This is a genomic window from Streptomyces sp. NPDC057445, assembly GCF_042802855.1.
In the GTDB taxonomy this organism is placed as follows: domain Bacteria; phylum Actinomycetota; class Actinomycetes; order Streptomycetales; family Streptomycetaceae; genus Streptomyces.
Window position 1 is genome coordinate 12797 of sequence record NZ_JBHVDH010000026.1, and the last position, 55677, is coordinate 68473.

Sequence of the window (55677 nt, forward strand, 5' to 3'; positions counted from 1 at the left end):
AGAGGCGTCTGAGGCGTCTGAGGCGTCTGAGGCGTCTGAGGCGTCTGAGGCGTCTGAGGCGTCTGAGGCGTCTGAGGCGTCTGAGGCGTCTGAGGCGTCTGAGGCTCCCGCGTCTCCCCGGCGACCCCGGTTCCCGAGGCGTCCGCGTCGTCCGCGGCTCGCTCGGCGTCCGCGTCGCCCACGGCTCCCGCAGTGTCCCCCGGCTCCCCCGGCTCCCTCGGCGTCCGAGGCTCCAGCGTCGTCCCCGGCCCCCCGCGCGAAGCGGCGCAGCCGCCCGCACGCGCCCGCAGTCGCCCGCCGCCCCGGGCGCTCTCGGCAATGATTCGGCAAAGGGGAAATGAAAGGGATGGTTCCGCTGTTGAGGGCCCTGAAGGGCTCCCAGGCCCCTCAGAGTCATGCCCGAGCTCCGATCACCGTCCCCGAGTCCCCACCGGAGAGGACCGACCACGTGAGCCAGTACGTGTCCCGGCTCGCCGGCACCCTGGCGGCGCCGCCCAGGCTGCGGCTCCCCGGCCAGCCGCGCAAGCCGCGCCGCATAGCCATGCTCAGCGTGCACACCTCCCCCCTGCACCAGCCGGGTACGGGTGACGCGGGCGGCATGAACGTCTACATCGTGGAGCTCGCCAGGCGGCTCGCCGCCATCAACATCGAGGTGGAGATCTTCACCCGGGCGACCACGGGAGGCATGGCGCCGGTCGTCGAGCTCGCTCCCGGCGTACTGGTCCGCCATGTGGACGCCGGCCCCTACGAGGGGCTGGCCAAGGAAGAGCTGCCGGCACAGCTGTGCGCCTTCACCCACGGTGTGATGCAGGCCTGGGCCGGTCACCGGCCCGGCCACTACGACCTGGTCCACTCGCACTACTGGCTCTCCGGCCACGTGGGCTGGCTGGCCGCCGAGCGGTGGCGCGTCCCGCTCGTCCACGCCATGCACACCATGGCCAAGGTCAAGAACGCCGCGCTCGCGGAGGGCGACACCCCCGAGCCCGCGGCCCGTGTCATCGGCGAGACCCAGATCGTCGCCGCCGCCGACCGGCTGATCGCCAACACGGCCGAGGAGGTCGGCGAGCTGGTCCGCCACTACGACTCCGACCCCGCCAAGGTCGCCGTCGTTCACCCCGGCGTGAATCTGGAGCGCTTCCGGGTCGCCGACGGACGGGCCGCGGCCCGCGCCCGGCTCGGCCTGCCCCAGGACGCCGTGATCCCCCTCTTCGCGGGCCGCATCCAGCCGCTGAAGGCTCCCGACGTACTGCTGCGCGCCGTTGCGCTGCTGCTGGCGCAGGACCCGTCGCTGCGGCACCGCATGGTCGTGCCGATCGTCGGCGGCCCCAGCGGCACCGGCCTCGCCAGGCCGGAGGGCCTGCAGAAGCTGGCGGCCCGGCTCGGCATCGCCGATGTCGTACGGTTCCGGCCGCCGGTCACCCAGAACAGGCTCGCGGACTGGTTCCGGGCCGCGTCCGTGCTGGTCATGCCCTCCCACAGCGAGTCCTTCGGGCTGGTCGCCATCGAGGCCCAGGCGGCGGGCACCCCGGTCGTCGCGGCCTCCGTCGGCGGCCTTCCGGTGGCGGTACGGGACGGGAGGACCGGCTTCCTGGTGGCGGGACACGATCCCGCCGACTACGCCCGCGCGCTGCGCCGTTTCGTCGACGACCCGGAGCTGACGGACCGCATGGGCGCGGCGGCGGCTCGGCACGCCCGCGGCTTCGGCTGGGACGCGGCGGCCGGGGCGACGGCGGACGTGTACTCCGCGGCGATGCATGAGCACCGCCGTCACGTACGCTCCCACCATGGCTGACGCACAGGAGATCCTCGGGGCCGTCGAGGCGTACCTGAAGGACGCCGAGCTGGAGTGGGAGAGCCCCGCGCCGGGCTCGTACGTCGTCAAACTTCCCGGTACCCGCAAGCTGTCGACGACCTGCTCGCTGATCGTCGGCAAGCACTCCCTGTCCGTCAACGCCTTCGTCATCCGGCATCCGGACGAGAACGAGGCGGGCGTGCACCGCTGGCTGCTGGAGCGCAATCTCCGCCTGTACGGGCTGAGTTACGCCGTCGACCCGCTCGGCGACATCTATCTGGTCGGGCGGCTGCCGCTCACGGTCGTCACACCGGAGGAACTGGACCGCCTACTGGGAACGGTCCTGGAGGCGGCGGACGGTGCCTTCAACTCCCTGCTGGAGCTGGGCTTCGCGAGCGCCATCCGCAAGGAGTACGCCTGGCGGGTGTCGCGTGGCGAGTCCACGCGGAACCTGGACGCGTTCACGCATCTGACCCGCCGCCCGGCGCAGTAGCGGCGCTCCCGACCGCTGAGGCAAGCACTCCCCAGTTGCCCGCGCGGACCGGAACCCGCCGAGGAGCGTCTCCGGACATCGCCTAGGCGTCCGCCTTCTCCGGAGCCCCGGCCTGGGCGGGGAGGCCGGACGCGGCGCCGGGCCGGTCCTCGACCTGGAGCTCGACCTCGACCTGGGGCTCGACCTCGACCTTGACCTGGGGCTCGGGCCCGGCCCCAGCCTGAACGTCGGTCTCGGGCTCCGGCACCGCGCGCATCAGCAGCCAGTACCCGGCTGCCGCCACCGTGCCGATCGCCGCGCAAGAGCCCCACAGCCACTCGGCACCGAAGCGGTCGATGGCATGACCCGCCATCAGCGGTGCGATGAGCGCCGCGACCGACCACGACATCGTGTAGACGCCCTGGTAGCGACCGCGTCCGTGCACCGGGGAGAGACGGACCACCAGGCCCATCTGGGTGGGCGAGTTGATGATCTCGGCGAGCGTCCAGACGCACACGGTCAGTGCGTAGGCGCCGATCGAACCGGCGAAGGCCGTCAGCCCGAAGCCGTATCCCGCGAGCAGCCCGGAGAGCACCAGCAGCCGTTGCGGGTCGCGGTGCTCGATGAACCGGGTGACCGGGATCTGCAGGGCCACGATCAGTACGCCGTTGACCGCGATGACGAGCCCGTAGTCGGAGGGCGACCAGCCGCTCAGGCCCATCGCCACCGGCAGGCCCACCGACCCCTGCATGAACACCAGCGAGATGAGGAAGGACAGCCCGACGACGCCCATGTACCGGCCGTCCCGCAGCACGGTCCCGAGGCGGGTCTCCGGCTCGCCCTCGCGGCCGGACGCGTCGCTCCGGTCCGGCCGGGATTCGGGCAGCTTGACGAAGACGATCAGCGCGCAGGCCAGGGTCAGCGAGGCCTCGCCGAGGAAGCCTGCGAGATAGCTGTACTCGGCGATGAGGCCGGCCCCCGCGGCCGAGATCGCGAAGCCGAGGTTGATCGCCCAGTAGTTGAGCGAGAAGGCCCGCACCCGGTCCTCGGGCCGGATGATGTCCGCCATCATCGCCTGCACCGCGGGACGGGACGCGTCGCTGGTCATGCCGACCAGGCAGGCGACGGCGGCGATCGCCACCGGGTGCTCCATGAAGCCCAGCAGCGCCACGGAGAAGGCGGTCGAGGTCTGGGCGACCAGCAGCGTGGGCCGTCGGCCCAGCCGGTCGGCCATCACCCCCGCGCCGAGCGACGAGATGACGCCGCCGAGTCCGTGCAGTGCGGCGACGAGTCCGGCGTACGAGGCCGAATAGCCCCGCTCCAGGGTGAGATAGAGGGCCATGAACGTCGCGACGAACGCGCCGAGACGGTTGACCAGGGTGCTGGTCCACAGCCACCAGAACTCCCGGGGCAGTCCCGAGACGCTCTCCTTCGCGGCCCGTCTGAGAGCGGCTGTGGACATACGGGCATCCCCCGGACTTGTAAGTGGTGCTGCGGCGATCCGCAAGTTACAAGGGGGCGGTCCGGAGCGCCAGCGAATTGACGGCGGACGTCAATCGTCGGGCGTGACGGGGGTGGATTAGGCTCAGGACCATGGCCGACGCGACGTACAAGCTGATCCTCCTCCGCCATGGCGAGAGCGAGTGGAACGCGAAGAACCTGTTCACCGGCTGGGTGGACGTCAACCTCACCGAGAAGGGCGAGAAGGAGGCAGTCCGCGGCGGTGAGCTGCTCAAGGACGCCGGCCTGCTCCCCGACATCCTGCACACCTCGCTCCAGAGGCGCGCCATCCGCACCGCCCAGCTCGCGCTGGAGGCCGCGGACCGGCTCTGGATCCCCGTGCACCGCTCGTGGCGCCTGAACGAGCGCCACTACGGCGCGCTCCAGGGCAAGGACAAGGCACAGACCCTCGCCGAGTTCGGCGAGGAGCAGTTCATGCTGTGGCGCCGCTCGTACGACACCCCGCCGCCGCCGCTCCCCGACGACAGCGAGTTCTCGCAGGCGCACGACCCCCGCTACGCGACGATCCCGCCGGAGCTGCGCCCGCGCACCGAGTGCCTGAAGGACGTCGTCGTCCGCATGCTCCCGTACTGGTACGACGCGATCGTCCCGGACCTCCTGACGGGCCGCACGGTCCTGGTCGCCGCCCACGGCAACAGCCTGCGCGCGCTGGTCAAGCACCTCGACGGCGTCTCCGACGCCGACATCGCGGGCCTCAACATCCCGACCGGCATCCCGCTCTTCTACGAACTCGACGCCGACTTCAAGCCGGTGAAGCCGGGCGGCACCTACCTCGACCCGGAGGCCGCGGCGGCGGCCATCGAGGCGGTCAAGAACCAGGGCAAGAAGAAGTAACCCGACCCCAACAAGCCCCCTGCTTGCGGGTTCTCCGCGGGCAGGGGGCTTGTCGTCGTGGGCCGTGCGAGCCGTGGGTCTCCACAGCGGTCCGGGCGGATCAGGACCCGGTGTCCGAGCCGCGCCGGCGGCGGGAGAGGACCGTCCCCAGTACCACCGCGAACAGCGTGACCAGAGCGGCCGACACCGCGAGGACGGTCGGGTCCAGGACGTCGGCCCCGCCGGGACCGGTGGGGACCGCCCCGGCGACGCCGGTGCTGTGCGGGAAAGTGATCCGGGCCTTGTACGTCTCCTCCAGAAGGCCGCTCTTCAGCTGGAGCGAAACGTCCCAGGGGCCGTCGTCCACGTCGTCGGTCACCAGGATCTTCACCGGCTCGGACTGGCCCGGAGCCAGGCTCGTTCCGAGCTGAATCCCGTACGGGCCCGCGCTGAGGCTTTCGGACACCTGCTTCATCTTCATGGAGCCGGTGAGATCCAGGGCGCGACCACCGGTGTTGTGCACCTGTGCCTTGACGACGGCACGCCCCTCACCGTCGCGCGGCCGTCATCGTGTCCACCGTGAACTTCGGCTGCGGTGGATTGTGGCCGCCCACCGACAGGTAGATGCGGATACCGGTGCGGTTGACCAGGGAGATGCCGCTGCCCGTGTCGCGACCGCTGACCTGGGCCCACACGACTCCGTAACGCTCGCCCGGAGCGGCGTCCTTCGGCACGGCGATGGTCACGGTGGTGCGGGCGGCGGAGCGGGCGGGAATGTCCAGGCCGCGCCGGCTGAGCTTGATCCAGCTCGTGAGTTCGTTCGCGGTGCTGCCGGCCGCGCCGACGAAAGCGCCGCGGATGATCTCGGCGGCACCGGAATAGACCGTGACGTGCAAGGGGGAGTCCGAGGCGTTCGAGACCTCGATGCGCCGGCTCACGGTGACGCCGGGCTGAAGATTGTCGATGACGTACTGCCTCGCCCGCGGGTCGTCAACCAGATCGACGGGTACGTCGACGAGCCGTACGCCGACGCTGCCCGCATCCGGGGGAGCGGGCCGGTGTGCCGGGTCGGACACCCGGGAAGCGGGGGAGGCGGGGCCGGTGGCCACGACAATTACCGCGGCCACCAGCACTGTGAGGGAAACGAACCTGCGCACAGGACCTCTATTGATTTCTTTTCTGCGGTTTTCCTTTTACGGCTGTCAGGCGACGGAATGCGTGATCGTCGAACTGTACGTACCGGCCAGGGCGTTCGCGGGAATGGTCAGGGAGATCGTCGGGTTCCAGGTGGCCGAGTTGATGCCGGACACGGCGGTGGCCGTCTGCACGGGCCCCGGCGGGTACAGCGGGTCCAGGCTGCTCGGGGTCACCGTGGCGGTGCCGCTGACCGACGCGGCCGGGGTGGTGTAGCTGCTGGTGCCGGCATTGGAGACGGAGATGTTCTGCGGCCCGGTGAAGTCCACCGCGTTGGCCGAGGCCGTCCAGCCGGTGGTACCGCCCCGGCCGTCCGTCACCGTGACGTTGCCGAGCTGGCTGCTGACGTTCTGCGGGCTGCTGCTGACGGCGACGGTGCCGAGGTTCACGGGCCCCGTCGGGACCGCGATGTTGAGCGTGCCGGTGGTGACCTGGACCGTCACCGGTGTGTCCGCCGCGGAGGCCGGCACCGGGAATGCCAGAACGGCCACTGCCGCTCCGGCAATCAGGGGGCTGATGGCAATACTTTTTTCATCGTCACGACCTCGTTCGGTGACAAAGCGGAATTTGGGCAGCGCGACAGAGGCGATTGCCGTTTGCAGAATTACGTACAGTGAGGTCGAAAAGGTGGCCGACTGATGCGAATGACGTGCGAGTTCACCCGGACGGCGAGCACGGAGGAGCTCCCGGCCCCCAAGAGTCGGGGAAAGCCCTGGCCTTGAACGCGCGAAGGGCCCCACCCGTCCCCGGGTGGGGCCCTTCGGTCATGCGTGGATACAGATGTACCGGTGTGCCGCCGTGCGCGTCAGCCGCAGCAGCCGCCGCACTGGCACGGTCCGCCCGACTGGCAGCCGCAGCCGCAGCCCGAGCCGCAGCCGCAGGCGGCGAGGAGCGGCAGCCGGCGGGGCGGGGGCACTGCTTCGACGGACACGATCTGCTGGGCGTCGGTCGTGGGGGATTCGGCCATGGGTCCTCCTCGAAGGCGTGCGTGTGTCGCCTTTCCCCATTGCATGCCCACTCCACCCGGCGCATCAACGGCGCACAGTTGTGCCCCGGCTGCCCGTGAGCGTGACGGCTACGCGCCCTCGACCGTCGTATCCGGCTGCAGCTCGTCCGCGTGCTCGCCCGTGACGAGGTAGACGACCCGCTTGGCGACGGAGACCGCGTGGTCGGCGAAGCGCTCGTAGTAGCGGCCGAGCAGGGTGACGTCGACCGCCGTCTCGATGCCGTGCTTCCAGCGGTCGTCGATCAGGTGCGTGAACAGCGTGCGGTGCAGCAGGTCCATCTCGTCGTCGTCGTTCTCCAGCTGGAGGGCCAGGTCGACGTCCTTGGTGATGATGACCTCCGCCGCCTTCGCCATCAGGCGCTGCGCGAGCTGCCCCATCTCCAGGATGGTCGCGTGCAGATCCTGCGGAACCGCGGTGTCCGGGAAGCGCAGCCGGGCCAGCTTGGCCACGTGCTGGGCCAGGTCGCCGGAGCGCTCCAGGTCCGCGCTCATACGCAGGGAGGTCACCACGATCCGCAGATCCGTCGCAACCGGCTGCTGGCGGGCGAGCAGGGCTATCGCCCGGGCCTCCAGGTCGTGCTGCAGATCGTCGACCTTCTGATCAGCAGCGATCACGCTCTCGGCGAGCTTCAGATCCGCGTCGAGCATGGCCGTCGTGGCGCGCCCGATCGCCGACCCGACCAGCCTCGCCATCTCGACGAGGCCCTCGCCGATCGAGTCAAGTTCCTCGTGGTACGCGTCCCGCATGGGAAGTCCCTCTCTTGATGCGAACGGGGGTCCGGGTGGGGCCCTGAGACCCCCACGGTGCCACGTTCAGCCGCGGACGCGTCCGGATCCTCCCCCTCAAGTGAACCGCCACTATCCCCTCGGTGAACTCTGGGCGACGAGTGTTCGAGGTGGAGCTCGGATGGCTGGGAGACAGTCCGGCGACCCGCATAACCTGGATGCATGGACGTGAACGCGGCAGTCGCCGCATTGGCTGCGATCGCCGGGGTGTGCACCGGCGTGATCGCCATGCTGGCGTTCCGCTGGAGCGAGCGCGACCAGGCAAGGCCCACCCGAACCTCCCTGCACACGGACGCCGTGCTTCCGCCCGGCGTCGACACCGTGCTGTCCGTGCTCCGCTCCTCCGCGGTCGTCCTCGACGAGAGCGACTCCGTGGTCAAGGCCAGCTCCGCCGCGTATGCGCTGGGCCTGGTCAGGGGCGGCAAGCTCGCGGTGGAGCCCATGCTGCACATGGCCCGTGACACGCGTCGCGACGGCGAGATACGACAGGTCGAGCTCGACCTGCCCCGCCGTGGCACCGGCCGCGGCGAAGCGCTCGCCGTCTCGGCCCGGGTCGCGCCGCTCGGCTCCCGCCTCGTGCTGCTCCTGGTCGAGGACCTCACTGAAGCCCGCCGCATCGAAGCGGTACGACGCGACTTCGTGGCCAATGTCAGCCATGAGCTCAAGACCCCCGTCGGTGCGCTCTCGCTGCTCTCCGAGGCGGTCATGGACGCCTCTGACGACCCCGAGGCGGTCACCCGCTTCGCCGGCCGTATGCAGATCGAGGCGACCCGCCTCACCAACCTCGTACAGGAACTGATCGATCTCTCGCGGGTGCAGAACGACGACCCGCTGGAGGACGCAGAGCCCGTACGGGTGGACGAACTGGTCGCCGAGGCCATCGACCGCTCCCGGCACACCGCGTCCACCAAGCAGATCACCATGGCCGCAGGCGGCACCGCCGACCTGCACGTCTGGGGCAACCGCGGCCAGCTGGCCGCCGCCCTCGGCAATCTCGTCGAGAACGCCGTCAACTACTCCCCGGCCCGTACCCGCGTCGGCATAGCCGCACGCCGCGTACCCGCACCCGGCGGGGACGCCATCGAGATCGCCGTCACCGACCAGGGCATCGGTATCTCGGAGAAGGACCGCGAGCGCGTCTTCGAGCGCTTCTACCGTGTCGACCCCGCCCGCTCCAGGGCGACGGGAGGCACGGGCCTCGGTCTGGCCATCGTCAAGCACGTGGCCGCCTCGCACGGCGGGGAGGTCTCGGTGTGGAGCACCGAGGGACAGGGCTCCACCTTCACCCTGCGCTTGCCGGAGGCAGGCTCCGTCAGGGACCGTACGCGCGTACAGGTCATCGACGACACGGACGGCCCCGACGGACCGTACGACTCAGATCCCGCTCCCGATTCCGATCCCGCTCCGGGTCAGGATTCCGTTCCCGCTCACGACCACCGTCGTGGCCGCGGGGCCGGTTCCGGCCCCGAATCCCACCCCGGTCCGGATCCCCGGACCGCCACACGCGAACCACTGCCTGCCCCGGAGGTCCTTCCGTGACCCGAGTGCTTGTCGTCGAGGACGAGGAATCCTTCAGCGACGCTCTTTCCTACATGCTCCGTAAGGAGGGCTTCGAGGTCGCTGTCGCGACCACCGGGCCCGAGGGGCTCGACGAGTTCGAACGCAACGGCGCCGACCTCGTCCTCCTCGATCTGATGCTGCCGGGTCTGCCCGGCACCGAGGTCTGCCGCCAGCTGCGCGGCCGGTCCAACGTCCCGGTCATCATGGTGACCGCGAAGGACAGCGAGATCGACAAGGTCGTCGGCCTGGAGATAGGAGCCGACGACTACGTGACGAAGCCGTTCTCCTCGCGGGAGCTCGTCGCCCGCATCCGAGCGGTCCTCCGCCGCCGTGGCGAGCCGGAGGAGGTCACTCCCGCCGCCCTGGAGGCCGGTCCGGTCCGTATGGACGTCGACCGGCACGTCGTCACCGTCTCCGGCGGCAAGGTCGACCTGCCGCTCAAGGAGTTCGACCTCCTGGAGATGCTGCTGCGCAACGCGGGCCGTGTGCTGACCCGTATGCAGCTGATCGACCGCGTCTGGGGCGCGGACTACGTGGGCGACACCAAGACCCTCGACGTCCACGTCAAGCGCCTGCGCGCCAAGATCGAGCCGGATCCGGGTGCCCCGCGCTACCTGGTCACGGTCCGTGGCCTGGGTTACAAGTTCGAGCCGTAGACCGGCCCTCGGCCGCACGGGAGCGCCTCCTGTTGAAGGCCGCAAACGGCGGCGCCCCACCGGATCCGAACCGGTGGGGCGCCGCCGTATGTACGTACAGCCGCTCACGGCAGCGGCGGAGGCGTCAGTGCCCCGCGTCCTGGGAGCCCTCGGTGGACTCGGACGACGTCGCGCCCTCCTCGAGCCCGGCATCCCCTTCGCTCTCGCCCTCGCCGCCGTGCTGGCCCTCGGCCGGGGTGGACGCACCGGCGCTCGGGCTGCCCGACGGGGAGGCGGACGCCGGGGCCGACGGCTCGGCCGGCTTCGGCGCGCCGCTCGGGCCGAAGTCCTTGTAGTAGTTGTCCGCCGGTACCACGAACGAGCTGACCTGGACGTCGCCGGTCTCGCTGAAGCGGAGGACGACCGGCTGGACGTCGCCCGGCTTCGCGATCTTCTGGCCGTTCTCGATGACCGCGGACGCGTTGCCCTTGCCGCCGAGGATGACGTACCCGCCCGCCGGCACGGTGACCTGGCCGCTGCCGCCCGCCGGCGAGAGCTTCACCGTCGCGTCGGTGCCCGGCAGCGTGATGGACTCGAGCGTCTGCTGCTTCTTGCCGTTGTTGAACACCGTCGCCGAGACGGCAGCCGGCCCCTCGGCGTTCTGCTCGGGCTGCGTGACCACCGTCGCGTTCTGGATCTTGATGGCGCCGACCGAGGTGGCGGCGTTGTCCGGCTTGACCTCGAGTGTCTGCGCGTCCATGCCTGCGGCGCAGGCGGTGAGCGAGGCGATCGAGATCACGAGGGCACTGGCGGCGATGGCGCCGCGTCGAAGGCTGCGGCTCACGGCGGCGGCAACTCCTTGGACGTACGGACGGGCTGACGGTCTACGGGTTGTGCGGGCCTTGCAGGGCTTGCAGCGGGCTTAGGTTACCGAGCCGTGGTCGGCCTCCCGCACCCGACCCGCCCCTGCCGGGGTCCCGCTCCCCGCCACACAGTTGCCGGGTCCGGCCCGAGTGCCGCCTCCGCGGGATTTCGCCTTCCGTTCACATAACCCGGTGATCAATTCCGCAGGCCATCACACATTCCTTACGGAAAACCGCCGTGGACCCCCTTGTTGATCAATTCGGGATTCCTTCCCGCGATCCCGCCGTGCGGGTGACCGAGACTCGAACGGAGTACGGGAAGTACACTGCTGTGAACCCGGCAAATCGGGACGTTCGTCCGCTTGGGCAGGGGTCGTGGTGCGTGTAACGTGCGGGTTTCTCTGTGCCCGTGCAGCGGCTCCGACCTGCGAATACCCCCTTCCGGAAGTCGGCCGCAGCACGTTCGGGTTGCTGTTGTCAAGCCCCGAGATATGCCCTGACCTGCGAAAACGCCATTCAGAAGAAGCCGTTCTCGTGTTACCCTGGATAGCCACGGAAGGGGTACCTGTCACATGACGTTCAAGGTTGGCGACACCGTGGTCTATCCCCATCACGGGGCCGCGCTGATCGAGGCCATCGAAACTCGCCAGATCAAAGGCGTGGACAAGACCTACTTGGTGCTCAAGGTCGCCCAGGGCGACTTGACGGTTCGTGTGCCGGCGGACAATGCAGATCTCGTTGGCGTGCGCGATGTGGTCGGTCAGGACGGGCTGGACCGGGTCTTCGATGTACTGCGTGCGCCGTACGCCGAGGAGCCGACGAACTGGTCCCGTCGCTACAAGGCAAATCTCGAGAAGCTCGCCTCCGGCGATGTCATCAAGGTCGCCGAAGTAGTGCGTGACCTGTGGCGCCGCGAGCGCGAGCGCGGTCTCTCCGCAGGTGAGAAGCGCATGCTCGCCAAGGCACGCCAGATCCTGGTGAGCGAGCTGGCCCTCGCGGAGAACACCAACGAGGACAAGGCCGAGGCTCTGCTCGACGAGGTCCTCGCGTCCTGACGCCAGGCGTCGGCGCTCTCCCGCGCCAAGCGTCCACGGTGCAGAACTGAATGCCGCGGTGCCCGCTGACCAGCTGAAGAGTTGCGTCGCCGGGCGCTGCGGCATGTTCGCAAGATCAATTACCCGACGTTCGATCCCCGACGTTCCCCGTCTGTCCCCGACGACCCCCCGTCCGTCCACGGCCTCCCTGGCGTGCCGGGCCCGGGCAGCTGGCTCAACCAGTTGTCACGGAAAGGGTCCGGTCAAGGCGTCGCGCCCGGCACTCCCCCAACCTTCGGTCGGGGGTACCCCCAGGCCATACCCATGCCGGCCGAGGACACAAACCTGGTCAGGGCCAATTCGGTCCTGGCCATGCCAATTCGGGGGCTGTTTCTGGGGCCGCTACGACCTCCGGAGTGGAACCGATGTCAGACCAATCGCGCACCGGCCGCACCGCCGTGGTGATCCCCGCGGCAGGCCGGGGCGTTCGGCTCGGCCCGGGTGCCCCCAAGGCGCTCCGCGCGCTGAACGGCACCCCCATGCTGATCCACGCGGTACGGGCCATGGCGGCCTCCCGCGCCGTCTCCCTCGTCGTCGTGGTCGCCCCGCCCGACGGCGCCCCCGAGGTCAAGAACCTGCTCGACGAACACGCCCTGCCCGAGCGCACCGACTATCTGGTCGTCCCCGGCGGCGACACCCGTCAGGAGTCCGTGCGCGCCGGCCTCGAGGCACTGCCCGAAACCATCGCCACCGTCCTCGTGCACGACGCGGCCCGCCCGCTCGTCCCCGTCGACACCGTCGACGCGGTGATCGAGGCCGTACGGGACGGGGCACCCGCCGTCGTCCCCGCCCTGCCGCTCGCCGACACCGTCAAACAGGTCGAACCACGTGGGAAGGGCGAGCCCGAACCCGTCGTCGCCACCCCCGAGCGCGCCACACTGCGCGCCGTGCAGACCCCCCAGGGCTTCGACCGCGACACGCTCGTACGCGCCCATGAGACGGTCGCCGTCAGCGGCGACGGCGCCACCGACGACGCCGGGATGGTCGAGCGGCTGGGCGAGCCCGTCGTGGTCGTACCCGGCCACGAAGAGGCGTTCAAGGTGACCCGCCCGCTCGACCTCGTGCTCGCAGAGGCCGTACTCGCCCGCAGGAGGGCCAACGATGGCTTCTGAACCGTCCGGCCACCGGCCGCCGATGCCCCTCGTCGGCATCGGCACCGACGTCCACGCCTTCGAAGAGGGCCGCGAACTGTGGTGCGCGGGCCTGCTGTGGCCCGACGAGGACCACGGCCTCGCCGGCCACTCCGACGGCGATGTCGCCGCCCACGCCGCCTGTGACGCGCTCTTCTCCGCCGCCGGGCTCGGCGACCTCGGCGCCCACTTCGGCACCGGCCGCCCCGAGTGGTCCGGAGCCTCCGGCGCCACCCTCCTCGCAGAGGCCGCCCGTATCGTCCGCTCCGAAGGCTTCGAGATCGGCAACATCGCCGTCCAGGTCATCGGCGTACGGCCGAAGGTCGGCAAGCGCCGCGACGAGGCCCAGAAGGCGCTCGGCGCCGCGGCGGGCGCGCCGGTCTCCGTGTCCGGCACGACCACCGACGGTCTCGGGCTGACCGGCAGGGCCGAAGGACTGGCAGCGATCGCCACAGCGCTCGTCTTCCGCGCGTCCTGACCGCGAACGGGCGCCCGTGTGGGGTAGACGCGGATGTGACGCAAGCGAATCACCGCGCAACGCGTGCACCGAGTTCAGGAGGACCGCACCGTGACCGCCGCACTCAGCGACAAGCTCAAGGAACTGCTCGACAGCCCCGTCTTCGTCAACCTCGCCACCATCCAGCCCGACGGGAGCCCTCAGGTGTCTCCCGTCTGGGCGAAGCGTGACGGCGAGGACGTACTGATCTCCACCACCGTGGGGCGGCGGAAGGAGAAGAACCTCCGGCGCGACCCGCGGGCGACCGTCCTCGTACAGCCCTTCGACGAGCCGTACACGTACGGCGAGATCCGCGGCACGGCCACCGTCACCACCGAAGGTGGCCAGCAGCTGATCGACGAGCTGTCGATGAAGTACACCGGCAAGAGGTACGCCGAGTTCAATCCCGAGTCGGGCAAGGACGCACCGCGCGTCGTCGTCCGGATCACCCCGCGCAAGGTCGTCGGCGCGCTCGCCTGACCCGGACCGGCCAGGGACCGCGCCACGCCGGTCACAATCCAGTCCCCGCGCCCCCAAGGGGCGCGGGGCACGGCCACCGGGCCACTACTCTTGAGTGCGTGACTATTCGGCTGTACGACACCGGCGCCCGGCAGATCCGTGACTTCGTCCCGCTCGCGCCGGGCTGTGTCTCGATCTACCTGTGTGGCGCGACCGTGCAGTCCGCCCCGCACATCGGGCACATCAGGTCCGGACTCAACTTCGACATCATGCGCCGCTGGTTCGAGTACCGCGGCTACGACGTCACGTTCATCCGCAACGTGACCGACATCGACGACAAGATCATCGCCAAGGCCGAACTCCAGGGGCGCCCCTGGTGGTCGATCGGATACGAGAACGAGCGCGCGTTCAACGCGGGTTACGACGCGCTCGGCTGCCTGCCGCCCACGTACGAGCCCCGGGCCACCGGCCACATCACCGAGATGGTGGAGATGATGCGCGGGCTCATCGAACGCGGCCACGCCTACGAGGCCGACGGCAACGTCTACTTCGACGTACGCTCCCTGCCCGGCTATCTGGAACTGTCCAACCAGGCCCTCGACGATCTGCGCCAGCCGTCCGGCGAGGGCGAGACCGGCAAGCGCGACCCCCGGGACTTCGCCATGTGGAAGGCGGCGAAGCCCGGCGAGCCCTCGTGGGAAACCCCCTGGGGACGGGGGCGCCCCGGCTGGCACCTCGAGTGCTCCGCCATGGCGCACAAGTACCTGGGCTCCGCCTTCGACATCCACGGCGGCGGCATCGACCTGATCTTCCCCCACCACGAGAACGAGATCGCCCAGGCCAAGGCCTTCGGCGACGACTTCGCCTCGTACTGGGTGCACAACGCCTGGGTGACCATGAGCGGCGAGAAGATGTCGAAGTCGCTCGGCAACTCGGTCCTCGTCTCCGAGATGGTCAAGCAGTGGCGGCCCATCGTGCTGCGCTACTACCTGGGCACCCCGCACTACCGGTCGATGATCGAGTACAGCGAGGAGGCCCTGCGCGAGGCGGAGTCGGCGTTCGCGCGCATCGAGGGCTTCGTCCAGCGAGTCGTCGAGAAGGCGGGGGGCGTCGTCGAGCCCGCCGCCGAGGTGCCGCCGGCCTTCGCCGAAGCCATGGACGACGACCTGGGGGTGCCGCAGGCGCTCGCCATCGTCCACACCACGGTCCGGCAGGGGAATTCGGCACTCGCCGCCGACGACAAGGAAGCAGCCGTCGAACGGCTCGCCGAGGTGCGGGCCATGCTCGGCGTGCTCGGCCTGGACCCGCTGGATCCGCACTGGGCGGGCGAGGCCGACCGCGGCGAGGACCTCCACGGAGTCGTCGACACCCTCGTACGGCTCGTACTGCAGCAGCGCGAGTCCGCCCGTGCCCGCAAGGACTGGGGCACGGCCGACGCCATCCGCGACCAGCTCAACCAGTCCGGGCTCGACATCGAGGACAGCCCCGACGGCCCACGCTGGACGCTCGGACCGCGCTGACCAGCGAAAGTGTGCCGCCCGGGGCTCCGGGCGGCACACTTTGTTACGTACACACGGGTTACGTACACACGCATTAGCCATTCGAAGACTCGAAAGATTCAGGAAACAGGTAGTCATGGCCGGGAACAGCCAGCGCAGGAACCGCCGCACGTCCAACAAGAAGGGCGCGACGGTCGGAAGCGGTGGCAAGCGACGCCGCGGCCTCGAGGGCAAGGGCCCCACGCCGCCCGCATCCGCCCGCAAGGGCCATACGAAGAACCGCATCGCCAACGCCAAGGCCAAGCAGGCCCAGCGGCGGCCGGTCGCCCGCCGCGGCGGCAAGGGCACGTCCGAGATGGTCGTCGGCCGTAACCCCGTCTTCGAGGCACTGCGCGACGGCGTGCCCGCGACCACGCTGTACATCCAGCAGTTCATCGACAACGACGAGCGGGTGCGCGAGGCCATCCAGCTCGCCACCGAGCGCGGCAACATCAACCTGATGGAGGCACCCCGCGCCGAGCTGGACCGGATGACGAACGGCCTGAACCACCAGGGCCTCGTCCTGCAGGTCCCGCCGTACGAGTACGCCCACCCCGAGGACCTCGCGGCCGCCGCGTTCGACGACGGCGAGGACCCCCTCATCGTCGCCCTCGACGGCGTCACCGACCCCCGCAACCTCGGCGCGGTCGTCCGCTCCGTCGCGGCCTTCGGCGGCCACGGCGTCGTCGTGCCCGAGCGGCGCGCCGCCGGCATGACCGCCGGCGCCTGGAAGACCTCCGCGGGCACCGCCGCACGCACCCCGGTCGCCCGCGCCACCAACCTGACCCGCGCCCTGGAGGCCTACCAGAAGGCCGGCATCACGGTCGTCGGTCTCGCGGCGGACGGCGAGACCGAGGTCGGCGAGCTCGACGCCCTGCACGGCCCGGTCGTCATCGTCGTCGGCAGCGAGGGCAAGGGCCTGTCCCGCCTGGTCGGCGAAACCTGCGACTTCCGGGTGCGTATCCCGATGCCCGGCGGGGCGGAGTCCCTGAACGCGGGTGTCGCGGCGGGAGTGGTGCTGTACGAGGCTGCGCGGCGCAGAGGCTGATCCGGATCCGGACGGCATCGCGGGGTATCGGGGCCTCGGGGGCCCTGGTGCCCCGGGTCCCGTCCCGCCGGAATCCTGACCCGGGTCCCTGAGCGGAGGCGGACGGCCGCTGCGTCCTCCGGGCGCCAACTCCCGTGATTCCAGCGGCTACTGGCGTCCCATGGTCGAACGCCGGTTCCCCCGTCGGGGGGAACGGGACGATCTTGACGGGTCTCGGACATTTCAGGGCCGTCAAGGCAGTGTCCTAAGCACAAGTCACTCGGTTAGATGAGTGTGGACACCAGAACTCCCCGGGCCGGGTTCGACGAGCAGCCCTCCCTGAGCATGGCCAAGGTGAACTGCGATCCCGCGCAGGTCATCGTGAACCACGCCAGCTTCCGGGTGAAGCTCGGCCCGAGCCAGCCCACGCGAGGCGTGGCGGAGACCGCCAGGATCCCCGCCGGCCGTGGTGCCGGCGCGGCGGCGCGCCGCCGCGCGCCCGTGGTGTGGAGCGGGAGGTCCGCTCCCGGCGATCCCGGGGCGACCGGTCTGCTGCAGGCGGTACGCAGCTCCGGGGCTGTCACGCATACCGGCGCCCACACCGGCGGCGGCTTCGACGGGGCCGGTTTCGAGGGAGCCGGTTTCGAGCGTCCCGGTTTCGACGGGGCCGGTTTCGAGCGTCCCGGCTTCGACGGAACGGACTTCGACGGGTCGGGCTTCGAGCGTCCGGGCATCGGGGGCCCCGGCTTCGAAGGGACGGGCTTCGAAGGGACGGGCTTCGAGCGGCCCGGCTTCGAACAGCCAGGCTTCGAGGGCGGCGCCACGCAGGTCATTCCCCGCGTCGGCCGGTCATCCGACCCCGACACCGTACGCACGCCCGTCGTCGGACGACCGGGCGGCCCGCTGCTCCCGCCCATGCGGCAGGCGGAGGGGGCCTACGACGCTTACGAGCCGTACGGTCAAGAGGCCGACGAGGAGCCCGACTTCGGGTACGAGCCCCGCCGGCGCGGCCCCGCGGCCGACCCGGGTGTGCGACACGCCTACTACCCGGGGCGTCGCATGAACCTCGGCGTCGTACTCCTCCCGCTCCGCGTCTTCCTCGGCCTCATCTCCATCTACGCCGGCATGGGCAAGCTCTGCGACCCCGTGTACTTCGACGGCGGCGAACGCGGCTCCATGGTCAAGTGGCTGAACTCGCTCGACCCCTGGACGCTGGCCGGGCCGCTGCGCGACTTCGCGCTGTCGCACCCCGTGGGCGCCGGACTCACCGTCGCGTTCCTGCAGGTCGTCGTCGGCGTCCTCACCGTCCTCGGCCTCTGGCAGCGGGTCGCGGCCGTCGTCGGGGCGCTGCTCTCCGCCGCGCTGATCATGACCGTCAGCTGGCGGACCGCTCCGGCCTACGACGCACCGGACATCATCAACCTCGCCGCCTGGTCCCCCCTGATCATCGCCGGCGCCCCCGTGTACTCCGTCGACGGGCGCCTCGCGGGCGAGGCCTGGCGCAGGCTCGGCCCGCGCACGGAACTGCGGGAGCTGCGACGCCGCGTGCTGCGGCGGGGCGGGGTGCTCGCCGCGGTGGTCGTGGGCCTGACCCTGCTCGTCGGCTCGATCCTCGGCGGAGCGGTGCGCTCCACGGAGCTGGTCACCGTGCCCGGCCCCAACGTCGATCCCACCAACCATCTCCCCGGCTCCCCGCTGCCCCAGGAATCGGGCGAGCGCAGCCCGAGCAGGGAGGCGAAGCACCGGCCCGAACCCGCCAGGAGCGAGACGAGCAGCCCCGCCGCGGAGAAGGCCGAACCGTCCGAGACGGCCGGCGAGACCGGCAGCGTCGGCCAGGCGGGCAGCCCCAGCCAGTCCCAGGGCACGGGAAGCCGGCAGCCGCCGGCCCGGTCGCAGCCGGCCGAGCAGGCCCCGTCCAGCAGCTCGGGGCCTGCGACGGGCGGCGGTGCCACAGGCGGCAACGGCTCGGGAGGCGGCGGCACGGGCGGCGGATCCGGCGACGGCGGATCCGGGGGCAACGGCGGGGGCTCCGGCGGAGGCAACCGCAACCCGATCGGCGGTCTCCTGGGCTGAGAGGCCCCCCGCACGACCGAGGGGCGGTCACCGAGTCGATACGACTGCGGTGACCGCCCCTCAGGCGTGGTCCGGGCCCGCGCGACCGGATGCGGGCCGGGGTGGTGCAGCTCGACGCGTCCTGCAGGCGGTCGGACAGGTCAGGCGGTCGGACGGTCAAGCGGTCAAGCGGTCCAGCGGGCGGACGGTCAAGCGGGCGGACGGGTCAGGAGTCGTGCGCCGAGAGTTCCTTCGCCGCCTCCGTCAGGTCCTTCGCCGTGTCGATGGCGCGCCAGTAGGCCCCCTGCGGCAACGGGAACCCCGCCAGTGCGCGCTCACGGGCCAGCCGGGGGAACGTCGTGCGCTCGTGGTCGCCACGCTCCGGCAGCAGACTCGTGAACGCCGCGGAGAAGACGTACACACCCGCGTTGATGAGATACGGCGACGGCGGCGACTCGATGAAGTCCAGCACATGCCCGAACTCGTCGGTCTCCACGGCCCCCCACGGAATACGGGGACGGGCCAGGGCAAGCGTCGCGGTGGCATCCCGTTCCGCGTGGAACTCGGCCATCTCACGCAACGAGAAACGCGTCCAGATGTCGCCGTTCGTGGCGTACCACGGCTCATCCGGGTGCGGGAGGCTCTTCGCGGCGTACTTGAGGCCGCCGCCCCGGCCCAGGGGCTCCTCCTCGACGACCGTCGTCACACGCAGCGGCAGCACGGCACCGTCCAGCCACTCCTGCAGCACCTCGGCGAGATGCCCGCAGGAAACCACGGCGTCGGTCACGCCCTCGGCAGCGAGCCAGGCAAGCTGATGGCCGATGATCGGGGTCCCGGTTCCCGGGATCTCGACCATCGGCTTGGGGCGGTCGTCGGTGTACGGGCGCAGTCGCGAGCCCTGGCCCCCTGCCAGGACGACGGCCTGCGTCGGATACGTATGCATAGGAGCACGATAAGCGGCAGCCCCCTTCAGGCGGCTCCCAGGAGCCGCCTCGTTGCCGTCAGCGGCCCTGTGCCTGCTGGTAGACGCCGGCGGCGAACGAGGTGTCGCAGACGGGCCGTGAGAACGACTGCGCGCGCGTGGGACCGTAGTGCGCCACCGCGGCACGGCCGAGAGCCTTCGCGATCGTCATGCAGTGCCTGGCGAGCGACGGGCGCTCCTCGACCTCGCGCTGGAGGTGGGTGAGGGCCGTGCCCGGGTCCTTCTCCTGCAGCTCGGCGAGCAGCTTGTCGCGCAGAACCTCGTGCGGAGCATGGGACTTGGCGCGGACCGATACATTCTCCGAGGACGCGGTGAGCATCCGCGACTCGGTGTTGCGCCCTGCCCACGGGACGCTGGTGACCGCGAGAGTTCCGGAAAGCACCAGGACGACGGGCAGGACGAGGGCGAGAGTGCGGCCGATACGGCGGGCTGTGTGGGTCACGCAGGCGAGCGTAGCGGCCAGTAGTGATTTGGCGACATTTAGTCACTCGCGCGAGCGATGGTTCGAGAGGTTCTTTCGAATCGGGTGTTGACGGCTGGGGTGAATTGCCCGTTCTGCCGGGGTATTTGTCGACACACGCGAAACGGCCCCCTCGCCGGAGCAAGGGCGCCGCCCACGTATCCCGGTCCCGTCCCGTCGCGTCAGCCGCGCGGGCCGCGGTCCGGTCCGGTCGTGTCGGTCGCGTCGGTCGCGTGCGCCGCAGCAACCCGCCGCGTCAGTCGCTCAGGCGCTCGCCCGTCGACGTCGAGAAGACATGCGTCTCGCCCGGCCGCGGAACGACGTGAAGCTCGGCGCCCTTCTCCGGCACGGAACGGCCGTTCACCCGGACCACCAGGTCCTTCTTCTCCCCGCCGACCTCGGCGGTGCCGTACACATAACCGTCCGCGCCGAGCTCCTCGACCACGTTCACGGTCACGGCCAGACCGGCCGGCGCGTCCACCGCCTGCTTCGACAACGACTGCGCCGCGGCGCCGTTCAGCTCCACCACCTCGAAGTGCTCCGGCCGGACGCCGACGGTCACGGTCCGGTCGCCCCTGTCCGCGGCGGCGGCCAGCGCCTCGCGCGAGACCGGCACGACACTGTTGCCGAACTTCACACCGCCGTCGGTGATCGGCACCTCGACCAGGTTCATGGCCGGGGAACCGATGAAGCCCGCGACGAACAGGTTCGCCGGACGGTCGTACATGTTCCGGGGCGAGTCGATCTGCTGCAGCAGACCGTCCTTCAGCACGGCGACCCGGTCGCCCATCGTCATGGCCTCGACCTGGTCGTGCGTGACGTACACCGTGGTGATGCCGAGACGGCGCTGCAGCGACGCGATCTGCGTACGCGTCGAGACACGGAGCTTCGCGTCGAGGTTCGACAGCGGCTCGTCCATGAGGAACACCTGCGGCTCACGCACGATGGCCCGCCCCATCGCCACACGCTGGCGCTGGCCACCGGACAGCGCCTTCGGCTTGCGGTCCAGGTACTCGGTCAGGTCGAGGATCTTCGCCGCTTCCTCGACCTTCTGCCGGATGACGGCCTTGTTGACCCCGGCGATCTTGAGCGCGAAGCCCATGTTGTCGGCCACGGTCATGTGCGGGTAGAGCGCGTAGTTCTGGAACACCATGGCGATGTCCCGGTCCTTCGGCGGGAGGTGGGTGACGTCGCGGTCACCGATGCGGATGGATCCGCCGTTCACGTCCTCGAGACCCGCGAGCATGCGCAGGGAGGTGGACTTGCCGCAGCCGGAGGGGCCGACCAGAACGAGGAACTCGCCGTCCTCGATCTCGATCTCGAGCCCGTCGACGGCGGGCTTGGTGGAGCCCGGGTAGATCCGGGTTGCCTTGTCGAAAGTGACAGTGGCCATGGGTGATGAGTCCCTTCACCGGCAGGAACGTGCCGGACGATCCGAGTAAAGGAAGGATGGGTCTAGTCCACCGGAGTGAACTTCAGGTGACGCTACCTGGCAATCCCTGTTCTGTCAGCAAGCCGGAGCGCGCACTTTTGACCAGCAGGTCCGTCTTGAGCTGCACGACAGGCACCTCCGTCCCGCGCTCTGTCATCGCCCCCTCCCCGCGAGCCGATCATCGGAACAGCACGTCAGTGCACTCGACGAACAGCCGGCCGGAAGGTCATGAATCACGTGGTCGTGGGAATTGGGCGCTGTGTACAGTGGGGGAGCCTCCGCGTACGGCGCTGAGTACGCGATGCCGCCTTAGCTCAGTTGGTAGAGCGCCCCACTTGTAATGGGAAGGTCGTCGGTTCGATTCCGACAGGCGGCTCCAGCGAACGTGTGTCCCGGATCACTCCGATCCGGGACACTTGCGTTTTGCAGGGTGTGACGGTGTGTTCCTGGGGAGGGGTACGTCGGATGAGTCGTCGTTCCAGTGGGCTGATCGGGGTCTGGGCGGAGGCGCAGCGGCAGCAGCAGCGGCAGCGTGAGGCGCAGCAGTGGGCGGTGGTGCGGCAGCAGCGGGAGCAGGAGAGGCAGCAGCGGGCGTACGAGCGGGACATGGCTCGGATGCATCGGGAGCAGCAGGCGGCGTATCGGCGGCAGCGTGAGGCTGATGTTCTGCGGCGGACGCGGGAGATCGAGGCCCGGGTGTCGGAGCTGGAGGGGTTGCTGGCAGCCGGTTGTCGGGCGCCGGCGTTCCGTGCGGCGGCGCTCCGGCAGCGGGAGGAGATCGAGCCCTTTTCGCCGGGGCCGCTGGGGCAGCCGGTGGTGATGCCGGAAGCGACTCGGTATCAGTCGCAGGGTGGGTGGACGGCCGCGGGGCGGGCACAGGCGCAGCGGGAGGCGCAGGCTCGGTTCGAGCAGGACTGGTATGCGGCGCAGGCGGCCGAGGCGAGGCGGCTGCAGGATCTGGCGGCCTATCGGCAGCAGTACGACGTGTGGGCGGCGGCGCGGCTGGCGGAGGTGCGGGAGCACAACGCGGGGATTGCCGGGATGGCGGAGGCGTTGGCGGCCGGCGAGCCGGACACGGTGGTGGAGTTCTTCTCGGCCGCGTTGTATGCGTCTTCGACGTGGCCGGAGGGCTTTCCGCGGCAGGTGTCGGCGGCGTACGACCGGGCGGCGCGGCAGCTGGTGTTGGACTGGGAGCTGCCGGGGTTCGATGTTGTGCCGGAGGCGAAGGGCGTGCGCTATCTGGTCGGTACGGATCAGGAGAAGGAGATCGCCCGGCCGGTGACTCAGCGTCGGGCGCTGTATCGGGACGTGCTGGCGCAGTCGGTTCTGTTGGCGTTGCGGGAGCTGTTCGCCGCTGATGAGTGCGGTGTGCTGGACTCGGTGGTGCTGAACGGTTTTGTCGATGATCATGATCCGGCGACGGGTCGGCAGGCGCGGATCTTTCTGGCGTCGGTGCTGGTCGAGCGTTCGGTTTTCGACGGGCTGAATCTGGAGCTGGTCAGTGCGGTTGACTGTCTGACGGATGGGCTGCGGGGGTTGTTGTCGGCGCGGCCGGATCAGCGGGTTGCGGTCCGTCCTGGGCGGGTTCCGGAGCAGGTGGGCTCGGGGGTGGTGTCGCACGGGGGCGGGGAGGAGCCGGATCTGTTGGCGATGGATCCGGTGGCGTTCGAAGGGCTCGTGGCCGAGCTGTTCCGGGCGCGGGGTATGCAGGCGGTGACGACACAGCGGTCGAACGACGGTGGTGTGGACGTCGATGCGGTGGACCCGGATCCGATCAGCGGCGGAAAGATCATCGTTCAGGTGAAGCGGTACCGGAAGACGGTTCCGCCGAGTGCGGTGCGGGATCTGTTCGGCACCGTGCAGGGGGCGGGAGCCAACAAGGGTGTCCTGGTGACGACTTCGGGCTTCGGTCCTGGGTCGTATGCCTTCGCCAGCGGTAAGCCGTTGACGCTGGTGTCCGGAACGGAGTTGGTAGATCTGCTGCAACGGCACGGTCTGCGTGGGCGGCTGGGGGGCGCGGGCCGGCCTGAGACGGGTGCTGAGGACCCCGGCGACGACTTCAACGTGCTGGGGATGAACTGGGCGGGTGCGGTGGCGCTGGATGTCTGTGCGCTGGTGTGTGCGGGCAGTCGTGTGCTGGGCGATGACTACTTCGTCTTCTTCAACAACGAGCGCACTCCGGATGGTTCGGTGCGCATGATGCGTTCGTTCGCGGGCGACCGTGCCGCGATCCGGGTGGGATTCGATGCGCTGCCTGAGCGGGCGGACCGGCTGGTTCTGGTGGCTGCCGTCGATCCGGAGGTGAATCCCGGTGCGGATCTGTCGGGGTTCACGGATGCGGGTGTCCGGTTGCGGGATGCGTCGGGTGCCGAGCTGGATCGCCTTGTCGTGTCGGACGGGCGGCCGGGGGAGACGGCGCTGGTGTTGGGTTCGTTCCGGCGTCGGGCGGGCGGGGACTGGGAGTTCGTGCTGGGCGGCAGGGGCTATCAGGGCGGTCTTGAGGCGCTGGTGGGGGATTTCGGTATCGAGGTGGAGTGACGGGCCGGGGCTCTGCGGGCCCCGGCCTGCTCAGTGGCGGCCGGAGATTTTGTCCGCGAGGGTGGCGATGCGGTCGGTTTCGGCGCTGCGGGCGGCGAGTTCGCGGCGGTCGGCGGCGCGGTAGGCGGCGTAGAGGGTGTGGACGCCGAGCCAGCGGAACGGCTCGGGTTCCCACTTGCGCACCTTGTGGTTGACCCAGGGGAGTGCGGTGAGGTCGGTGGGGCCTGACTGGCCGGAGTCCTGCTGGATGAGGTCGCGGAGGGTGCGGGCGGCGAGGTTGGTGGTGGCGACGCCGGAGCCGACGTAGCCGCCGGCCCAGCCGAGGCCGGTGGAGCGGTCGAGGGTGACGGTGGCGCACCAGTCGCGGGGGACGCCGAGGACGCCGGACCAGGCGTGGTCGATGCGGACGCCGGCGAGTTGGGGGAAGAAGCGGGTGAGGATGGCGCGCAGGGCTTCGACGGTGGCGGGCTGGGTGCTTCCGTCGTTGTCGGTGCGGGAGCCGTAGCGGTAGGGGATGCCGCGTCCGCCGAGGGCGATGCGGTTGTCGGCGGTGCGTTGGGCGTACATGTAGGCGTGGGCCATGTCGCCCAGGGTTTCGCGGCCTTCCCAGCCGATGGTGTCCCAGACGTCCTCGGGGAGTGGCTCGGTGGTGATCATGGAGGAGTTCATGGGGAGCCAGGTGCGGCGCTGGTTCGCGAGGGACGGCGTGAAGCCTTCGGTGCAGCGCAGTACGTAGGGGGCGCGGACCGTGCCGTACGGGGTGACCGCGTGCTTCGGTCTGATTTCCGTGACGGGGGTCGATTCGTGGATGGTCACGCCGAGTGCCTCGACCGCCGCTGCCAGTCCCTTGACCAGTTTGACCGGGTGGAGCCGGGCGCCGTGGGGGGTCCAGCTGGAGCCGACGGCTCCGGCGACGCGGATGCGGTCGGCGGTCTCGCGGGCGCCGTAGAGTTCGCGGTCCTTCTCGCCGAAGGTGATCTCGACGGTGTGGAAGTTCTTGAGCCGGGTGAGCTGTGCCGGGGTGTAGGCGATTTCGAGGACGCCGCCTTGGTGGATGTCGGCGTCGATGTGTTCGTCGCGGGCGATGTCGATGACTTCGCTCACGGTGTCGTTCATGGCTTGCTGGAGGCGTACGGCGGCGTCGTGGCCGTGCAGTTTCGCGTAGCGGTCGCGGCCTGCGATGCCGTTGTAGAGCCAGCCGCCGTTGCGGCCGGAGGCGCCGTAGCCGCAGAACCTGGCTTCGAGGACGGTGATGTTGAGGAAGGGGACGGCCTTCTTCAGGTAGTACGCGGTCCACAGGCCGGTGTATCCGCCGCCGACGATGCAGATGTCGGCGGTGGTGTCACCGGGGAGGGGTTCCCGGGGGGCGGGGACGCCTTCTTGTGCGTACCAGAACGATATGCCGCCGTTGACGGTGCTCATTTCTTCCCTGCCCGATGCCCGGTTGTGTGGTCCGTGTGGCGGGACGTTACTGCTCCGGCGGGGTTTTGGCGACGTGGGGTCCGACGATGATCGACATTCCGGACGAGCTGGTCGCGGCGCAGGGGATGCGAGGGTGTGGCGTTTCGATGTGCTGACGGAGCGGACGGAGCGGACGGGGCTGGACCGGGCGGCTTCGGGCGGAGCAGGTGTCCGTCGGCCGGATGCTCCTGGCGCGATGAGCCCTCGTGTGTGCAGGCTGCGTGCATGATTCGTACTGCCACGCCTGCCGATGTCCCTGTCGTCCTCGAGATGATCCGTGAGCTCGCCGACTACGAGGAGTCCTTGCACGAGGTGCGGACGACCGAGGAACAGCTGTATGAGGCGCTGTTCGGGGAGCGTCCGGCCGCTTTCGCGCACATCGCGGAGACGGGGGACGGGGAGGTGGCCGGGTTCGCGTTGTGGTTCCTGAACTTCTCCACGTGGCGCGGGGTGCACGGGATCTATCTGGAGGATCTCTATGTGCGGCCGGAGCTGCGGGGCGGCGGGTTCGGGAAGGCGCTGCTGACGGAGCTGGCGCGGATCTGTGGGGAACGGGGTTATGAGCGGCTGGAGTGGTCGGTGCTGGACTGGAACACCCCGTCGATCGACTTCTACGAGGCGCTGGGGGCGCGTCCGCAGGACGAGTGGACGGTGTACCGGCTGACCGACGAGGCGCTGGCGGTGCTGGGCGGGGCGGCTTCCGGGTGCGGGCGGGGCGGGGCTGTGTGAGTCTTGCCGCGGGACCGGGGGACGGGGCGCTGACGAGGGAGATGGTCATGGACCAGCTCGGAGACAAGCCCGAGGAGATCCGGAGGCGGCTGGCGGAGGAGAAGGCCCGCAAGGAGGACCGGGGGTCCTCGGGCGGGGCTGCTGCGCGCGGGGAGCCGGGTGCGGAGCCGCGTGCCGCCGGGCCGGGTGCCGCCGAGTCGCGGGAGGTGTCCGGGGACGACGTGTACGACGACGTGTCGGACGAGTCCATGGGCGATCTAGGTGACGTGTACAGGAACGAGTCGTACCGGGGCGGGTCGGGTGGTTCGGGCGGGTCGGGCGGGTCGGGTCGCGGTTGAGGCCTGTCGTCCGGGGCTTGCCGGGCTCGATCCTGGCTGTTCCGGCGAGAGGCTCCGGGCGCGGGTCCGGCGGCTGAGCGACGGGCCCGCGCCCGGGGCTCGCACGGGCTGCGGGTGGGCCCCGTTCGACGACCGACGCCCCGAGGCCTACGGGATCAGGACCACCTTGCCGGTCGTGCCGCGTGTCGCCAGGGCGTGGTGGGCGGCCGCCGCCTCGGTCAGCGGGAAGCGCTGGACGGCGGGGCGCAGTCGGCCTGCGGCGGCCTCTGCGAGGGCGCGGAGTTCCAGGTTGCGTACGTCGCCGCCCGCCTTTTCGAGCATCGCCGGGCCGAGGACGTTCTCGGAGGTGATGCCGCGTGCGGCGAGCTCTTCGTCGGTCCAGGTGAGCGGGGAGCCTCCGCGAATGCCCTCGCCGGACCAGCCGAAGACGACGTGCAGGCCGCCTTTGCCGAGGAGGTCGACCGCGGCGCGTGCGGTGTCTCCGCCGACGGAGTCGAAGACGACGGTGGCGTGGCGGTCGCCGAGGTGGGAGCGGACCTGCTCGGGCCAGTCGGGGAGGGTGTAGTCGACGGCGAGGTCGGCGCCGTTCCCGGTGACGCGAGCGGTCTTTTCCGCGCCGCCGGCGAGGCCGACGACGGTGGCGCCCGCGTTCTTGGCGTACTGGACGAGGAGGGTGCCGATGCCTCCGGCCGCGGCGGGGACGATCGCGACCGATTCCGGGCCGAGGTCGGTGAACTGCAGGATGCCCATGGCGGTGCGACCGGTGCCGATCATGGCGACGGCTTCGGCCTCGTCGAGGCCTTCTGGGATCTCGTGGAGGCGGGTGGCCTCGGTGACGGTGAGTTCGGCGTAGCCTCCCGGGGCCATGCCGATGTGGGCGACGACGCGCCTGCCGAGCCAGGCGGGGTCGGTCCCTTCGCCGAGGCGGTCCACGGTGCCCGCGATCTCCCTGCCGGGGATGGTGGGGAGTTCGACGGGGGCGGGGTACGGGCCGGGCTCGCCTTCGCGCAGGGCGATGTCGAGGAGGTGCACGCCGGCCGCGGCGACGGCGATCCGGACCTGGCCCGGGCCGGGGCCGGGGTCGTCGACGGTCTCGTACGTGAGGTTCCCGGCGGGGCCGTACGCGTGGAGGCGGATGGCGTGCATGGCGGGGTCTCCCTTGGTGTCGGGTGGCTGGGCCTGTGGCGTCCCCCGGACGGGTCGCGTCACCGGCCCCACTCTTCAACCTCGAGCAAGGTTGAGGTCAAGCGTTGCCGTCCCGGCCGGTGTCAGTGGTGTGCGCCACCATGGGGCCATGGCGCACGGGACGAGGGACACGGCGAAGAGCGCGGCGAAGAGCACGCCACGGAGTACGCGGGTCGCGGCGGCCCGGCGGCCGGAGGTGCGGCTGCCGCCGCTGCGTCCGTACGAGGAGGGGCGGCTGGAGCCGGACGGGGACTACGACGGCCTCGAGCTGGCCGGGCTGGATCTCGCGGGCCAGGCGGGGGCGGGGGCGCGGTTCCTGGACTGTGCGCTGCGGGACTGTGCGCTGGATGAGACGTCGCTGGTCAACGCGCGGTTCATCGACTCTGTGCTGACGGGGGTGCGGGGTGTGGGGACGGATCTCGCGGGGGCGGTGCTGCGGGATGTGGAGGTCGTGGACGTGCGCATGGGCGGGGTTCAGCTGCACGGCGCGGTGCTGGAGCGCGTGGTGGTGCGGGGCGGGAAGATCGACTATCTGAATCTGCGCAGGGCGAAGCTGAAGGACGTGGTGTTCGAGGGCTGCGTCCTGGCCGAGCCGGACTTCGGGGCGGCGGAGCTGGTGCGGGTGGAGTTCCGGGACTGCGCGCTCCGGCAGGCGGACTTCAGCGGTGCGCAGATGCGGGACGTGGACCTGCGGCAGGCGGCGGAGCTGGACATCGCGCGGGGAGTGGACCGGCTGGCGGGTGCGGTGATCAGCACGGCTCAACTGCTGGATCTGGCACCGGCGTTCGCGGCGCAGATCGGTGTGCGGGTGGAGGAGTGAGGCGGCCCCTTCACGGGGTGCGGGGGAAGCGGGCCTGCAGATCCCAGATGACGGGGTTGTCGGCGAGGCCGTCGTGCATGTCGCTGAGGTCCGCGATCAGATCGTGGAGGAAGTCGCGGGCTTCGCGGCGCAGTTCGCCGTGGCTGAAGGTGAGTGGCGGCTCGTCGCCCGGCATCCAGTCGGCCTCGACGTCCACCCAGCCGAAGCGGCGCTCGAACAGCATGCGGTCGCTGGACTCGGTGAAGTCGATCTCGGCGTACTGCGGTTTCGAGGCGCGGCTGCCGAGGGGGTCGCGGTCGAGCTGCTCGACGATGTCGCACAGGGCCCACGCGAAGTCGAGCGCCGGCACCCATCCCCAGGCTGTGGACACCTCCCTGTCCTCCTTGGTGTCCGCGAGGTAGACGTCACCGCAGAAGAGGTCGTGCCGCAGCGCGTGGACGTCCACGCGCCGGTAGTCGGTCTGCGGGGGGTCGGGGAAGCGGCGGGAGAGGGAGTAGCCGATGTCGAGCACGGGTCGATGGTGTCATGCCCGTATGCCGTGTGCGGACGTCGCTTCCTGTACGCCTTGCGAGGCGCCAACCGGCTCAGACGGAACAGGGCGGCCGGCGGATGCGCTTCAGGGGCGGGCTTCGGCTGACCTGCGCCGCGCCAGGATCCCCAGCACCCGCTCGCACCAGCGGATGTTCTCCTCCTCGAAGGAGCGGCCGCGCATGAGCGTGAGGTAGGGGCCGATGCGGCCGGAGTCGCTCAGGTGGTCGTCCTCGGTGCGGCCGTCCAGGAGCAGATCGCGCAGGTGCTCGTAGCGGGCCAGCTTGGCGCGGGCCCATTCGAGGCGTTCCTCGACGAGGGCGTACGCCGCGTCCGGGTCGGCCTCGTCCACGGCCTGGATCTTGACGAGGAGTTCGTCGCGGATCGTGGTGGGGCGCGGCGGGGTCGCGGTGAAGGTGCGCAGGTGTTCCCGGCCGGTTTCCGTGAGGGTGAACATCCGCTTGTTCGGGCGGCGTTCCTGCTGGACGACACGGGCGGCGATCAGGCCGTCGGCGGCCAGCCGGTCGAGCTCCCGGTACAGCTGCTGAGGCGTCGCCGCCCAGAAGTTCGCCATCGAGACGTCGAAGATCTTGGCCAGGTCGTAGCCGGACGCCTCGCCCTCGAGGAGGGCCGCGAGTACCGCGTACTTGAGAGACACCTGGACACGTTAACACCAAGGTGATTACTCTCCATCGCACCTACTCAACAAAGTGAGTAGTCAATCCGGCTCCGCAGGAGGATCGGTCATGCACCCATTCCGCAAAGCCGTCGAGGCGGGCGACCACGACGCCGTTCCCGCACTCCTCGCCGAGAACGTCGTCTTCACCAGCCCCGTCGCCTTCCGCCCTTACCACGGAAAGGCGATCACCGCCGCGATCCTGGCCGGCGTCGCCCGTGTCTTCGAGGACTTCCGCTACGTACGGGAGATCGCCGGCGCCGACGGCCGGGACCACGCGCTCGTCTTCACCGCACGCGTCGGCGGACTCGAGATCAACGGCTGCGACTTCCTCCACACCGACGAGCACGGGCTCATCGACGACTTCATGGTGATGGTCCGGCCGCTGTCGGCCGCCCAGGCGCTCTCGGCGGCCATGGGCGCCCAGTTCGAGCAGATCAAACAACAGGCGGAGGCGTCGTGAACGACTTCGACGCCGTCGTCATCGGCGCGGGCAACGCGGGTCTGACCGCCGCCGTCACCCTCCAGCGGGCCGGAGCCCGCACCCTGCTGGTCGAGCGGCACAGTGTGCCCGGCGGCTGTGCGACCTCCTTCCGCCGCGGCCGGTACGAGTTCGAAGTCGCCCTGCACCAGCTCTCCGGGATCGGCGCGGAGGGCCAGGCGTTCTCCCTGCGCGGGCTGCTCGCCGAGCTGGGCGTCGCCGACAAGCTCGAGTTCGTCGAGGAGCGCGACCTCTACCGAGCGGTGGTGCCCGGCGTCCTCGACGTGACCCTGCCCGCGGACTGGACGGGCGCGGCCGACGCGCTCGAAACCGCCTTCCCCGGCAACCGCCACCGGATCGAGAAGTTCTTCGACCTCCTGCGCAACGTCACGTTCTGGCAGGTCGCCGTGATGAACGGCACCCCGCCCGACCGGATCGACCCGCTCCTCTTCCGCCAGGGGCTGCGTCCCTTCAAGGACGTGCTCGACGAGCACTTCGACGACGACCGGCTCAAGTCCGTGCTCGGCGCCTACTGGGGCTATCTCGGGCTGCCGCCGTCCCGGCTGCCGTTCCAGGACCTGGCGCTCGTCCTGTTCGCCTATCTCGAGTTCAAGCCGTGGCACATCCGCGGAGGCTCCCAGACCCTCTCGCGCGCCCTGCTCGATTCGTTCCTGCGGGCGGGCGGCGAGGTCCGCCTCAACACCGCGGTCGAGGCGATCCCCACCCGCGGGGGCAGGGTCAGCGGCGTCCGGCTGGACACCGGCGAGCAGGTGACCGCGGCCGACGTCGTCTCCAACGCGTCCCTGCCCACCACGTACGCCATGCTCGAAGGCACGGCCCTCCCCTCCGACGTCGCCCGCGATCTCGGCACCCGGCGCACCGGGGTCTCCGGCTTCGTCCTGCACATGGGCCTGGACGCGACCCCTGCCGAGCTGGGCTTCACGGCCGCCACCAATTTCGTCAACGTCGACATGGACGACGACCGCACCTTCGCCTCGATGCGCACCCGCGAGCCGGTCCGGGCGATCTGCGCGTCCTCGTACGACGTCGACCCGATCGGCTTCGCACCGTCCGGCGCCAGCCACGTCAGCCTGATGACCCTGCAGTACGGCGATGCCTGGGAGGCTCTCCCGCCGCAGGAGTACGCGCGGGCCAAATTCGCCTATGCCGAGGGCCTGCTGGACCTTCTGGAGACCGTCACGCCGGGAGTGCGGGACGCGATCGAGGAGGTCGACGTCGCCACGCCGCTGACGATGAAGCGCTACCTCGGCCACCCGGGCGGCGCGTTCTACGGCTATGAGCAGGACGCCACCGAGAGCTGGCTGTTCCGCGGCAACGACGGAAGCCGGGTGCCCGGACTGCATCTGGCCGGTTCCTGGGTGGGTATGGGCGGCTTCCAGCCGACCCTGCAGTCGGGGGCGGCCGTCGCCCGGCGGCTGCTGGAAACCGGGGGCGACAGGAGGGCATGCGCATGAAGCACCCCATCGCCGGTCTGTACGACGGCCATGACGACATCCAGGCGGAGCTCGCGCGGCGCGAGGCCCGGCCGGGTCCCGTCGGTGCCGCGGCCACGCCCCAGGCCCCGGGCGCAGATCCGTACCACCCGAAGCGGATCGGTCTCACCGTCGCCGCGGTCGTCACCGAGACGCCGAGCACCCGGACGTTCCGCCTGCGCCCGGCGGACGGACGGCCGCTGCCGCCGTTCCTCGCGGGACAGTACGTCAATGTCTTCGCGGACGGCACGAGCCGGCCGTACGCGATCGCGTCCAGCCCCGCCGTGGCCGACCACTACGACCTGACCGTGCGGCGCGTTCCCGGCGGCAGGGTCAGCAACCTGCTCGTCGACACCGTCGCCGTCGGCGACCGGCTCACCACCACCGGCCCCATGGGCACCTTCCACCACAACCCGCTGTTCCACGGCGACGACGTCGTCTTCCTCGCCGGAGGCTCCGGAGTCGTCCCCGCGATGAGCATGATCCGCGACATCGCCGACCACGGCCTGCAGCGCCGTTTCCACCTCGTGTACGGATCCCGCGACCGCGACGACATCATCTTCCGGGAGGAGCTCGACGCCCTCGCCGCCGCGCACACCGGCACGATCCGCGTCGACCACGTGATCCGCGATCTGCTCACGGCCGGAACGATCAGCGAGCTGGCCGGCCCGCTGCGGGGACGGATGGTCTACGTCTGCGGCCCGCAGGCGATGTATCCGTACGCCCTCGAACAGCTCACCCTCCTCGGCCAGCCCCGCCGCCGGATCCGCTTCGAGGCCAACGGCGCGCCCGCCCGCCCCGAGGCCCAGCCGCACTGGCCCGCCGGCACCGACGGGTCGGAGGAGGTGACGGTCACCGCCACCGGATCTCCCCCCTTCCGCACCCCGCGCAACCGCCCACTCCTCGACGCCCTGGAGGACAACGGCGTACGCCCGGAAGCGGCGTGCCGCTCCGGCGAGTGCGGTCTGTGTGTCGTCCGCGTCGTCAAGGGCGAGCTGCACACGGCGCAGGAGGCCCGCCTGCGCATGGCCGACGAACAGTTCGGCTACACGCACAGCTGTGTCGCCTACCCGCTCACCGATGTGGAGATCGATTTCTGACGGGGCGGAGTGATCAGGGCAGCAGCCGCTGCTCCTTCGCCACCGCCACCGCGCCCGCCCGTGTGTCCACGCCCAACTTGGCGTAGACGCGGCCCAAATGGGTCTTCACCGTGGCCTCGCTGATGAACAGCGCACGGGCGATGTCGCGGTTGCCGAGTCCACGGGCGAGCTGGCCCAGGATGTCCAGCTCCCGTTCCGTGAGGGCGGGGCGGCCCGTGCCCCGCATCCGGTCCATCACCCGGTTCGCGACCGGCGGCGAGAGCGTCGTGCGGCCCTGCGCGGCGGAGTGGATCGCGGCGAAGAGTTCTTCCGGGCGCTCGGCCTTGAGCAGATAGCCGGTCGCGCCGGCCTCGACGGCGCGGGTGACGTCCGCGTCCGTGTCGTACGTCGTCAGGACGAGGACATGGACGTCCGGGGACGCGATCCGTCGGGTGGCCTCCACACCGTCGATGCCGGGACCGAGCTGGAGGTCCATCAGCACCACGTCCGGCTTCAGCCTGGCGGACATCGCGACCGCCTCCTCGCCGCTGCCCGCCTCGCCGACGACCTCGATGCCCGCCTCGCTGCCGAGGAGTGCGAGAAGTCCGGCGCGTACGACGGCGTGGTCGTCGCAGAGCAGGATCCGTACGGTCACGAGGGCTCCAACGGGTTCTGGCGGGTGCTGACGGGCGCCGGCGCCCTGACGGGGTCCGGCGTCCTGACGGGGTCCGGCCTCCTGCGACGTCCTGACGGACTCCCCGGCAAGGTCCGGACCGGGGCTTCGACGGACCGGGGATTCATTCGACGGACCGGGGATTCAACGGGACTCCAGCGGGATCGACGCCGACAGGACCGTCCCCTCGCCGGGCGCGGACTCGATCGTCAGGGCGCCGCCCAGCTGCTCGGCGCGGGCCCGGATCGCGGGCAGCCCGTGGCCGCGTACGCCCGCTGAGGGGGACGTCGGCGGTGCGAAGCCCACACCGTCGTCCGCGATGTCCAGGACCACCTGGTCGTCCAGGTGGGTGAGGGTCAGCGCGGCCGTGGTGGCGTCCGCGTGCTCCCGCACGTTCGCGAGCGCGCCCTGCGCGATCCGCAGCAGCGCCGACTGCACCCGGTCGGGCAGCGGCGCCGGTCCGCCGTCCACAAGGAAGCGGACGGTGATCCCGGTGGCGGCCGACTCGCGTTCGGCCAGTGCGCGCAGCGCCTGTTCCAGTCCGCCGCCCGCGGCCAGATCGGCGGGTGCCAGGTCGTGGACGAAGCGGCGGGCCTCTGTGAGGTTGTGCTCGGCGATCGACTCGGCGGCACGGACGTGGCGGCGCGCGGTCGCCGGGTCCGCGTCCCAGGTGCGGTCCGCGGCCTGGAGCAGCATCTGCTGGCTGGACAGGCCCTGGGCGAGGCTGTCGTGGATCTCCATGGAGAGACGCTGGCGCTCGGCGAGGGTGCCTTCCCGGCGCTCGGTGGCGGCGAGTTCACGGCGGGTCCTGATCAGATCGTCGATCAGCGCCCGCTGACGGGCGGCAAGGCGCTCCGCGTGGACGAAGACGGCCGTCGCGATCGCGGCGACGGCGGGCGGCGCGATCAGCAGGTTCGGGTCGAAGCCGCCTTGGGAGAGCCTGAGCTGCGCGGCCACGACGAACGTGGTGAGCAGCGCGACCAGGACGAGCGCGGCGCGCGGCGGGAGCGTGCGCAGACCGGTGTAGAAGAGCGGCACCGCGCACCAGGCGAAACTCGGCGCGAGGACCACGAGCACCATCCAGACGGCGACGACGGTGCCGAGCCACGCCAGTCGGCGGGGCGTGGCGCGGGAGCCGAGGACGGGGCCGAGTACGTACAGCGCGGCGAGCGCCGCCGACAGGCCGACGATCCACGGGGAGCGGTCCTCCCAGGGGTGCCGCAGCAGATACCGGGCGAGTGAGGCCCCGAGGAGCAGGAAGAACGCCGCGTGCATGATGCGGGCCGGCCGGCGGGCGTCGGGGTCGCGGATGCCGGTGCTGCCGGAGGTGTCGGTGCGGCTGGTGCGGCCGGAGGTGTCGGCACTACCGGTGCTGTCGGGGGTGGCGGGGCTGTCGGGGTGCGGGCCGTCGTCCGGCCGCGGGCCCGCAGGACCCGCGGTGCCGGGGCGCCGGCCGCCGGTGGCCCGGAAGCCCGGTTCCTGCCCGGGGACCGTCGCTCCGGAGGTCTGCTCCACCGTCCACCACTCCTCGCCGACCTGCACGGACGCCCCCATGCTGACCCGGTGCGACCACCGGCGCATCAGCCGATCGGCTGACATCCCTGTCCTCCATCATGCGCGCCGGAGGCATCCGCTCCGTGGACCGTGCGGGTCCGGTTCCCGCCGGAGGATCGAGGCAGACAGAGCGAGCCCCCCGCCGGACCCCGGCGCCCATCGAGGAGTTGTCCCATGAGGAAGATGTCTCTGCGTGTCCGTGTCCTGACCGGTGCTTTCGCCGCCGCCGTGCTGGGAGCGGGCACCTTCGGCGCGGTCTCGGCGAACGCGTCCGCACAGGCGGCCCCCGCGCCCGCCACGGCCGAGGCGGAGGCCACGGCCGAGGCGGAGGCCACGGACCGCAACGTCCGGCAGACCACGCATCTGACCGTGGCGGCGGCGACCAGGGCGGCACAGGCGGCCCTGAAGGCCGCGCAGAACGAGAACCAGCGCGTGACCGTCGCCGTCGTCGACCGCGACGGCAACACCGTCGTCACCCTGCGCGGCGACGGTGCGGGACCGCAGTCCTACGAGTCCTCCCAGCGCAAGGCGTTCACCGCGGTCTCCTGGAACGCGCCCACCTCCGAACTTGCCCAGCGGCTGCAGCAGGCCCCGAACCTGAAGGACATCCCCGGCACGCTGTTCCTGGCGGGTGGTGTCCCGGTGCGGGCGCAGGGCGCGCCGATCGCCGGTGTCGGAGTCGCGGGAGCCCCGAGCGGCGATCTCGACGAGAAGTTCGCCCGGGCCGCGGTCGCCGCGCTGGGCAAGTAGCCGCGCCCGGCGGGCCCGGTGCCGCCGGGCGGGTCGCGGAGAGGAGCTGCGAAGAGAGGACGTGAGGAAGGTGCGCGGGGAGAGGGGGAGAGGAGAGAGAGGGGGCGGGGGAGAGGTTGCCGAGAGGAATCAGACATTTCACGCATAGGATCGCTGATGTGGACCGGAGACCCCTTCTTCGCACCCTGGCCCCCGCCGTGGCCCTGATCGTCCTCGGCGGCACGGCCTGTACCACCGCGGACGGGGCCACCGGGGTCCAGGGCTCCCCGGGGGCCTCTGGCCTGCGCGATCCGTACTTCCCCAGGCTCGGCAACGGCGGCTACGACGTACGGCACTACGCGCTCACGCTCGACTACGACCCGAAGACGAGCAAGCTCACCGGGACCGCCGCGATCACGGCCCGCGCCACCCAGGACCTCAGCGCCTTCAACCTCGATCTCCACGGTCTGACCGTCCACGGCGCGACCGTCGACGGGTCTCCCGCAGCCGTCAACCGCGCCGGGAACGAGCTGACGCTGCGCCCGCACGACGAGCTCGACAAGGGCAGCACGTTCCGTGCCGTCGTGCGCTACTCCGGCTCCCCTCGCGTCATCACCGATGCCGACGGTTCCGAGGAGGGCTGGCTGAGGACAGCGGACGGCGCGATCGCGCTCGGTGAGCCGACGGGATCCATGGCGTGGTTCCCCGGCAACCACCACCCCAGCGACAAGGCGACGTACGACATCACCGTCACCGTCCCCAAGAAGCTGACCGCCGTCTCCAACGGTGAGCTGCGCTCCCGACGGCCCACGGCCGACGGCCGCCGCACCACCTTCGCCTGGCACTCCGCACAGCCCATGGCGAGTTACGTCGCCACCCTCGGCATCGGCGAGTACAAGACGAAGAGTTATCGCCCGGAGGGCGGGGGCGTGCCCGTCTTCACCGCCGCGGACACGACCGTGGCCGCGCGCAGCGAGAAGCTGCTCGCCCGCATCCCCGAGATCATGGACTGGGCCGAGAAGAGGTTCGGCCCTTACCCCTTCTCCTCCACCGGCGCGATCGTCGAGCGCTCCGGTGACGCGGGATACGCCCTGGAGACGCAGAGCCGGGCCGTCTTCCCCGAGGCGTCCTTCGACACGGTGACCCTCGTCCATGAGATCGCGCACCAGTGGTACGGGGACTCCGTCACGCCGAGGAGCTGGCGTGACATGTGGCTCAACGAAGGCTTCGCGAGCTACGCGGAGTGGATCTACTTCGAGGACTTCGAGGGCGTCCCCGCCCAGGACAGCTTCAAGGAGAACTTCGACACCAGCTCCAACTGGGCGTTCCCGCCCGCAGAACCGCCGGGCGCGGAGGACATCTCCCAGGACCCGGTGTACGGGCGGGGCGCGATGGTCCTGCACAAGATCCGCCAGGCCGTCGGCGACGACACGTTCTTCGGCATCCTGCGGGGCTGGGCACAAACACACCGTCACGGCAACGCCTCCACCGACGACTTCACCGCGTATGTGGAGAAGGAGTCGGGCAAGGACCTCACCACGCTGTGGGACACCTGGCTGTACGGCGAGGCCAAGCCGGCCCAGCCGTAGCCGAGCCCGATCGCTCCCGTGCCGGTGCCGGGCGTACGCCGAAGGCCCCGGCCGTGCGTGGCCGGGGCCTTCGAGGCGCCTGTGCCTGTGTCAGACGTTGACGCCGAAGTCCTGGGCGATGCCCACCAGGCCAGAGGCGTAGCCCTGGCCGACCGCGCGGAACTTCCACTCCGCGCCGTTGCGGTACAGCTCGCCGAAGACCATCGCGGTCTCGGTGGCGGCGTCCTCGCTCAGGTCGTAGCGGGCGATCTCGGAGCCGCCGGCCTGGTTGACGATGCGGATGTAGGCGTTGCGCACCTGGCCGAAGTTCTGGGAGCGGTTCTCGGCGTCGTAGATGGAGACCGGGAAGACGATCTTGTCGACGTCGGCCGGCAGACCCTGCAGGTTGACGTTGATCTGCTCGTCGTCGCCGCCGCCCTCGCCGGTGCGGTTGTCACCGGTGTGGACGATGGTCTGGTCCGGCGTGGACTTGTTGTTGAAGAAGACGAAGTGGCCGTCGGAGACGACCTTTCCGCCGGGGTTGACCGCGATCGCCGAGGCGTCGAGGTCGAAGTCGGTGCCGGTGGTGGTACGGACGTCCCAGCCGAGGCCGACCGTGACGGCGGTCAGGCCCGGTGCCTCCTTGGTGAGCGAGACGTTGCCGCCCTTGGACAGGCTTACAGCCATGGGGAGGTCCCTTTCCTGGTCGGATGCAATGCGGTCGGGCTTCGTGCCTTGGACCCCGAAGCTACCGTCACTCTCCATAACGTCGACGAAGCACCGCCAGGTTCCCTGTGAAAAGAAGGTGACGCGGGCGCCTCGCGGACGCGACCATGGACACATGTCCGGGCCCTATCTCATCCGCGGCTCCGTCTCCCTGCCGGAGGCCGAGCTCATGTGGCGTTTCTCGCGCTCGTCGGGCCCAGGCGGCCAGCACGTCAACACGAGCGACTCCCAGGTGGAGCTCCGCTTCGACCTCGCGGCGACGGAAGCGCTGCCCCCGGTGTGGAAGGCCCGCGCCCTGGAGCGCCTCGCCTCCCGTCTGAACGGCGGCGTCGTCACCGTACGGTCCTCGGAGCACCGCTCCCAGTGGCGCAACCGCGAAGCGGCGGCGGTGCGGCTCGCCGCGCTGCTGGCCGAGGCGACGGCCCCGCCGCCGCGCCCGCGGCGGCCCACGAAGATCCCACGGGGCATCAACGAGCGCCGTCTGCGGGAGAAGAAGCAGCGCGCGGAGACGAAGCGAGGCCGCACCGGCCGCGACTGGTGACCGCGGGGGGCTTGTGCTCCCCGCCCCCCCGTTACGGCCCGCATCGGGCGCCGGCGGGCCCAGGTCCGAGCGACGGTCGGGCCGAGGTGTGCGCCCCGGGCGACGGACCCCGGTCCCGGCCTGTCTCCGGGCGACCTGACCCGTGCCCGAACCCTGGCGGGACCAGTGCGTTCTGTCGACCGGTCCCGTTCCCGGGTCCTGCCGTGAACCTGTTCCCGGGTCCGTGAACCCTTTCCCGGATCCGGAAGCCGTGCCGAACCACCGCCGGCGCGGTTCAGCCCAAGTGGCGGTACCTGCCCCTGAAATAGGTGAGCGGGCCACCGTCCGGGCCCGCAAGTCCCGCGTTGAGCACCCGCCCGATCACGAGGGTGTGGTCCCCCGCCTCGACCCGCTGCTCCGTGCGGCATTCCAGTACGGCCAGCGCGCCCTCCACGAGCGGAGACCCGCACACCTCGCCCCGTTTCCAGGCGATGTCCTCGAAGAGGAGCCGGTCGCTGATACGTCCCTTCATCGCGAAACGCCCCGCGATGTGGCGCTGGTGCTCGGAGAGCAGCGACACGCCCCACAGGGGCTGCTCGGCCAGCAGGTCGTCCATGCGCGATCCGTTCCGCAGGCTCACGAGGACCAGCGGCGGGTCCAGCGACACCGACGTGAACGCCGTCGCCGTCATGCCGACGTCATCGCCGCGCGGGCCGTCCTCGCTCAGTGGGGGCTCATGCGCCGTCACCAGCACCACGCCCGCCGCCAGGCGGGACATGGCGGCACGGAACTCGTCGTTGCTCACCCCCTCAGGATGGGGGATGGCCTCGGTGCGGGGAGCTGGAGTCGTCGGGAGCACACCCGGAACGCTAACCTCATCCGCGCAGCGGCCACATCCGGCCAGGGGACCAGTGAGGTCCTAGGACCCTGGTCCGAATTTGCGTTCAAGAAGCGACGAAGCACCGCCGGCACCATCATCTGACCCTTCATCATCTGATGTGACTTGAGTCACAGAGGCCGGTATTTGTTGACCCTGTGTACCGGGTGGGCAGCGCGCTGTGATTCAGTGGCGTGGACAGAGCACCAAGAGGATCGATGAGAAGCCTGGAGTCACGTTAGCTGTCGAGGTCTCGGGGAGAGCGAGCAATGGAGACCGAGTCGGAGCCGTACGTCCGTCTTGCGACCCTGCGGCAGCTCCATCAGGTCGTGACGGACCTCAACACGGCCCGCAGCCTGGCGGACACGCTGCAGACCGTCGCCAACGGCATCGTCGCGGGGCTCGGCTATGAGCTGGCATGCGTCAATCTCGTGCGTCCCGACGGAGACCTCGTCGTCGCCGCCTTCGCCGGAAACTCCGCGGCCGAGGCCCTGATCACCGGCCGGGTGGGCTCGCGCGCCTCGTGGGAGCGAAGACTGTCCATGGGCGAGGCCTGGGGCGAGCTCCGTTTCATACCCCACACCGAGGGCTGGGTGCTGCTGGAGGACGACGTGCCCCAGTGGTACACGGAAGGCCCCGAGCCCCGCTTCGAGGACGAGTGGCACCCCCAGGACCGGCTCTACGCGCCCATGTACGCCTCGGGCGGCGGCCGTGAACTCCTGGGCGTGATATCGGTCGACAAGCCCCGCAACGGCCGCCGGCCGGGCCCCTGGGGCCAGGAGGCGCTGCAGATGTACGCCTCCCAGTCCGCGATTGCGATCAGCAACGCCCGGCTCCGAGCAAACATGCAGCGCGCGCTGGTCCGCCTGGAGCGCGAGCAGCAGGCATTGCGCGCCAGCGAGGAGTCGTTCCGGCAGGCATTCGAGTACGCGCCGAGCGGCATGGCCATCGCCGAGATGGGCGGCGACCAGCACGGCCGGCTGCTGCGCACCAACGACGCGCTGTGCCGCCTCCTCGGCAGGCCCGCCTCCGCGATGCGCCGCTACTCCTTCGCCGACCTGGTCCACCACGACGACATCGGCACGCTGCTGCGCACGTCCGCCGAGGGCGGCAGGGCGGAGCTGCGGCTGGGCCGCCGTGACGGGACGTACGTCTGGGTCTCCCTGCGCAACTCGGTCGTCGCCGACACCGCCGACGGGCCCCGGTTCCTGCTCACGCACGTCGAGGACATCGAGGAGCGCAAGCGGCACGAACTGCATCTCGCGCACCGGGCCAGCCATGACTCGCTGACCGGCCTGCCCAACAGCGCGGAGCTGCGTGCCCGCCTGAGCGCGCGGATCTGCGAGCGGCCGCAGGCGTCGCGGCCGAACGCGGTGGAGACGCTGGACGCGGCGTTCTCCGGCCGGCCCGCGCAGCCCGCGTACGGAAACGGCTACGGCCGCAACGGATACGACGCCGGCGCCGACGAGCACGGCTTCCGGCGGGACGGATTCGACTTCGACCCTCCCGGGCCCGGCAGTCCCTACGAATCCCATGTGCACGCCGTGGCCCCCGACAGCGAGCACGACGACGGCACCAAGGGCCTGGCGGTCCTGTTCTGCGATCTTGACGGCTTCAAGTCGATCAACGACCGGTTCGGGCACAACACCGGCGACGCCGTGCTGATCGAGGTCGCGCGGCGGCTCACGACCGGTGTGCGGGACGGTGACACGGTTGCCCGGCTCGGAGGTGACGAATTCGTCGTTCTCGCGGACGGGCTCGGTGCCGCCGACGCCGCCGACCTGGCCGTTCGCCTGCGGAACGCGATCATTCCGCCGATCCGGGTCGACGGAAGGGCGGTGCGGGTCGGGGCGAGCTTCGGCATCGGGTGGGCGGTCTGCGGAATGTCCGTGGAAGAGGTACTTCAGTCCGCTGACCAGCGGATGTACATCGAGAAGCGGTCCCGCTCCAAGATGCACCGGCGCGCCGGATAGGCCGATCCCGGGAACCGGGCGGGTCCCCGTGGCCGTCCTTGGAGTTGCTCGAACGGGGTAGGCTCGGCCGGTCGGCGACGGCTGGCGAGCAAGGATAGGAGTGACCCAGGGATGACGGCCGGGAACAACGGCGCGACCACGCCCGAGGACGACGATCCGTTCGGCTACCTGTACGCGGACGGACAGCAGACGGGCGCCACACCTCCCCGCCAGGGTGGCTACGGCTACCCGGGCCCGGCGGCGCAGCCCGGCGTGCCCAGGACGTCGTACAACCAGGTCAGAACGGTCGGCGAGCGCCAGTACGGGCAGGTGCCGCAGCAGCAGGGCCACGGCCAGCAGCAGTACGCGCACCAGCCGACCGCGCAGTACGCGGCGCCGGAAACGTACCCCGGCGGGGCTCCGACCCGCCAGAGCCCGCTGCCCGGTCAGGGCGGTCACGGCGGCACCGGCGGCCGCAGCCGCGGGCCGAACACCCGGGGTCTGATCATCGGCGCGAGCGCCGTCGTCGCGGTGGTCGTCATCGGCATCGGTGTGGCGCTCCTCACGAGCGGCGGCGACAAGGGCTCGGAGGCATCCCCGGACAGCAGCGCCCCCGCCGGCCAGGTGAAGCCGAGCAAGGACCCGGGCAAGGGCGGCGGCAAGGACGAAAAGCCCGTCGAGCTGCCGAAGCAGGACGCCGCGACGCTTCAGCTCGGTCCGCCGGCGGTGCTGGCGAAGGACGTCAAGGGCGCGAAGGGCGCGGACGGCGCCTATGTGACCGGCTTCAACGCGGTCGGCGCCTCGGTGACGTGGAAGGCCGACATCCAGAAGGCGGGCAACTACCGGCTCTACGTCCGGTACGCGATCCCCGCCAAGGACGCCAACGCGACGCTCACGGTCAACGGCAAGCCGAACAGCAACCCCATCGGCCTGAAGAACTTCATCGGGTCCACGGACCCGAATCCGGAGAAGAACTGGCAGACCACCTGGGCGCCGGTCACCCTCAAGCAGGGCGAGAACGAGCTCAAGCTCTCCTGCGAGGCGGGCAACCAGTGCGACGCCCTCCTCGACTGGCTCGAGGTCAAGCAGGGCTGACCCGCCCGCCCGAGTTCCGTCACCACCGTCCCGGCCGCGTCTCGTGGCCGGGACGAGGCGTTTCCTGGCGTCGCGGACGCCAGGCGGGGCCTCACGCCGCCGGCGCGTGCTCCGTCACACGGACCTTCGCCAGCAGCTCCTCGTACGACGTCCGGTCGAAGTCGCCTGCCGCCGGGGCCAGGACCGTCGCCGTGGCGAGGGCCACCGCGCGGGTGAGGCGGTCCGGCCAGGGGAGGGATTCGACGAGGCCGGAGAGCAGCCCGGCGACGGCGGAGTCGCCCGCGCCGGTCGGGTTGCCGGGGACCTTCGCGGGTGGTGCGGCGTGCCAGGTGCCCTCGGGGGTGGCCGCGAGGACGCCGTCGGGGCCGAGGGACGAGACCACCGTGCGGGCGCCTCGGCGGCGGGCGTCATGGGTGGCGCGCAGCGGCTCGCGGGAGCCGGTGAGCCGGGCGAGTTCGTCGGCGTTCGGCTTGACCATGTCCGGGCGGGCCGCGATGCCCCGGCGCAGGGGCTCGCCGCCGGTGTCCAGGAGGGCCGGGACGCCCGCGGCCCGTGCCCGGCGGATCAGTTCGGCGTACGCGCCGACGTGGATGCCCGGTGGCAGGCTGCCGCACAGGGCGACGGCGTCGGCGTCGCCCAGGAGCGTCTCGTAGGAGGCGAGGAACGCCGACCACTCGTCCGAAGTGACCGTCGGGCCGGGTTCGTTGAGCTGGGTGGTGTCGCCGGTCGTCGCGTCCACCACGGCGAGCGTACGGCGTGTGTTCCCGGCGACCGGGACGAGCGCGTCGCGCACGGGCAGCCCGCTCAGCAGATCGCGCAGCACGGCGCCCGTCGGCCCGCCCGCGAAGCCTGTGACGACCGCCTCGTGGCCGAGCGTCGCGAGGACGCGGGCGACGTTGAGGCCTTTGCCGCCGGGGCGTTCGAGGACCTCGGTGACGCGGTGGGAGGTGTGCGGGACGAGCGCGGGGACCCGGTAGGTGAGGTCGAGGGCGGTGTTCAGCGTGACCGTCAGGATCACTTCTGACACCCCCGGAGACTGCGCTTGCCATGGTCGGACGGGGCCTGATCATGCCAAAAAGAAGGCGGTTGGCCCAGACCCCGTCCGGCCAACCGCTCTTCTCCCGGGGGCAGAGGGGGTCAGGAAACGCCCGGCTCGACCACCCATGCGCCCTTGCGCATCACGCCCTTCAGTGCGAAGTCCGCGTCCAGCACCACCAGGTCCGCGTCCTTGCCCGGCTCCAGCGAGCCGACCCTGTCGTACACGCCCAGCAGTCGCGCCGGATTGGCAGAGACCGCCCGCACGATGTCCTCGACGGGGAGCCGGTCGACCGTCGCCGCCCGCCGGAACGCGGTGTCCAGGGTCAGCGTGGACCCGGCGATCGAACCGCCCTCCACCAGGCGGGCGACCCCCTCCTTGACCTCGACCTCGAGCGGCCCGAGGTGGTACACCCCGTCGCCGAAGCCGGCCGCGTCCATCGCGTCCGTGATGAAGGCGACCCGGCCCGGCCCCGCGCGGTGGAACGCCAGCTCCAGCGCCGCCGGGTGCAGATGCGTCCCGTCGTTGATCAGCTCGACCGTGATCCGCTCGTCCTCGAGGAGCGCGGCGACCGGTCCGGGCGCCCGGTGCGCGAGGACCGGCATCGCGTTGAAGAGGTGGGTGGCCACGGTGGCGCCCGCGTCGATCGCCTCGATGGTCTGCTCGTACGTCGCGTCGGTGTGGCCGATCGCCGCGATGACGCCGTGCTCGGCCAGCAGCCGTACGGACTCGATGCCGCCGGGCAGTTCGGTGGCGAGGGTGACCATCTTCGCCGTGCCGCGCGCCGCGTCCAGCAGCTTGCGTACCTCCGCCGGGTCGGGGTCGCGCAGCAGCTCCTCGCTGTGCGCGCCCTTGCGGCAGGGCGAGATGAAGGGGCCCTCGAAGTGGATGCCCGCGAGGTCGCCCTGCTCGACGAGCTCCGAGAGGAACCCGGCGCGGTGCGTCAGGAAGTCCATGTCGCCGGTGACGGTGGACGCGACCAGCGTGGTCGTGCCGTGCCGGTGGTGCGTCCGCACACCGGTGAGTACGTCGTCGGCCGTGCCGGAGGTGAACGACGCGCCGCCGCCGCCGTGGTTGTGCATGTCCACGAAGCCGGGGACCAGCCAGTGGCCGGAGAGATCCGTGGAGGGCGTGTCGTCGGGGGCGTGCGCGGCGATCCGCGTGCCGTCGACGATCACCCGCCCGTTCTCGGCGACCCCGGCCGGCAGCACGACCCGGGCGCCTGTGAGAACCATCCGGTCGGCCATCAGGCGGTTACCTCCGTGGTGAGCAGGTCCCAGGCGAGGAGACCCGCGCCCAGGCATCCGGCGGTGTCCCCGAGGGCCGCCGGGACGATCGAGGGCAGCCTCTGGAAGGTGACCCGTGCCTCCACCGCGGCCCGCAGGGGTGTGAACAAGGTTTCTCCTGCACCGGCGAGTCCGCCACCGATGATCAGGGTGCGGGGGTCCAGCAGGGTGAGGGCGGTGACCAGCCCGTCGGCGAGCGCGTCGATCGCTTCCTGCCAGACGCGTACGGCGCGCTCGTCACCGGAATCGACGGCCTTGGCGCAGTCGGCCGCGTCCGCGCCGGGATCGCCGCTCGCGGTGGCCCACGCCCGCGTCACGGCGGCGGCCGAGGCGAGGGTCTCCAGACAGCCGTGCTGTCCGCAGCCGCACCGGGGGCCGCCCGGCCGGACGACGACATGGCCGATCTCCCCGGCGTACCCGTGCGCACCGGCCTCGATGGCGCCGCCGATGCCGATGGCGCCGGCGATGCCCGTGCCGAGCGGCACGAACAGGAACCGGTCGGCGCCCCGGCCCGCGCCGATCCGCCCCTCGGCGAGGCCGCCGGTGCGGACGTCGTGGCCGAGGGCGACGGGGACACCGCCGAGCCGCTCGCCGAGCAGGTCGCGCAGAGGCACGTCGCGCCAGCCGAGGTTCGCGGCGTACACGGCGATGCCGTTCGCGGCGTCGACGATGCCGGGTACGGCGACCCCGGCGGCGACGGCGCTCTCGCCGTAGCGCTCCTCGCCGTACGCCCGCAGCTCGGCGGCGAAGCCGAGGATCGCTTCCACGACCGCCTCGGGCCCGCGCTCGCGGCCGGTGGCCCGGCGCACCTCGTGGAGCAGTGTCCCGTCCTCCCTCGCGAGGGCGGCTTTCATCCCGGTGCCGCCCACATCGAGGGCGATGACGTGTCTCACGCGTACAGTTTCGCCCCCGGACCCGGAAAGGTCTAGTCCACTGTTCGGGTTGCTGCGTTTTGCCCGAGCGTGTGTGCGTGGTGTAGACCTCTGGGGTTCATTTCTCAGATCAAGGTGGGGGGCGCGAGCGTTGCAGCGGCGCTATTTCGGTCCGACGGCGGCGGCAGTCGCACTGGCCATGACGGCGGTGCTCGCCGGGTGCGGGAGCACCGGAGGGGACGGGGAGGTCACGCTCCGGCTGGTCGCGGCGGACTACGGGACCGGCCCGAGCGACACGTCCCAGAAGTACTGGGACGACGTGGCGAGGGCCTTCGAGGCCAAGAACGCGGGCATCAAGGTCGATGTCGACGTCTACTCCTGGAAGGACGTCGACCGCAAGGTCGGCGAGATGGTGGACCAGGGGAACGCCCCGGACATCGCGCAGATCGGCGCGTACGCCGACTACGTCGAGAGGGACAAGCTCTACCGCACCGAAGAGCTGGTCTCCGTCCCCACCCAGGCGAACTTCCTGCCCCTGCTGAGCGAGGCGGGCCAGGTGAACCGCATCCAGTACGGGATGCCTTTCGCGGCCAGCACGCGTCTGCTGTTCTTCAACGAGAAGCTCTTCACGGACGCGGGGCTGCGGGCGCCGACCACCTGGGGTGAGATCCGCGCGGCCGCGCAGAAACTGAAGGCGCAGGGGGTGAAGTACCCCTTCGCGCTGCCGCTGGGCTCGGAGGAGTCACAGGCAGAGGCGATGATCTGGATGCTGAGCGGGGGCGGGGGCTACCAGGACCGCACCAGCGGTGCGTACGAGATCGACTCGACCGAGAACATAGAGACCTTCCGCTGGCTCAAGGACAACCTTGTCACCCCGAAGCTGACCGGGCCGGTCGCCCCCGCAGAGCTGGATCGCGCCGAGGCCTTCGCGGCGTTCACGCGCGGCGAGGTCGGGATGCTCAACGGCCACCCGACCCTGATGCAGACGGCGGAGAAGGCCGGTGTCAAGGTCGGCAAGGTGCCGCTGCCGGGGGCCGACGGCGAGGCCAGGGCGTCGATGGGCGTCGCCGACTGGATGATGGCCTTCAAGCAGAACGGCCACCGCAAGGAGATCGGCCGCTTCCTCGACTTCGCGTACAACGACACGAACGTCCTCGAATTCTCCGACCGTTACGACATCCTGCCGGTGACGATCACGGCGAGCCAGACGATGGCGGCGGACAACAGCCACAAGGACCTGCGGGAATTCCTGGAGGCCCTGCCGACCTCGGAGCTCTACCCCTTCGGCGAGAAGTCGTGGGCGACGGTGAGCGCGAGCGTGAAGAAGAACATCGGCGGGGCGGTGGCGCCGGGGGGCGACCCGGCGGCGGTCCTGACCCGCATCGCGACGGAGGCGGCGTCTGCGGCGGAGTAGCGGGTCGCTGCGCGGGCGGTACGGGTCCGCTGCGCGGTGCGGGTGGGGGTGCGGGTGTCGTGGTGGGCGGTGCCGTGTTGGTTGGCCGGGGTGTCCGTCCTCAAGCGCCGGACGGGCTTAGTGTGCGGGCCGGTGCCGTGACTGCGGCCGGGGTGTCCGTCCTCAAACGCCGGACGGGCTCATGCGGCTGCTGTCGGTGGTGGGGGGGCGGGGCTCCTCCGGGCTCGACTCCTCGGGGACGGCGGCGTACCGCCGACCTCGGAGGCAGCCGGTGGTTCCGCCGTCCCCTGCGGGGCCGACCCTGCACGGCCCCGCCCCTGGCGCGTTGCCGACTGCCGCCCGGTGGGTGGGCAACAGACACGCGACCACGGCGATCGGCCCACCACCCCTGGCCCCGAGGGGGGCCGTGGAGGGGTCGTGTCCGGGACACTAAAGCGTGATTTGTGGCGCGGCGTGGGCGCCGCCATCGAGGTGCCGGTTAGCGCGCCGTAAATCATGCCGTCCCGGATGCGAGCCCCGGAACGGCCCCCAACGCCCGCGACCCGGTACCGGCCGACCCCGTACACCTGAGCCCGTCCGGCGATTGAGGACGGACACACCGGCCAACCAACACGGCACCGTCAACCACGACAACCTCACCCGAACCGCCCGCGCCAGCGACCCGCGCCAGCGACCCGGCAACTATGTTGCTCATATGACCGAAGGTGAGCAGCTCTCCGAGCGGGACCGCGCTGTCCTCCGGATGGAGCGGAGCGACTGGCCCGGACCCGGGGCCAAGGAGCGGGCGATACGGGAGCGGTTGGGGATGTCACCGACGCGGTACTACCAGCTGCTGAACGCCCTGCTGGACGACCCCCGCGCCCTGGCGCACGATCCGGTGACCGTCAATCGCCTCCGGCGAGTGCGGGACTCCCGCCGCGAGCGCCGATAGGGTCGGCAGCATGGGCAGCCATTCGGACGACGCACTGCCGGAGCCGACCACGTCCCAAGGACGGGAAGGCCTCGCCGCGATTCTCGAGAGGCCGCGGGAGACCGTGGTCGCGCTGGACTTCGACGGCACGCTCGCCGACATCGTGCCCGACCCGGAGCAGGCCCGCGCCCATCCCGGCGCCGTCGAGGCGATCGCCGGGCTGGCATCGCAGGTGGCGTCCGTCGCCATCCTGACCGGGCGCCCGGCCGGGGTCGCCGTCAGGTACGGCGGATTCGAGGGCCGGCCCGGCCTCGAACGCCTCGTCGTACTGGGCCATTACGGCGCCGAGCGCTGGGACGCCCGCACCGGTACGGTCCAGGCCTCCGCCCCGCCCCCCGGCCTCGACGCCGTACGCGCGGAGCTGCCCGGGCTCCTCGACTCGGTCGGTGCCTGGGAGGGCGTCTGGATCGAGGAGAAGGGCCGCGCGGTCGCCGCGCACACGCGCCGCGCCAAGGATCCACAGGCCGCCTTCGAGGCGCTGCGCGGCCCCATCGCCGAGCTGGCCGCCCGCCACGGACTGATCGTCGAGCCGGGGAGGCTCGTCCTGGAGGTGCGCCCGGCCGGCGTCGACAAGGGCGTCGCGCTGGAGGAGTTCGTACGGGAACAGCAGGCCGGTGCCGTGCTGTACGCGGGTGACGACCTCGGTGATCTCGCCGCCTGCGCCGCCGTCGAGAAGCTGCGTTCCGACGGCATCCCCGGACTGCTGGTGTGCAGCGGCACCGACGTGCCGGAACTCGCCGAGCGCGCCGACATGGTGCTGTCAGGTCCGGCCGAGGTCGTCCGCTTCCTCGCCGCCCTCGCCGAGCGCCTCAAGCGCGTGTAGCTGCTCCAGGAACCATTGCTGCGGCGGCAGCGCTGTCGCCGCGGCGGCCAGCCGCTTGGTGCGCTCGGCCCGCTCCCCGTCGGGCATCGTCAGCGCCTGGTGGAGCGCGGCGGCGGTGCCCGTGACGTCGTACGGGTTCACCACGATCGCCTCGTCGCCGAGCTCCTCGTACGCCCCGGCCTCCCGGGACAGCACCAGCGCACATCCCGCGTCCGAGACGACCGGGATCTCCTTGGCGACGAGATTCATCCCGTCCCTGATGGGATTGACCAGCGCCACGTCCGCAATCCGGTACGCGGCCAGCGACCGCGCGAAGTCGTCCTTGACGTGCAGCACCACCGGTGTCCAGCCGGGCGTCCCGTACTGCGCGTTGATCTCCTCGGAGAGCCGCGCGACCTCCGCCGTGTAGTCGCGGTAGACGGGCAGGTCCTGCCGGGACGGGTACGCGAAGGCCACGTGCACCACGCGTTCGCGCCACTCGGGGCGTTCGTCGAGCAGTGTCCGGAACGCCAGCAGACCGCGGACGATGTTCTTGGACAGCTCGGTCCTGTCCACGCGGACGATGGTCTTCCGGTCGCCCTCCCCGCCGACCTGGTCGCGCAGCGCGACCATGCGTTCCTCGACGTCCAATTCGTGCGAGCGCCGCCGCAGGAACCCGGCTTCCGCGCCGAGTCCGTGCACTCCGACCAGCGTCGTCCGGAAGGCGGACTCCCCGGTCGGGGAGTGCCGGATGCGGGGGCGCGGGTCGTCCGGCGCAGAGGAGACGATCCGCCCGTCCTCGGCGACGTTCCCGGCGCACTGCATGAAGGCGGACGCCCATCGCCAGGTGAGGAAGCCGAGCCGGTCCGCGCCGAGCATCCCCCGCACCAGTTCCTCCGCGACGTCGTCCGGCAGCATCCGGAAGTACTCAGGCGGTGCCCACGGCGTGTGCGAGAAGTGCCCGATCCGCAGATCGGGGCGGAGCTCCCGGAGCATCCCGGGCGCGAGCGCCAGGTGGTAGTCCTGGATCATCACTACGGCGCCGGGCGCGGACTCCGCCGCCAACGCGTCGGCGAAGGCGCGGTTGTAGGTCCGGTAGGCGTCCCACTGCCGGCGGAACTGCGCGTCGAAGACCGGCTCCAGCGGGGTCTGGTACAGCATGTGGTGGACGAACCACAGTACGGAGTTCGCGATGCCGTTGTACGCGTCCGCGTGCACGGTGGCGTCGATGTCCAGCATCCGTACGCCCGGCTCTGCGACACCGCGGCGCACCGCCTCGCGGTCGCCGTCGCCCAGTGCGGCGCACACCCACAGGGCGTCCGCGTCCGTCCCGATGGCCGAGAGACCGGAGACCAGCCCACCGCCGCCACGCCGGGCGTCGAGTGTGCCGTCCTCGCGGAAGGCGTATGTGACCGGACCGCGGTTGGAGGCGACGAGTACCTGCGCCGCGCGCTCGGAGACCATGTCGCCAACCTAGCCCGTCCGGTAACCGCTCAAACGTACGGCCGGACTCCGTCGGCGGAGTCCGGCCACACGATCACCCGATCGGCCACACGATCACCCGATCGGCCACACGGTCACCCGATCAGCCACAGCGTCACCCGATCAGTGGTCACGGCGCCGATCGCGCGTCGCGGCCACGGCGATCGCACCGGCCGCGGTGAGTGCCAGGGCGAGGGCGCCGAGCAGCCAGAGCCGTTCGGTCCGCCCGCCGGTGGCGGCCATCTCGCTGGGGCTGCCGTTCGCTCCGGCGGGACGGCCCGGGCCGTTGCCGGGAACCACCGGGGCGGCGCCGGGCTTGTCCGGGGCTCCTGACCGCACCGGCTGCTGCGGGTGCCGGGGCTGCTCCGTGGTCGCCGGAGGCACGGGCCGCGCCTGCACCCTCCCCTCACCCCTGTCCGCGTCGGCGTCACCGGGTTCGCGGTTCTCCCGGTTCTCCCGGTCCGCCCGGTTCTCCCGGCCGTTCGTGCCCTCGGTGCCCTCGGTGCCCTCGGTGCCCTCGGTGCCCTCGGTGCCCTCGGTCCGCTCCGAGGCGACCGGGTCCGGCTCCACGGTGGCCTGAAGTCGCGCGTCCCCGGCGCCCTCCTCGCCGACGGTGACCGTGTACGTCACCGTCGTGTCGGCGGGTGAGCCCTCCGCGCCGGACGCCTTCTTCGTGACCTCCGGATCCGGCACCGGGGTGGACAGGGCCAACGCCGATGCCACATAGGCGTCGTCGCCCGACCTGAACGACACCTTCGCGGACGTGGCGCCCACTCCCGCCCCGGTCTGGCCGTCGACGAGGAAGCGGTCGCCCATGGAGGTCCGACCCCCGTACGCCGCGACGGACGCCCGGACCTGGCCCCCGGAGCGGTAGAAGCCGCTCACCGAGACGGTCGTCGCGGGGGAGGCGGGGCGCTGCAGGACGTGTCCGCCGTAGACATGGACGTTGCGCCGTTCGGGGGCGTACTTCTCGTCGGGGCGGTCGTACGCGTAGACGACGGTCAGCGACCAGCCCGCGCCGCAGCCCTCTTCGGCCGAGGCCCAGATGTCGCCGACCGTGACGGGCAGCGGGGTGCCGGAGCCGGTGACGTCCTCGAAGGCGGCGGTGACGTCGGCCTCGCCGGTGTAGAAGTGCGCTCCGGACGCCGCCCCCCGGTCCTGGACCAGATTCTCGGCCCTGACCACGACCGGCTTGCCCTTGCCGACGCTGATCGTGGGGGTGGAGTCGAGCGGCGCGCCGGGGGACGAGCCGGAGTCCGACCGGCCTCTGTCCGACAGGTCCGCGTCCGACCGGTCGGCGGCGCCGAGATCCGCATCGGACAGGTCCGCGTCCGGGCGACGGTCGTCCGGCCGGTCCGCGTCCGCGCCGGAGGCGGCGCAGCGGTGGAGCAGCTCGCCGTCCGGGCTCCGGTACGTGCCGTCGTTGCCGCCCCAGAACAGCCGGGCATAACTGACACGGGCCCCCGGTGGGACGCCGACCTGGCCGGTTCCGGTCCGTTCGGCGCCCTGGACGGCGCTGCCGACGGTGGTGAAGTCGCCGTACAACGACGCGTCGTACCGCTTCTTGAAGGGGGACACGGCGTCGCCGGCGGCCCTGCCAGGGAGGAGCATCCCGGTCGAGACGACGGCGGAGGCGGTCGTGAGAACCGTCAAGGCCCCGACGAAACGAGGCAACCTGGAAGTCCGGCGCCAAGCGCCCGTGAGTTTCGCATAGCCCATATCTACGAAACTTAGACAATCCGATGGATTGTGGCGTGCTGCGGCGCACATGCGTTAGGCCGCCGGTGTCGTCGGGCCGCCGGTGCGGCTATGCCGCCCTGCGCTTCGCGTACTCCACGATCTCCACCATCGGAGGCCGTTCCTGGGTGTCCACCTCATGCGTCCGCGGCACGAACCCCTCGTCGCCCCGTTCGAACTGCGTCAGTGCCGGACGCACCAAATGGCCGCGGGAAAGTCGCAGTTGCGCCGTGCGGTAGATCGCCGCCGCCATCCGGCCCAGCGCCTGCCCGTCCTGGTGCCGGTGCAGCCGCACCCCCACGTCGACCTGCGCGAGCGCGTCGAGCCCGACCGTGTGCAGTGCGTCGACCAGCAGTCCGAGCTCCACCCCGTATCCGACGGGGAACGGCAGCCGCTCCAGCAGCGACCGCCGCGCCGCGTACTCCCCGCCCAGCGGCTGGACGAATCCGGCCAGCTGCGGCCAGTGCAGATTGAGCAGCGGGCGGGCCACCAGTTCGGTCACCCGGCCGCCCTGACCGGGGGTGCCCCCCAGCGGCCGGTCGTACATCGCCTTGACGAACTGGATTTCCGGCTCGGTCAGCAGCGGTCCGACGATGCCGGAGACGAAGTCGGCGGAGAACTCCTTCAGGTCCGCGTCCACGAAACAGACGATGTCGCCGCTCGTCACCAGCAGCGAGCGCCACAGCACCTCGCCCTTGCCGGGGACGGCCGGGATCCGCGGGAGTATCGCGTCCCGGTGCACGACCCGCGCGCCCGCCTTCGCCGCCACCTCGGACGTGCGGTCCGTCGAACCCGAGTCCACGACCACGAGCTCGTCCACGAGAGGCACCGCGTCGGTCATGAGCTCGCGCCGGATCACGGAGACGATCTCGCCGACCGTCGTCTCCTCGTTCAGGGCGGGGAGCACGACGCTGACCGTCGTACCGTGCTTGGCCGTGCGCTTCGCGGCGACGAGCTGGTCGAGCGGGCGGTCTGCCACGGACCAGGACCGCCGGGCCAGCCAGCGCTCCACCTCTTCCAGCACGTGATCTCCATCTCGCGGATCGGACGACCATCTCAAGGGTCCGGGGGTTCGGTTACAGTCTTGAACAACGCGGACGACCCTCGCATGCCGGGGGCGTCACGCCGACAATCACATACCGCTCATCCAGAGGGGCAGAGGGATACGGCCCGTTGAAGCCCCGGCAACCCTCCAGCCGGTTCTCGTCGCACGTCTTACGACACTCGCGCGGGGCCCCGGCTAGGGAAGGTGCCAATTCCGTCTCGTGGCGAGATGCGCCGCGAGGAAGATGAGGAGAAAGGGCCTCGCCTCCATGGCTGCGCAGACTGTTGCCACCACCACCGAATCTGTCGATCTGGGCCCAGCCTCCGGGCTCTCCTGCCGCGAGTGCGGCGAGCGGTTCGCTCTCGGCCCGATCTTCGCGTGTGAGATCTGTTTCGGGCCGCTCGAAGTCGCGTACGACCTGCCGAGCGGCGACCCGGACGGTCTGCGCAAGCAGATCGAGAACGGCCCGGCCAACCTCTGGCGCTATGCGCCGCTGCTCCCCGTCCCCGCCGACGTGGCGAGCAAGCCGAACCTGAACCCGGGCTGGACCGAGCTCGTCAAGGCCGACAACCTGGCCCGTGAGCTGGGTGTCACCGGCGGTCTCTACGTCAAGGACGACTCCGGCAACCCGACGCACTCCTTCAAGGACCGCGTCGTCGCCCAGGCACTGGAGGCCGCCCGCGCCTTCGGCTTCACCACGCTCTCCTGCTCCTCCACCGGCAACCTGGCCGGCGCGGTCGGCGCCGCCGCCGCCAGGGCGGGCCTGCGCTCCTGCGTGTTCATCCCGCACGACCTGGAGCAGGGCAAGGTCGTGATGGCCGCGGTGTACGGCGGCCGGCTCGTCGGTATCGAGGGCAACTACGACGACGTCAACCGCTTCTGCTCCGAGCTCATCGGCGACCCGGCGGGCGAGGGCTGGGGCTTCGTCAACGTCAACCTGCGGCCGTACTACGCCGAGGGTTCCAAGACGCTCGCGTACGAGATCTGCGAGCAGCTCGGCTGGCAGCTCCCCGACCAGATCGTCATCCCCATCGCCTCCGGCTCCCAGCTCACCAAGATCGACAAGGGTCTGCAGGAGCTGATCAAGCTCGGGCTCGTCGAGGACAGGCCGTACAAGATCTTCGGCGCCCAGGCCGAGGGCTGCTCCCCGGTGTCCGTGGCCTTCAAGGCCGGTCACGACGTGGTCCGGCCGCAGAAGCCGGACACGATCGCCAAGTCCCTGGCGATCGGCAACCCGGCCGACGGCCCCTATGTCCTGGACATCTGCCGCCGTACCGGCGGAGCCGTGGAGGACGTGACCGACGAGCAGATCGTGGACGCGATCAAGCTGCTGGCCCGCACGGAGGGCATCTTCACGGAGACCGCCGGCGGGACGACCCTCGGCGTGGCGAAGAAGCTGATCGAGGCCGGTGTGATCGACCCGTCCCTCACGACCGTCGTCGTCAACACGGGTGACGGCCTGAAGACCCTCGACGCGGTGGCTCCCACGACGGGTATGTCCGCAGTCATCCGCCCCAACCTGGACTCCTTCCGAGAGGCTGGTCTCGCATGAGCGTCAACGTCCGCATCCCCACCATCCTCCGCACGTACACCGGCGGCCGGGCCGAGGTCCCGGCGGAGGGTGCCACCCTCGCCGAGGTCATCGCCGACCTGGAGACGAAGCACACGGGAATCGCGGCCCGTGTGCTGGACGACCAGGGCAAGCTGCGCCGCTTCGTGAACGTGTACGTCAACGACGACGACGTCCGCTTCGAGCAGGGGCTGGAAACGGCGACCCCGGACGGCGCCGGCGTCTCGATCATCCCGGCCGTCGCAGGCGGCTGCTGAGCCCCTGAACCGGCCACGGTGCGTTACCTGAATTGCCCCTTCCGCAAGCTAAGCGGAGGGGGCAATTCTGCATGGTTGAGCGCGGTAGAGTTGGGAAGTCCCCTCCGCAGCGTGTGCCAGACGCATATACGAATGTGTCCGCGCACGACAAGAAACAGCCAAAGTGTTCGAGCGGGATGCGCATTAAGTGCGCTTTGCCCGGCCCGAGTTGCCCGGGAATGCTCGGAATTCTTCCCTTTATCCGATCAGGCGTGCCCAGATTTCTCGTCCGATTGACCTGTTGCAGACGGCAGTTGGACAGATACATTCAGCCGCGGTCGACGCGTTCCGGCACACACTCATGGTGGTCTCTCCATCCCCCCTGGGGGTGAGGAAACTGTCCGTGAGTGAGGTCTGAAGTGAGGTCTGACCCGGGTCCGCGAAGTGCGGACCTGTGCAAGGGCCAGTAATAGGGGAGTTAGGCATGGCTCAGGGCACCGTCAAGTGGTTCAACGCGGAGAAGGGGTACGGCTTCATCGCGGTCGACGGTGGTGCGGATGTTTTCGTCCACTACAGCGCGATCCAGATGGACGGCTACCGCACCCTGGAGGAGGGTCAGCGGGTCGAGTTCGAGATCTCGCAGGGCCAGAAGGGGCCGCAGGCGGACATGGTCCGCGCAGCCGGCTGAGCGCCGACTGACTGCAGCGACATGACGGAGGGCCCGCACCCACGGCTGGGGGTGCGGGCCCTCCGCCGCGCCCGGACCGGAGGCTTCTTCGAAGCCGCTTGCGCCCTCCCGTCACCCGACCGCCGCCCCTCATCGAGGCTTCTTCGAAGCCGCTTGCACTCTCTGGGTCCGAGTGCTAATCATTGGCGTTAGCACTCTACGAGTG

54 protein-coding genes, 1 tRNA gene and 1 riboswitch are annotated in these 55677 nt (G+C 70.8%); of the genes, 31 read left to right on the forward strand and 24 right to left on the reverse strand.

Annotated features, from left to right (window positions below; translation table 11 throughout):
* Positions 1-448: 448 nt before the first annotated feature.
* A complete protein-coding gene (gene mshA, locus ACFU5O_RS32860) occupies positions 449-1792 on the forward strand; it encodes a D-inositol-3-phosphate glycosyltransferase (RefSeq protein ID WP_384245990.1) in 1344 nt (447 codons plus the stop codon).
* Complete coding sequence (locus tag ACFU5O_RS32865; protein WP_384245991.1) at positions 1785-2285, forward strand: YbjN domain-containing protein; 501 nt, start codon at positions 1785-1787, stop codon at positions 2283-2285. Before mshA ends, ACFU5O_RS32865 begins: the two co-directional genes overlap by 8 nt.
* Before the next feature lie 82 nt (positions 2286-2367).
* Here ACFU5O_RS32865 and ACFU5O_RS32870 read toward each other — a convergent pair whose 3' ends face one another.
* Positions 2368-3726 (reverse strand): MDR family MFS transporter, encoded by a 1359-nt coding sequence (locus ACFU5O_RS32870; protein WP_384245992.1) that lies wholly within the window; start codon positions 3724-3726, stop codon positions 2368-2370.
* 131 nt (positions 3727-3857) lie between these two features.
* Between ACFU5O_RS32870 and ACFU5O_RS32875 the strand changes: the two genes are divergently transcribed.
* On the forward strand, positions 3858-4619 hold the full coding sequence (locus ACFU5O_RS32875) for a phosphoglyceromutase (protein ID WP_384245994.1): 762 nt from the start codon (positions 3858-3860) through the stop codon (positions 4617-4619).
* Between the two features lie 100 nt (positions 4620-4719).
* On the opposite strand, the gene ACFU5O_RS32880 is transcribed toward ACFU5O_RS32875, so the two are convergent.
* The 5 genes from ACFU5O_RS32880 to phoU all read right to left on the reverse strand — a co-directional run bounded on the left by ACFU5O_RS32880 (position 4720) and on the right by phoU (position 7545).
* The gene (locus tag ACFU5O_RS32880) at positions 4720-5064 is read right to left on the reverse strand and encodes a hypothetical protein (protein ID WP_384245995.1); all 345 of its coding nucleotides are present in this window, start codon (positions 5062-5064) and stop codon (positions 4720-4722) included.
* 82 nt (positions 5065-5146) lie between these two features.
* Positions 5147-5755, reverse strand: a complete 609-nt coding sequence (locus tag ACFU5O_RS32885) for a hypothetical protein (protein ID WP_384245996.1) — start codon at positions 5753-5755, stop codon at positions 5147-5149.
* 45 nt (positions 5756-5800) lie between these two features.
* A complete protein-coding gene (locus ACFU5O_RS32890; RefSeq protein ID WP_384245998.1) occupies positions 5801-6283 on the reverse strand; it encodes a hypothetical protein in 483 nt (160 codons plus the stop codon).
* Between the two features lie 314 nt (positions 6284-6597).
* Complete coding sequence (locus ACFU5O_RS32895) at positions 6598-6759, reverse strand: hypothetical protein (protein WP_384245999.1); 162 nt, start codon at positions 6757-6759, stop codon at positions 6598-6600.
* A 108-nt stretch (positions 6760-6867) separates the two neighbouring features.
* Positions 6868-7545, reverse strand: a complete 678-nt coding sequence (gene phoU, locus ACFU5O_RS32900) for a phosphate signaling complex protein PhoU (protein WP_384246001.1) — start codon at positions 7543-7545, stop codon at positions 6868-6870.
* Between the two features lie 201 nt (positions 7546-7746).
* Between phoU and ACFU5O_RS32905 the strand changes: the two genes are divergently transcribed.
* Both ACFU5O_RS32905 and ACFU5O_RS32910 read left to right on the forward strand, forming a co-directional pair.
* Complete coding sequence (locus ACFU5O_RS32905; protein ID WP_384246002.1) at positions 7747-9123, forward strand: sensor histidine kinase; 1377 nt, start codon at positions 7747-7749, stop codon at positions 9121-9123.
* The gene (locus ACFU5O_RS32910) at positions 9120-9800 is read left to right on the forward strand and encodes a response regulator transcription factor (RefSeq protein ID WP_018847140.1); all 681 of its coding nucleotides are present in this window, start codon (positions 9120-9122) and stop codon (positions 9798-9800) included. Before ACFU5O_RS32905 ends, ACFU5O_RS32910 begins: the two co-directional genes overlap by 4 nt.
* A gap of 124 nt (positions 9801-9924) precedes the next feature.
* Here the strand turns inward: ACFU5O_RS32910 and ACFU5O_RS32915 are convergent, their stop codons facing one another.
* Positions 9925-10623 carry a DUF461 domain-containing protein gene (locus tag ACFU5O_RS32915; RefSeq protein ID WP_384246004.1) on the reverse strand — a complete coding sequence of 233 codons (699 nt, stop codon included), beginning with the start codon at positions 10621-10623 and terminating at the stop codon, positions 9925-9927.
* 591 nt (positions 10624-11214) lie between these two features.
* Between ACFU5O_RS32915 and ACFU5O_RS32920 the strand changes: the two genes are divergently transcribed.
* The 7 genes from ACFU5O_RS32920 to ACFU5O_RS32950 all read left to right on the forward strand — a co-directional run bounded on the left by ACFU5O_RS32920 (position 11215) and on the right by ACFU5O_RS32950 (position 18459).
* On the forward strand, positions 11215-11697 hold the full coding sequence (locus ACFU5O_RS32920) for a CarD family transcriptional regulator (RefSeq protein ID WP_017945956.1): 483 nt from the start codon (positions 11215-11217) through the stop codon (positions 11695-11697).
* Between the two features lie 404 nt (positions 11698-12101).
* Complete coding sequence (ispD, locus tag ACFU5O_RS32925) at positions 12102-12848, forward strand: 2-C-methyl-D-erythritol 4-phosphate cytidylyltransferase (RefSeq protein ID WP_384246005.1); 747 nt, start codon at positions 12102-12104, stop codon at positions 12846-12848.
* The gene (gene ispF / locus ACFU5O_RS32930) at positions 12838-13344 is read left to right on the forward strand and encodes a 2-C-methyl-D-erythritol 2,4-cyclodiphosphate synthase (RefSeq protein WP_384246006.1); all 507 of its coding nucleotides are present in this window, start codon (positions 12838-12840) and stop codon (positions 13342-13344) included. The genes ispD and ispF overlap by 11 nt, the downstream gene beginning before the upstream one ends.
* A gap of 90 nt (positions 13345-13434) precedes the next feature.
* A complete protein-coding gene (locus ACFU5O_RS32935) occupies positions 13435-13842 on the forward strand; it encodes a PPOX class F420-dependent oxidoreductase (protein WP_384246007.1) in 408 nt (135 codons plus the stop codon).
* 98 nt (positions 13843-13940) lie between these two features.
* Complete coding sequence (gene cysS / locus ACFU5O_RS32940) at positions 13941-15341, forward strand: cysteine--tRNA ligase (protein ID WP_384246009.1); 1401 nt, start codon at positions 13941-13943, stop codon at positions 15339-15341.
* Positions 15342-15456: 115 nt separating this feature from the next.
* Complete coding sequence (rlmB, locus tag ACFU5O_RS32945) at positions 15457-16407, forward strand: 23S rRNA (guanosine(2251)-2'-O)-methyltransferase RlmB (protein WP_384246010.1); 951 nt, start codon at positions 15457-15459, stop codon at positions 16405-16407.
* Between the two features lie 267 nt (positions 16408-16674).
* Positions 16675-18459, forward strand: a complete 1785-nt coding sequence (locus tag ACFU5O_RS32950; protein ID WP_384246012.1) for a DoxX family membrane protein — start codon at positions 16675-16677, stop codon at positions 18457-18459.
* Between the two features lie 205 nt (positions 18460-18664).
* On the opposite strand, the gene ACFU5O_RS32955 is transcribed toward ACFU5O_RS32950, so the two are convergent.
* The 3 genes from ACFU5O_RS32955 to ACFU5O_RS32965 form a co-directional block, all read right to left on the reverse strand.
* Positions 18665-19381, reverse strand: a complete 717-nt coding sequence (locus ACFU5O_RS32955; RefSeq protein WP_384246013.1) for an NDP-sugar synthase — start codon at positions 19379-19381, stop codon at positions 18665-18667.
* A 58-nt stretch (positions 19382-19439) separates the two neighbouring features.
* Complete coding sequence (locus ACFU5O_RS32960) at positions 19440-19862, reverse strand: hypothetical protein (RefSeq protein WP_384246014.1); 423 nt, start codon at positions 19860-19862, stop codon at positions 19440-19442.
* A 274-nt stretch (positions 19863-20136) separates the two neighbouring features.
* Entirely contained in the window at positions 20137-21273 is a 1137-nt protein-coding gene (locus ACFU5O_RS32965) for an ABC transporter ATP-binding protein (RefSeq protein ID WP_384246016.1), read from the reverse strand.
* A gap of 342 nt (positions 21274-21615) precedes the next feature.
* Between ACFU5O_RS32965 and ACFU5O_RS32970 the strand changes: the two genes are divergently transcribed.
* Together ACFU5O_RS32970 and ACFU5O_RS32975 are read left to right on the forward strand one after the other, a co-directional pair.
* Positions 21616-21691: transfer RNA gene (locus ACFU5O_RS32970), tRNA-Thr, on the forward strand.
* An 86-nt stretch (positions 21692-21777) separates the two neighbouring features.
* Entirely contained in the window at positions 21778-23850 is a 2073-nt protein-coding gene (locus ACFU5O_RS32975; RefSeq protein ID WP_384246017.1) for a restriction endonuclease, read from the forward strand.
* 30 nt (positions 23851-23880) lie between these two features.
* Here ACFU5O_RS32975 and ACFU5O_RS32980 read toward each other — a convergent pair whose 3' ends face one another.
* Positions 23881-25272: an NAD(P)/FAD-dependent oxidoreductase gene (locus ACFU5O_RS32980; RefSeq protein ID WP_384246019.1), complete on the reverse strand. Its 1392-nt coding sequence runs from the start codon at positions 25270-25272 to the stop codon at positions 23881-23883.
* A gap of 264 nt (positions 25273-25536) precedes the next feature.
* Here ACFU5O_RS32980 and ACFU5O_RS32985 point away from each other — a divergent pair, with 264 nt between their 5' ends.
* Together ACFU5O_RS32985 and ACFU5O_RS32990 are read left to right on the forward strand one after the other, a co-directional pair.
* Positions 25537-26040, forward strand: coding sequence for a GNAT family N-acetyltransferase (locus ACFU5O_RS32985; RefSeq protein ID WP_384246020.1), 504 nt, complete (start codon positions 25537-25539; stop codon positions 26038-26040).
* Positions 26041-26087: 47 nt separating this feature from the next.
* Positions 26088-26378: a hypothetical protein gene (locus tag ACFU5O_RS32990; RefSeq protein ID WP_384246022.1), complete on the forward strand. Its 291-nt coding sequence runs from the start codon at positions 26088-26090 to the stop codon at positions 26376-26378.
* 147 nt (positions 26379-26525) lie between these two features.
* Here ACFU5O_RS32990 and ACFU5O_RS32995 read toward each other — a convergent pair whose 3' ends face one another.
* Positions 26526-27524: a zinc-binding dehydrogenase gene (locus ACFU5O_RS32995; protein WP_384246023.1), complete on the reverse strand. Its 999-nt coding sequence runs from the start codon at positions 27522-27524 to the stop codon at positions 26526-26528.
* Positions 27525-27672: 148 nt separating this feature from the next.
* On the opposite strand from ACFU5O_RS32995, the gene ACFU5O_RS33000 reads away from it, so the two are divergent.
* Positions 27673-28383, forward strand: a complete 711-nt coding sequence (locus ACFU5O_RS33000; protein WP_384246025.1) for a pentapeptide repeat-containing protein — start codon at positions 27673-27675, stop codon at positions 28381-28383.
* A gap of 10 nt (positions 28384-28393) precedes the next feature.
* On the opposite strand, the gene ACFU5O_RS33005 is transcribed toward ACFU5O_RS33000, so the two are convergent.
* Both ACFU5O_RS33005 and ACFU5O_RS33010 read right to left on the reverse strand, forming a co-directional pair.
* Entirely contained in the window at positions 28394-28894 is a 501-nt protein-coding gene (locus tag ACFU5O_RS33005) for a hypothetical protein (protein WP_384246026.1), read from the reverse strand.
* Between the two features lie 105 nt (positions 28895-28999).
* Entirely contained in the window at positions 29000-29569 is a 570-nt protein-coding gene (locus tag ACFU5O_RS33010; RefSeq protein ID WP_384246028.1) for a PadR family transcriptional regulator, read from the reverse strand.
* Between the two features lie 88 nt (positions 29570-29657).
* Between ACFU5O_RS33010 and ACFU5O_RS33015 the strand changes: the two genes are divergently transcribed.
* From ACFU5O_RS33015 to ACFU5O_RS33025, 3 genes are read left to right on the forward strand one after another with little or no spacing between them, the layout of a single operon-like run.
* On the forward strand, positions 29658-30050 hold the full coding sequence (locus tag ACFU5O_RS33015) for a nuclear transport factor 2 family protein (protein ID WP_384246029.1): 393 nt from the start codon (positions 29658-29660) through the stop codon (positions 30048-30050).
* The gene (locus tag ACFU5O_RS33020; protein ID WP_384246031.1) at positions 30047-31543 is read left to right on the forward strand and encodes a phytoene desaturase family protein; all 1497 of its coding nucleotides are present in this window, start codon (positions 30047-30049) and stop codon (positions 31541-31543) included. Before ACFU5O_RS33015 ends, ACFU5O_RS33020 begins: the two co-directional genes overlap by 4 nt.
* A complete protein-coding gene (locus tag ACFU5O_RS33025; protein ID WP_384246032.1) occupies positions 31540-32661 on the forward strand; it encodes an FAD-binding oxidoreductase in 1122 nt (373 codons plus the stop codon). The genes ACFU5O_RS33020 and ACFU5O_RS33025 overlap by 4 nt, the downstream gene beginning before the upstream one ends.
* Before the next feature lie 13 nt (positions 32662-32674).
* Here ACFU5O_RS33025 and ACFU5O_RS33030 read toward each other — a convergent pair whose 3' ends face one another.
* Together ACFU5O_RS33030 and ACFU5O_RS33035 are read right to left on the reverse strand one after the other, a co-directional pair.
* A complete protein-coding gene (locus ACFU5O_RS33030) occupies positions 32675-33295 on the reverse strand; it encodes a response regulator (RefSeq protein WP_384246034.1) in 621 nt (206 codons plus the stop codon).
* 162 nt (positions 33296-33457) lie between these two features.
* On the reverse strand, positions 33458-34588 hold the full coding sequence (locus ACFU5O_RS33035) for a sensor histidine kinase (RefSeq protein WP_384246098.1): 1131 nt from the start codon (positions 34586-34588) through the stop codon (positions 33458-33460).
* A 453-nt stretch (positions 34589-35041) separates the two neighbouring features.
* On the opposite strand from ACFU5O_RS33035, the gene ACFU5O_RS33040 reads away from it, so the two are divergent.
* Both ACFU5O_RS33040 and ACFU5O_RS33045 read left to right on the forward strand, forming a co-directional pair.
* Positions 35042-35617, forward strand: a complete 576-nt coding sequence (locus ACFU5O_RS33040; RefSeq protein ID WP_384246035.1) for a heme-binding protein — start codon at positions 35042-35044, stop codon at positions 35615-35617.
* Between the two features lie 158 nt (positions 35618-35775).
* Positions 35776-37185: a M1 family metallopeptidase gene (locus ACFU5O_RS33045; protein WP_384246037.1), complete on the forward strand. Its 1410-nt coding sequence runs from the start codon at positions 35776-35778 to the stop codon at positions 37183-37185.
* A 90-nt stretch (positions 37186-37275) separates the two neighbouring features.
* Here ACFU5O_RS33045 and ACFU5O_RS33050 read toward each other — a convergent pair whose 3' ends face one another.
* Complete coding sequence (locus tag ACFU5O_RS33050) at positions 37276-37851, reverse strand: TerD family protein (protein ID WP_384246039.1); 576 nt, start codon at positions 37849-37851, stop codon at positions 37276-37278.
* A 154-nt stretch (positions 37852-38005) separates the two neighbouring features.
* Here ACFU5O_RS33050 and arfB point away from each other — a divergent pair, with 154 nt between their 5' ends.
* Complete coding sequence (gene arfB, locus ACFU5O_RS33055; protein ID WP_384246040.1) at positions 38006-38431, forward strand: alternative ribosome rescue aminoacyl-tRNA hydrolase ArfB; 426 nt, start codon at positions 38006-38008, stop codon at positions 38429-38431.
* Between the two features lie 274 nt (positions 38432-38705).
* On the opposite strand, the gene ACFU5O_RS33060 is transcribed toward arfB, so the two are convergent.
* Positions 38706-39269 carry a flavin reductase family protein gene (locus ACFU5O_RS33060; protein WP_384246042.1) on the reverse strand — a complete coding sequence of 188 codons (564 nt, stop codon included), beginning with the start codon at positions 39267-39269 and terminating at the stop codon, positions 38706-38708.
* A 287-nt stretch (positions 39270-39556) separates the two neighbouring features.
* On the opposite strand from ACFU5O_RS33060, the gene cdgB reads away from it, so the two are divergent.
* Together cdgB and ACFU5O_RS33070 are read left to right on the forward strand one after the other, a co-directional pair.
* A complete protein-coding gene (cdgB, locus tag ACFU5O_RS33065; RefSeq protein WP_384246043.1) occupies positions 39557-41260 on the forward strand; it encodes a diguanylate cyclase CdgB in 1704 nt (567 codons plus the stop codon).
* A 111-nt stretch (positions 41261-41371) separates the two neighbouring features.
* A complete protein-coding gene (locus ACFU5O_RS33070) occupies positions 41372-42334 on the forward strand; it encodes a CBM35 domain-containing protein (RefSeq protein ID WP_384246044.1) in 963 nt (320 codons plus the stop codon).
* 91 nt (positions 42335-42425) lie between these two features.
* Here ACFU5O_RS33070 and ACFU5O_RS33075 read toward each other — a convergent pair whose 3' ends face one another.
* The 3 genes from ACFU5O_RS33075 to ACFU5O_RS33085 form a co-directional block, all read right to left on the reverse strand.
* Entirely contained in the window at positions 42426-43352 is a 927-nt protein-coding gene (locus tag ACFU5O_RS33075) for a 1-phosphofructokinase family hexose kinase (RefSeq protein ID WP_384246099.1), read from the reverse strand.
* A gap of 119 nt (positions 43353-43471) precedes the next feature.
* Positions 43472-44617 (reverse strand): N-acetylglucosamine-6-phosphate deacetylase, encoded by a 1146-nt coding sequence (gene nagA, locus ACFU5O_RS33080; protein ID WP_384246045.1) that lies wholly within the window; start codon positions 44615-44617, stop codon positions 43472-43474.
* Positions 44617-45549 carry an ROK family protein gene (locus tag ACFU5O_RS33085; protein WP_384246047.1) on the reverse strand — a complete coding sequence of 311 codons (933 nt, stop codon included), beginning with the start codon at positions 45547-45549 and terminating at the stop codon, positions 44617-44619. The genes nagA and ACFU5O_RS33085 overlap by 1 nt, the downstream gene beginning before the upstream one ends.
* A 178-nt stretch (positions 45550-45727) precedes the next feature.
* Between ACFU5O_RS33085 and ACFU5O_RS33090 the strand changes: the two genes are divergently transcribed.
* From ACFU5O_RS33090 to otsB, 3 genes are all read left to right on the forward strand, one after another.
* Complete coding sequence (locus ACFU5O_RS33090; RefSeq protein WP_384246101.1) at positions 45728-46942, forward strand: ABC transporter substrate-binding protein; 1215 nt, start codon at positions 45728-45730, stop codon at positions 46940-46942.
* A 694-nt stretch (positions 46943-47636) separates the two neighbouring features.
* Entirely contained in the window at positions 47637-47873 is a 237-nt protein-coding gene (locus ACFU5O_RS33095; RefSeq protein WP_384246048.1) for a DUF3263 domain-containing protein, read from the forward strand.
* A 10-nt stretch (positions 47874-47883) separates the two neighbouring features.
* Entirely contained in the window at positions 47884-48735 is an 852-nt protein-coding gene (gene otsB / locus ACFU5O_RS33100) for a trehalose-phosphatase (RefSeq protein ID WP_384246049.1), read from the forward strand.
* On the opposite strand, the gene ACFU5O_RS33105 is transcribed toward otsB, so the two are convergent.
* From ACFU5O_RS33105 to ACFU5O_RS33115, 3 genes are all read right to left on the reverse strand, one after another.
* Positions 48673-50178: a trehalose-6-phosphate synthase gene (locus ACFU5O_RS33105; protein WP_384246050.1), complete on the reverse strand. Its 1506-nt coding sequence runs from the start codon at positions 50176-50178 to the stop codon at positions 48673-48675. The two genes, otsB and ACFU5O_RS33105, sit on opposite strands and share 63 nt — an antisense overlap.
* 141 nt (positions 50179-50319) lie before the next feature.
* Positions 50320-51849 (reverse strand): hypothetical protein, encoded by a 1530-nt coding sequence (locus tag ACFU5O_RS33110; RefSeq protein ID WP_384246051.1) that lies wholly within the window; start codon positions 51847-51849, stop codon positions 50320-50322.
* A gap of 154 nt (positions 51850-52003) precedes the next feature.
* A complete protein-coding gene (locus ACFU5O_RS33115) occupies positions 52004-52957 on the reverse strand; it encodes a glucosyl-3-phosphoglycerate synthase (protein WP_384246053.1) in 954 nt (317 codons plus the stop codon).
* 116 nt (positions 52958-53073) lie between these two features.
* A riboswitch (SAM riboswitch) is annotated at positions 53074-53229 on the forward strand.
* Positions 53230-53246: 17 nt separating this feature from the next.
* On the opposite strand from ACFU5O_RS33115, the gene thrC reads away from it, so the two are divergent.
* The 3 genes from thrC (at position 53247) to ACFU5O_RS33130 (ending at position 55472) form a co-directional block, all read left to right on the forward strand.
* Positions 53247-54530: a threonine synthase gene (thrC, locus tag ACFU5O_RS33120; protein ID WP_384246054.1), complete on the forward strand. Its 1284-nt coding sequence runs from the start codon at positions 53247-53249 to the stop codon at positions 54528-54530.
* Complete coding sequence (locus ACFU5O_RS33125) at positions 54527-54805, forward strand: MoaD/ThiS family protein (protein ID WP_384246056.1); 279 nt, start codon at positions 54527-54529, stop codon at positions 54803-54805. Before thrC ends, ACFU5O_RS33125 begins: the two co-directional genes overlap by 4 nt.
* Before the next feature lie 463 nt (positions 54806-55268).
* Complete coding sequence (locus ACFU5O_RS33130) at positions 55269-55472, forward strand: cold-shock protein (RefSeq protein WP_030057071.1); 204 nt, start codon at positions 55269-55271, stop codon at positions 55470-55472.
* The last annotated feature ends 205 nt before the right edge of the window (positions 55473-55677 follow it).

What these genes read in the sequence shown, in the direction of transcription:
- ACFU5O_RS32955 (WP_384246013.1), bottom strand. Translation starts at nt 19,381, where the DNA reads ATGCATACGTATCCGACGCAGGCCGTCGTCCTGGCAGGGGGCCAGGGC.
- ACFU5O_RS32965 (WP_384246016.1), bottom strand. Translation starts at nt 21,273, where the DNA reads ATGGCCACTGTCACTTTCGACAAGGCAACCCGGATCTACCCGGGCTCC.
- ispF (WP_384246006.1), top strand. Translation starts at nt 12,838, where the DNA reads ATGGCTTCTGAACCGTCCGGCCACCGGCCGCCGATGCCCCTCGTCGGC.
- ACFU5O_RS33025 (WP_384246032.1), top strand. Translation starts at nt 31,540, where the DNA reads ATGAAGCACCCCATCGCCGGTCTGTACGACGGCCATGACGACATCCAG.
- ACFU5O_RS32905 (WP_384246002.1), top strand. Translation starts at nt 7,747, where the DNA reads ATGGACGTGAACGCGGCAGTCGCCGCATTGGCTGCGATCGCCGGGGTG.
- ACFU5O_RS33000 (WP_384246025.1), top strand. Translation starts at nt 27,673, where the DNA reads ATGGCGCACGGGACGAGGGACACGGCGAAGAGCGCGGCGAAGAGCACG.
- thrC (WP_384246054.1), top strand. Translation starts at nt 53,247, where the DNA reads ATGGCTGCGCAGACTGTTGCCACCACCACCGAATCTGTCGATCTGGGC.
- otsB (WP_384246049.1), top strand. Translation starts at nt 47,884, where the DNA reads ATGGGCAGCCATTCGGACGACGCACTGCCGGAGCCGACCACGTCCCAA.
- ACFU5O_RS32990 (WP_384246022.1), top strand. Translation starts at nt 26,088, where the DNA reads ATGGACCAGCTCGGAGACAAGCCCGAGGAGATCCGGAGGCGGCTGGCG.
- ACFU5O_RS33035 (WP_384246098.1), bottom strand. Translation starts at nt 34,588, where the DNA reads ATGCACGCGGCGTTCTTCCTGCTCCTCGGGGCCTCACTCGCCCGGTAT.
- ACFU5O_RS33105 (WP_384246050.1), bottom strand. Translation starts at nt 50,178, where the DNA reads ATGGTCTCCGAGCGCGCGGCGCAGGTACTCGTCGCCTCCAACCGCGGT.
- ACFU5O_RS33090 (WP_384246101.1), top strand. Translation starts at nt 45,728, where the DNA reads ATGACGGCGGTGCTCGCCGGGTGCGGGAGCACCGGAGGGGACGGGGAG.
- phoU (WP_384246001.1), bottom strand. Translation starts at nt 7,545, where the DNA reads ATGCGGGACGCGTACCACGAGGAACTTGACTCGATCGGCGAGGGCCTC.
- ispD (WP_384246005.1), top strand. Translation starts at nt 12,102, where the DNA reads ATGTCAGACCAATCGCGCACCGGCCGCACCGCCGTGGTGATCCCCGCG.
- nagA (WP_384246045.1), bottom strand. Translation starts at nt 44,617, where the DNA reads ATGGCCGACCGGATGGTTCTCACAGGCGCCCGGGTCGTGCTGCCGGCC.
- ACFU5O_RS32895 (WP_384245999.1), bottom strand. Translation starts at nt 6,759, where the DNA reads ATGGCCGAATCCCCCACGACCGACGCCCAGCAGATCGTGTCCGTCGAA.
- rlmB (WP_384246010.1), top strand. Translation starts at nt 15,457, where the DNA reads ATGGCCGGGAACAGCCAGCGCAGGAACCGCCGCACGTCCAACAAGAAG.
- arfB (WP_384246040.1), top strand. Translation starts at nt 38,006, where the DNA reads ATGTCCGGGCCCTATCTCATCCGCGGCTCCGTCTCCCTGCCGGAGGCC.
- ACFU5O_RS33130 (WP_030057071.1), top strand. Translation starts at nt 55,269, where the DNA reads ATGGCTCAGGGCACCGTCAAGTGGTTCAACGCGGAGAAGGGGTACGGC.
- ACFU5O_RS33015 (WP_384246029.1), top strand. Translation starts at nt 29,658, where the DNA reads ATGCACCCATTCCGCAAAGCCGTCGAGGCGGGCGACCACGACGCCGTT.
- ACFU5O_RS32975 (WP_384246017.1), top strand. Translation starts at nt 21,778, where the DNA reads ATGAGTCGTCGTTCCAGTGGGCTGATCGGGGTCTGGGCGGAGGCGCAG.
- ACFU5O_RS33050 (WP_384246039.1), bottom strand. Translation starts at nt 37,851, where the DNA reads ATGGCTGTAAGCCTGTCCAAGGGCGGCAACGTCTCGCTCACCAAGGAG.
- ACFU5O_RS32875 (WP_384245994.1), top strand. Translation starts at nt 3,858, where the DNA reads ATGGCCGACGCGACGTACAAGCTGATCCTCCTCCGCCATGGCGAGAGC.
- ACFU5O_RS32865 (WP_384245991.1), top strand. Translation starts at nt 1,785, where the DNA reads ATGGCTGACGCACAGGAGATCCTCGGGGCCGTCGAGGCGTACCTGAAG.
- ACFU5O_RS33095 (WP_384246048.1), top strand. Translation starts at nt 47,637, where the DNA reads ATGACCGAAGGTGAGCAGCTCTCCGAGCGGGACCGCGCTGTCCTCCGG.
- ACFU5O_RS33070 (WP_384246044.1), top strand. Translation starts at nt 41,372, where the DNA reads ATGACGGCCGGGAACAACGGCGCGACCACGCCCGAGGACGACGATCCG.
- cdgB (WP_384246043.1), top strand. Translation starts at nt 39,557, where the DNA reads ATGGAGACCGAGTCGGAGCCGTACGTCCGTCTTGCGACCCTGCGGCAG.
- ACFU5O_RS33040 (WP_384246035.1), top strand. Translation starts at nt 35,042, where the DNA reads ATGAGGAAGATGTCTCTGCGTGTCCGTGTCCTGACCGGTGCTTTCGCC.
- ACFU5O_RS32950 (WP_384246012.1), top strand. Translation starts at nt 16,675, where the DNA reads ATGAGTGTGGACACCAGAACTCCCCGGGCCGGGTTCGACGAGCAGCCC.
- ACFU5O_RS32870 (WP_384245992.1), bottom strand. Translation starts at nt 3,726, where the DNA reads ATGTCCACAGCCGCTCTCAGACGGGCCGCGAAGGAGAGCGTCTCGGGA.
- ACFU5O_RS32995 (WP_384246023.1), bottom strand. Translation starts at nt 27,524, where the DNA reads ATGCACGCCATCCGCCTCCACGCGTACGGCCCCGCCGGGAACCTCACG.
- ACFU5O_RS32985 (WP_384246020.1), top strand. Translation starts at nt 25,537, where the DNA reads ATGATTCGTACTGCCACGCCTGCCGATGTCCCTGTCGTCCTCGAGATG.
- ACFU5O_RS32980 (WP_384246019.1), bottom strand. Translation starts at nt 25,272, where the DNA reads ATGAGCACCGTCAACGGCGGCATATCGTTCTGGTACGCACAAGAAGGC.
- ACFU5O_RS32920 (WP_017945956.1), top strand. Translation starts at nt 11,215, where the DNA reads ATGACGTTCAAGGTTGGCGACACCGTGGTCTATCCCCATCACGGGGCC.
- ACFU5O_RS33125 (WP_384246056.1), top strand. Translation starts at nt 54,527, where the DNA reads ATGAGCGTCAACGTCCGCATCCCCACCATCCTCCGCACGTACACCGGC.